The sequence below is a fragment of the Alkalinema pantanalense CENA528 genome, from assembly GCF_050753345.1.
GTDB classification, from domain to species: Bacteria; Cyanobacteriota; Cyanobacteriia; order Leptolyngbyales; family Leptolyngbyaceae; genus Alkalinema; species Alkalinema pantanalense.
Map to the genome: position 1 here is coordinate 1 of NZ_JBLZFX010000046.1, position 45,401 is coordinate 45,401.

Sequence of the window (45,401 nt, forward strand, 5' to 3'; positions counted from 1 at the left end):
AAGGCCAAGAAGGTTGCGTTAGTGGCTTGTATGCGAAAGTTGCTGACGATTCTCAATGCCATGGTCAAGCAGGGAACCTTCTGGAACCCTGCGGCCATAGCTAATCCAGGGCAAGTTCTGCCCCAACCTACTTGACTTTCAAGATAATCGCTAGCCCCCCTTCAAAAGGGGGGAATAGGAGGAAATCAAAGATAGGTAGAGTAAAATCTCTACTTTTAGCCTGATTTCTTCAAAGTCCCCCTTTTGAAGGGGGATTTAGGGGGATCAGCAACGTCTCCTCAATTTCCTGCCGAACAGAGCGACTCACGTAACAATCACTGTTCAAACACTGCACCAGCAACAGGTTGGCATCATAGTATTGCTGGAGCAATTGCTTTTGCGATGCAGTAAATTGCCAGTCGTGACCAATATTACGATGGTTGATCATGACTTGTCGCAGTTCCTCTGTCCATTGTGAACCATTTGTCTTCCACCACTGCTTAAAGTTATTTAGGTTTTGCTTCGCTGCTGAAAACTGCCCAGATAGCTGCTGAAGCTGAAGCTTCAGATCGCTATCTGATCGGTCGAGGGCGAGGTCGAGGTCGAGGGCGAGGGCGAGGGCGCGGTCGAGGTCGCGGGCGAGGGCGAGGGCGAAATAATAGGCTCGGATAGCAGCGGGTTTGTAGGGGGCTTTCATAGATTGAGCTTTTTCATTGACCCATTGCAGAAATCGTTGAATTTTTTCATCGCCCGCTACCATGCCATCGATCTTGACTTTCATGGCCAATAGCAATTCATCGGCACTCCGCAGCATTTCCACTGTCAGAAAAAGCACCTCCCGCCAGCGCTTTTCCAGCATCTGCTCCACTAATTTTTGCCGTACAGTATTATCCCGTGATTCCGCAATTTCCCGTGCTGCAAAGTACTCCTGAAACGTCAGATGGGAAAAGGAATAAATCCCACTGGCCCGCTCCACCAATAACCCATGCTGCGCCTCGATGCTGCGTAACACTGCTTCACTATCTAAATGCAATGCCTCCGGATCGTCCTTTGCATCGGGCAAATTGCCAATGTAATCAGAAATATAATTCTCCAGAACCCGTCGCTTCAGGAAATATTCCTTCCGTTGAAAAGCGGTCAGTGCAATGGAACTAAGTAAATCTTCCTTGCGTTTGAGGGATAGTTTCTCGTAAACCTGTTCCCGTTGAATCTTACGTTTTCCATCCCATTTCTTAAGCAGTAGATCAATGCCTTCTTTATAGAGTTCTGCCCGATTTGCCGGAAAATCCACCGCATCCTCAAAAATTAAACATAGTAGCGTTAATAACAGTGGACTACTTGCCAATTCCTTAACAGGTTCATTTTCCTGTAACTTCTCTACCATCAAGTCGGCTCTAGCTGCATCCTCCTTCGCCCGGAACCAATTCCCCACAAATGTTTCAATTTGCGCATCATCAAAATCCGCCACCTCCACTTCCGTGAAAGTTTCCAAACTATAGTCCTTCGCGGCAATGCGGCAGGTCACCACCACTGCATTCTCCCCCAACCGCTGCACCAACGCCTGAATCTGCGCCAAAACCTGCTTTGTATCCTCTTCCCGGACTTCATCCAGTCCATCCAACAACACCAACCCCCGCCCCGCTTGTAGAATGACTTGCGCATACTGTCCCACGGTTTCCTGGGCAATATACCGAATTAGATCACTCCGTTCCGGTGATTCTGCAAAAGCTTTCAGCGTCACAAAGATCGGTACCCGATCGGCAAACAGATCCCCCGCCAAACATTGCATCGCCAAATATTTCAGAAACGTCGTCTTTCCGGCTCCCGGCTTACCCAACACCAACAAATTGCGATACTTCAGCACCGCATCCCGTCCCGGCACCCGCTTTTCCGTGACCTGTGACAACCCAAAGCGATCGAATTCCTCCAAATCGCAATCTCTTAGTAGATCATCCAGCCCCAGCCGTCGCCGCCCCAGCACCCGCTCCAGGATATTCACATTCGTATAAATGCCCCGATCGCCCGTCAGTTCGATCGGCTGCTCCATATCCAACACTCGCATTGTGCCGCACTGCTTCTGAATGTAGGGACGCACCGCCTCACGGGTCTGCTGCACCAAAGCTTGAATATCAACCTGCTCACCTTCTCTCTGGGAAGCCACAACCTCCGGAGTAGTCCCAGCGATTCCTGCAACTACCTGCCAATCTAAATTCAGCACTTCGCAAATCTGTACAAAAATGTCGTTGCTGACGTTTTTCCCTTTAAAAAAATTGTCAACTGGCTGTCGGCTGAGAGTGAGACGCTGCCTCAACGTGGTTCGATTCAACCGCATCCCCTTCAACGCAACCTTAGCCTGTTCAATTCCCTCAGGGGTCGCTTGCAACGATCGATCGGCCATAGCTTCCGCACAAAAAACTTGCGCCTATTCTATCGGATCAATCACAAGTCATCCACTCCACATACACAACTCATACACCGCACAAACCCAAGCCAGACAAGCCTTCAGCGATATTACAGGAGTCCATTCAACTACCGGAGATGACTCCCATGAAATTCAACCAAAAACCCCAAATGACCCAAAAAGCTGACTCAAAATCCAGCCTCGATCGGGAAGACGCTTGGATGCAAGTCATCGAATTTGCCGTCATTTTCCTAGCCACCTGGCTCAACCCCAGTGCCGGAGTGGGCATCTTTCTCCTCAAACTCTGCTTCCAAATCCTCAAAGTCCTGCGCCACCACCATCGTCCCTAACAACCCCTCCACCCACTCCCGATCCTCCGGCTGCAACGGCGGCGTCAGCGGTTGACTGTAATCGATCGCCCATTCCAACGCCGCCGCCTCATACACTCGCCGCAGCAACGCATTCAAATCCACGATCGGTTCCACATCCTCCCCCAGCAACGGCACCGGAAAACACGGCAACCCATCCCGCAAACTAAACGCATACAACTCCGCCAAAGACGGCCTGCGATCGCCCCCACTCCCCAGAACCCGCCCCCGCTGCTCCACCCGACTTACCAACACCCGATAATCCGACGCCACCTCCGGCTTCATCGGCATCGGCTCCCCACCCCGCAACAAATCAATCTCAATCAAATGACTCTGACTACTCAACACCTTCAGCCGCTTACTCAAATACTGATCTCGCCCCTCCCCCGATCGCTTATTCTTCGGCGACAACACCTCAATCACCGTCACCACCCGCCCCGTCGCCACCTCCCGCACCTCGATATACCGTTCGATCGTCGTTTCCGACTCCGGCAACTCCACCACCAGCGGTTGACTCAGCGTCAGCATTCCCGCCTCCGATCGCCCCTGGGAAAACCGCTCTCCCCCGATCGGTTGCCGCACCACCGCCACATCAGGAATCCCCACCAAAACCGACTCCTCATAAACCCGCTTTTCCACCGCCGCCCGGTATTTAGGCGTAATGCGTGAATTCAGCAGCCGTGCCAACTCCACAATCAACCAGGAATGCACCTCAGACCATAGAGCCGGAGTTTCCAGATAGGGATTCATTCCCGGAAAAGGCGACGGCATAAACCTAACCTCATAGAACCACCACTCCCACTATAAAACCTGAAAAAATCAAGCCTACAAAAACATTGCATAAGCTTCCCGGATTCCCCCTACATTGCCCTTGTATGGAACCTATAGGTGAATTTTCGGAGTTCCCTCCTGCCCAAAGGAGCAATCTTCAGAAAATAGCCCTCAATCACCATCACGCACATAACGTCTCAGTGAATTCCAACACACTAGCTATGCAAACCCTTCGACGATTTCGCCATACCATCCTCGCGATCGTAGCTGCCCTCGGCGCGATCGGCCTCGAAAGCCTCCTCCGTCGCGGGATGGCCCTCATCCTGAGCGCATTCATGCTCGGTGGCCCCACCCTCCCCGGCGAACTCGTCGCCAACGCCCAAGACCTCTCCGACGAACTCATCCCACCCACCCTACAACGCATCGCCAACTGCACCCTCAACGCCAGCGGCGATCTCAACCAAGGCCGCAGCTACGGCGACCCCCACATCAAAACCTTCGACGGCAAAACCTATAGCTTCCAAACCGTCGGCGAATTCCTCCTCGCCAAAGCCCAAAACAACCCCTTTGAAATCCAAGCCCGCCATACCCCCGTCAACCCCTCCCTCTCCCTCAACAGCGCCGTTGCTATGCGCATCTGCGGCGATCGCCTCAGCTTCTACACCCAAAACTTCCCCGACGGCGACAGCAGCCACGGCGTCTGGGTTAACGGCAAACCCATCACCGTCGGCGAAACCCCCATCACCCTCCCCACTGGCGGCGCGATCGCCCTCAAAGATAACCTCTACGTCATCAACTCCCCCACCGGAGAAAAAGTTACCCTCGCCAAATCCACCGTCCAACAACAAACCTTCTTCAACATCGCCGTTTTCATTCCCAACTCCCAAAGGAACCAAATGATCGGCCTGTTGGGTAACTTCAACGGCAACCCCAAAGACGACATGACCATTCGCGGCAAAGGCGTCCTCCCTGAACAATCCAGCTACGGCAATCTCAGCCAAGCCCTCAGCTTCGTCGGCGTCAGCACCGGCCCCGTCTCCCTCAGTGCCGCCGAACAACTGTACTTCAAGCAAATGTATAACGAATTTGGCAATAGCTGGCGCGTCTCCGCCACCGAATCCCTGTTCGACTATCCCCAGGGCATGACCACCGCCAAATTCACCGACCTGAAATTCCCCAACGAATACCTCACCCTCAATATGCTCGGTCGTCAGCGCATCGAAGCCGCCCAACAAACCTGCCAAAAAGAAGGCGTCACCGCTGACATGATGGAAGGCTGCATCTTCGACGTAGGCTTTTCCGGCTTCTCCGGCTTCGCCCGCACCACCGCCCAAGTCAACAGCTACCTCAAAACCGCCCAAGCCCTCTTCCCCGGCCTCGGCATCCCCACCGTTGAGCAAGCCGTCGATCGAGCCGTGGAAAAAGTCCGTCCTAAAGTTTGTCTTCCCTTCGTCGGTTGCCGTTAACACCATTGCATTTGTAACTAATTAGATTCACTAAAAAACCTCCTCATCCGATCCCGGAGAGGAGGTTTTTTGTAGCACAAGGATAGAAGGAGTAAGTTAACTAGCCGGGAATTATTTTAGGGATACACACGTGGCCGATATCAAGGGATATAGGCTTCGATCGAATTGGCTCGATCGTGTTAGCGCTTCTTAATAAAGATTTGGGTGAAGTAGATTTCACCTTTGGCATTTCGGCTGACACCAATTCCGGTGAGATTGAAATTGCCACGAATGTTCCGCAAGTGTCCTGGACTCTTGAGCCAGCCCTGTACTGCTTGCTTTGCTGGATCGGAATAGCCATAGTTGTAGGCCACATTCTCAGCCGCGCCACTCCAAGGAATCACCGCACCGATCGCCTTAATCCGTTGATCAAACCCTTGGTGGCCAAAGGGGACTTTCTTACTCGCCATGTTTTGGCTATGGATGCGAGACTGTTGCGTAATCGTACTATTGAGTACCAAGGGAGCTAACCCTTGACTCTTACGGTAGGCATTAATCTGGTTAAACACCGCCTGCTCCAAAGAGGCCGTCGTGGGCGCAGAAGTTGCTTGAGCAATGCGGACGGGCTGCTGCGCTTCCACTAAGGAAGTCATTTCAGCTTGCAGCGTGGGGGCGATCGTTGCTGACGTTTGGGCCGTAGGAGCCGCTGTGGTCGATCGGGCATGGACTGCTACGCCCAGAGATGTCCCCATTGCCAATAAAACACCTGCCACGCCAACGGAAAGAGGTCTAATCATTATTTCGATCTCCTTACAAATTGAACTCTTGGCAGATACACCTAAATACTCAGAGAGATTAAGAGAGACATGTTATGCAAGACGTTTTCTGAATCAGCAATTCAGTCTGCGTCATTTGCCCCTCTAATTGTGCGGAATGCTGCTGCAATTGCCAACCGTGTTATGCCACTAATGCAATTGGGTTGGGACTACGATGCATGATTTTTCGAGTTTGTGACTGCTAATTTTTGTAATTGTAATGGCTCGATCGGGCATTCTGACAGCATTTCACTTCTGGTTCGCAAGCTTGCACTGTTTGTGCTTCCCGTTTAGCCACTTTATGATCTGGCACGCGATCGGGCACCGAATTCCTGGTCTAAATCTCTAGCCTTTCAATACCATTCAGCCTCGCGATCGTTGGATTGGTTGGGCAGAAATCAAGCTTGGGTTAAGTTGGGGTTAATTCCAGTCGATTTGGGGTTAGGCCAAGGGGTAAATCCGATCGCCCGTTGCGGGGTCAAATATAAAGAGTTGATTGGGATCGAGGGCAATGGGTAAGCGATCGCCCACTTGCAAAGCTTGGTCGATCGGTACAATCAACATCAATGCGGTATTTGCCCCCTGCACCCGCACCAAGGTTTCCCGACCCAGTGGTTCAATCACGTCGATCGTGGCGTGGAAATGGGGATTTGTCGAATTAATTGTGAGATATTCTGGCCGAATGCCTAAATCGTAGGTCTGGCCCGATCTCAAAGTTTCCGGCAGCGCCACCGATCGTCCAGTTTCCCCCAGCGTGAACGATTGCCCCTCCACCTGCCAACGATCGCCCAAAAACTGAGCGGGCAAAATATTCATCGGCGGACTGCCCAGAAACGTTGCCACCATACGATTGGCGGGTTGGTTGTAAATCGTTTGTGGATCGCCAATTTGCTGAACTTGCCCCCGATCGAGCACCACAATGCGATCGGCCAGGGTCATCGCTTCCGTTTGGTCGTGGGTGACGTATACCGTGGTAATGCCCAAACTCTGGTGCAATCGCTTCAGTTCTGTGCGCGTGTCATCCCGCAGTTGCGCATCCAAATTCGACAGTGGTTCATCTAAGAGAAAGAGCTGGGGTTGCCGCACGATCGCCCGTCCCAGGGCCACCCGCTGCTGTTGCCCACCGGAGAGTTGTTTCGGTTTACGATCGAGCAATGGCGCAATCTCCAAAATCTCCGCCACTTCCTGCACGCGGCTTTGCATCGTAGCTGCATCCACCTTGCGCATTTTGAGGCCGAAGGAGAGATTTTCGCGCACAGTCATGTGGGGATAGAGTGCATAATTTTGGAACACCATGGCCACATCCCGCTGCCGCGCCGGAATCTCATTGACCCGTCGATCGGCGATATACAGATCTCCGCCCGTTGGCGTTTCCAATCCCGCCAGCATTCGCAAAATCGTAGACTTCCCGCACCCCGAAGGCCCCACCAAGACCCAAAACTGCCCATCGGGAATCGTAAAACTCACTTCCCCGACCTGAGATCCGCCCGAAAACTGACGAACTAATTTTTCTAGGCGTACTGTTGCCATTGCAAATCTTCACCGTCTTTTGATAATTTCACCATTTTAGAAACTATTCATTGATACTAAAAATTCTTGATTTTATTTTTTAAGCTATCAAAACTAAACGTTGGTATCCAGTAGAATTATTTGAGATATCCCCAATCCTCTTCATCCACGATCGGACTAACAATATCCCCAATAGTTTCTCCCTTACCTGCAATCAAGGGTGATGGCGATCGACGTTTGATTGCAGTAACCTCTGTTGCTTCCAAAATGGTCACAATGACGCGAGCAGACTTTTCCATAGGCTTATCCTGTAGCCACTTAAATTGGCCATCTTCATAAATTGCCTCATAGCTTTTCAACATCGGCTTCTCCTAGCAACTCCAGATTTTCATACAGATCTGCCAACATAATTTCAGTCGCTACAGTAGACAAAATAACTTTATCACTTCGATTATTGTATTCAGTAAATAGCCATTGGTTTTCCCGTTGTTTAACGTAATGTTCAACATGAAATTGGTACTGATCGATCAACAAATACTCTTGGAAAGTTGGTATCGATCGGTAGGCTGCAAATTTTTCATCTCTATCGTAGGCTTTGGTCGATTCTGATAGCACCTCCGCAATCACGATCGGATTCATCACCGTATCCTTGCGGCCTGGTTGCAACTCCACCGGACGCGGCACAATCATGATATCGGGATAGGTATAGAGATTGCTAGCGGGCACCCAAAGTCGCTGATCGGTCACAAAAATACTGTAGGGCTGGCTTTTCAGGGCAGATTTCAGTCGGAAAAGCAGATTGCCGACAATTTCATTATGGGCTGGGGTTCCGCCAGTCCTGGGGACAATCTCTCCACTACGAAATTCATGGCGCGTTTGCGACTGGACTTCCCGCTCCAGATACGCTTCCGCTGTATAAAGTTGAGGTGAGGCAGTAGTCACTGTCATACCCGATCGACCTCCATAAACCAGACATTCCCTGCAACCTTATCCTCCTACTAGCTCAATTCTGACGCACTTTTACCCCGCTAGGCTGATCGATCGCCTCTCTGCCAATCATTCGGTTTTCTAGCCCTTACCATAGGTTTCTCTGAGGACAATGATTAGAAACCCCAAGCAAGAAAAGCAAAATTTTGTTAAGCAAGGTGTGTACCATGGTTTATTGACTCTTTTGAAGCATTAGGTACCCACCATGACCGCAACCTCCGCTTCGATGCCCGCATTCTGTGAAGGCATTCAGTACTTTGGTCAACAGCCCCAAGGGTTCGATCAGTACGGCAAAACCCCCGCGATCGCCCCAGGATCCAAGGCCGTCAATCCCACGGATCCTGCCGCTGCCTACCAAACCCTGCTCTATGCCGACGCACTGCGGTATCTCATCCTCCAGATGACGGGCAGCAAAGCCTCGGGACACCCCGGCGGATTTGCCAGCCAAGCGGAAGCCTATGCCGCCCTGGTCATGTTGGGCCATAAAAACTTTGTCACTGAAGTTGGCCACCATGCCCCCGGTTTCTACTCCGCCATGTTCCTGGACAAGTCCCTAGAAGACATGGGCATCAACACCGTGCAAGATCTGCGCGATCGCTTCCGGGAACGTCATGGCTTACTGGGTCACCTCTCCGGCCAAATTCCCGGCCTGCTGGCTCCGGCGGGTCCCCTGGGCCAGGGCCAACACTTTGCCATGGCCGGTGCATTTCTCCATCCCGGCGTCCTGTTCCCCTGCACGATCGGCGATGGTGGCCTGGGCGAACCCTACATCATGAGCGCGATCGCCCACTTCAACACCGCCTACCCCACGGTGACCAACTTCCTGCCTATTCTGGTCTGGAACGGCTATTCCCAGGAGCACCACAGCATGGTGTCCCTCAAGTCCAACCAAGCCATGACGGATTACTGGGCAGCCCACGGGTTTGCAGAAGTGGTGTTGATCGATGCGAAGGATTTCGACGACCAAAACCAGCCCGGAGACTACGTTGATAGCACGATGTTCTCCTTTGAGCAGCGGTTGGCCTTTGGGCAGGCGGTTCTGGCCGCAGCGGATAAAGCGGCCCAATCGGCTCTGGGTGGTAAGCTGACGGTGCTGATCATCAAGCAACTCAAGGGTGCAGGCGTTCACGCACGGGGAGCCAAATCTCACAACCTCTACGCCCACCACACCCTAGACAATCCCGACCTGATCGCCGGGATGCAGTCCTGTGCCCTCTCCCCAGAAGCCTGGGATCTCGTGCGCACCAACTGCGAACGGGCAGGCGGTGGCCCCGCTAGTAAAACCGTGGTGACCGAGTTTGTCCGGCCTTTACCCGACCTAGGCAAATTGCCCTTGGAAGAATTCGCGATCGGGGGTGATGCCAAGGTTTCCACCACGGTTATGGGGCAACTGGTGGGCTATGTGGGTAAGCAGGATGGTGCATTTGTCGTCACCAACGCCGATGGTAACGAAGCCTCGGGTATGGCGAACATCAACCAGACTTTGAAAATCATTCACCCTACGGAAGATCCACTGTACAACCAGCATCCCGGTGGTCAGGTCTATGAACCGTTGAATGAAGATGCCTGTGCGGGCTTTGCTGCTGCCCTGGCGTTGTTTGGCGGTCGTAGTCTCTGGTGTTCCTACGAATCCTTTGCGATCAACGGGCTTCCCATTTGGCAAACCGTCACCCAAGCCATGGCGGAACTGCGCCGTCCCACGCCCTCGACGATTACGCTGTTTACCGCCGGGGCACTGGAACAGGGCCGCAACGGCTGGACGCACCAACGCCCGGAGGTGGAAGCCTACTTCGCTGCCATGATGCGCAATGGGAATGTGTTCCCCGTTTTCCCACCGGATGCTAACAGTATCCAAGTCTGCTATGACTGGGCCTTGGGCACTTCCAACAAAGGTGTGGTGATTACGGCTAGCAAATCTCCGTTACCGATTCGGACAACGTTTGCCCAAACGCAGGAAGGATTGCAAAAGGGTGGTGTTGTTCTCCACGAAAGCAACGGAAGCAAGAAAGTTACGTTTGCCGTGGTGGGTGATATGATTCTCAATCCGGTATATGCCGCTGCGCAACAGTTGGAAGCCCAAGGTTACGGGGTTCGCATCGTCTCAGTGATTAATCCCCGTCGTCTCTATCGGCCTACGGATGTGCTGTGGGAAACTACGTCGGATCCCGATGGCAATTTCTTGGATGATGCAGAATTTGAAGCGTTGTTTGGTGGCGATGCGGTGATTGGTGTGACGGGTGGCCCTGCCAATATGCTGGAGCCGATTATGCTGCGCAGTTCTGTGAAGCGGGATGTCGTCTCCTGGAAGCGCGGGGAAACCACGGCTTCTGCGGGCGAGTTAATGGCACTGAATGGTATTACGGCGGAAACGTTGGTGGCTCGATCGATCCAATTAGCGGGTTAAAACGTAGCGGTTACATGTCGGTTCGATCGAACCTCTAAATTCAACTAACACGAAGTCCCTAGAAGTACCCTCCTGGTTTTCCTAGGGACTTTGTGCGTTGTACCCGCTGAATTGAAGCAGGGGGTATTGAAGCAGAGAGTACGGGATCGATCGCGAGGTTCAAAAGCTTGCAAAATCAGCGAGTGCTCAAATTAATCGCATCACTTGTCCGATCGAACCGTCTAATACCTCATTTATTTTATGTCGATTGCCCTTACTGATACTATTACAACGCTGGCTGAAGCAGAGTGACAATTTAAGCTGTTGCGAACGGAAGATGGAGCGTTTTTCCCAGAATGGCAGACTCAGTTACCGGAACTGTCTGACACTGAGCGATCGGCGTTGGAGGAGTTGCGGCGGCGCTATCTCTATCAACGATCGCAAAGTCACCTGTTAGAAGGGACGGTTAAGCTGTTGCTGGCTTCGTTGCTGGCTTCTCCCTTGCTGGCGATCGCGGGGTTTTATGATCTGCCGTTTCGGGTGCGGGCGGAGGAATCGGTACAGTTGACGCTAGAGGATAGGGAAGAAGTATTGCAAGGGCGAATGGATGTCCTAGTTCTAGTGAATCAGTTTTGGGTGGTGGTTTTGGAGTCTAAGAAAACGGCGTTGTCGGTATGGACGGCATTGCCGCAAACTCTGGTGTACCTAATGGCTAATCCTCATCCAGGGCAACCTAGTTTTGGGTTGGTGGCTAATGGGGATGAGATTCTGTTTATCAAGTTGGTGCAGCAAGAGCGACGGCTGTTTGAAGATTAAACGGATTCGGGTTCTGGGGTGAGGGTTAAACCGCGATAGATCTGTTCGATCTCAAAACTCAAGTTAATGCTTTTGAGTTCAAGGGTGTCGCCTGCCTGGTAGTTAGTGATCACCCAGTCGCCTGCTTCATTTTTGTGGTACAAGTCTATTTCGATGCTGGTGGAACTGACTAACAGATAGTCAATCAGCATGGGGTTTTGGCGATATATACGAAATTTTCCACCACGGTCGTAGGCTTCGGTGCTGGGGGAGAGAACTTCAACAATGAGGCAGGGGTAGGTGATGTATTGGGTGGTGGTTTTGTCGCGATCGTCGCAGGTGACGCTGGCGTCGGGGTAGGTGTAGTTGTTGGCGTTCAGAATATTGACTTTTATATCGGAGTTGCCAACAATGCAGTCGCTATTTGTTAGGTGACTGTCGAATAGAGCCGTTAGCTTGATGGCAATGCGGCCATGATTGATGCTACCACCGGTCATGGCATAGACTTGGCCGTCGATCAGTTCGTGTTTCTCTAGCTGCTTTTCTTCCCAAGCGAAGTATTCTTCGGGGGTGAAGTGGCGGGCGGTGTCTTTGGCTGCAACCATAGTTTTAGCTCCTGGAGATATGGCCAGCGCAGTTTTAGGCTGTTTGTTCTAGATTTTAACAATTTAGACAAACATTGGTTGGAGGAAGCCTTTTTGGAATTGTTCGGTTGGTTCGATCGTACGGGAGAGGGCGATAATTTTGGGCGCGATCGCATTGCTCTTGCACGTTCTTGCAGCGATCGCGGCGCATGATGGAAATTACCTGAAACACAACAGCACTGCTGACAATGGATGAGTGAACAGTGCGTTGAGCAGGACGGTATTCAAACAATGTTACAAGTGAAGGATGTGAATTCAGTGAGATGGATTGTGGAGGTGATGATTGATGCAAACTCCATGAGTTGAGTCCAGCGCAATTATGGCAGCTTGGCATCGAGGCTTTGGTGAAGGCGTTATGTGCGGTGGGAATGGCGCGTTTTTTGCAGCAATTTGATCGGGGCAGTGGAGATTACACTCGAGATCGCGATTCGCTTTTGGATGGCATTACCTGAGAAGATGCGATCGCTCAAATTAAGCAAGCTCGCGAGTGAAAAGGCCAAAAGATGACGGTTCAGTAGAGTGTGAGAACGCCGATCGATGAGTCTTGAGCGAGTCGTTGAATCATGTCTGTTGCCGATCGGACGATCTGTGCAATGGCTTGGGTTGAACAATTACCGCGACGAATCCAAATAACTTTGGGTGGAAAACCGCGCATCAGGCTGAGGTCGTTGTAGTCGGAGTCTCGAGTGACGATCGTGAAATCATTTTGAGTAGCGTAGTCCCAGATTTGCTGATCGTTAGCCTGATCCATGCCCAGTAAAAGACGTGCTGGGAGTTGGGATGAATGTCAGCCAGGAGATTGACCAGGCGCGGGGAGAGGTTGTGGTCAAACAGAAGCTTCATGCGGCAATCGTTAGGGTTTTCTGCTCACGATCAGCGGCATAGGCAAGGCAGGCAAGGATATCGGTGGGGGTGAGGTACGGAAAATCTGCCAGGATTTCCTCGGTGGTCATGCCGGAGGCGAGGTAAGAAAGGACATCATAGACGGTGATGCGCATGCCGCGAATACAAGGTTTGCCACTGCGTTTACCCGGTTCGAGGGTGATGATGTCTTGGTAGTTCATGGGGATTGCGATGGGAGTCCGATCGCCTATCATTTTAGCAAGTCGAACGCTCCCAAAAACACTGTGAGATCGCAGCGATCGCATTGCTCTTTCACGTCCTTGCAGCGATCGCGGCGCATGATTGAAATTACCCGATGCTCATGAGTGTTGATTGAAATACTTTGAAGCCCATCGGGATCTGTTATTTGAGTAACAACGTCGATCATCTCAGGAGCTATTTAAATGCTCCAATAAGCTTGTTATTAGTAGCTCTTAACTCCGTTAACAGATAAGAGACTGTATTAATCCATTGCTTATAGATCGATTATAGTCAATACATCCCTTTTCCATTCTTCATCAGAAGGATAGAAACAACAGACGACCATATGGTAACTATTTGGGATTTTGTACGTCACTACGATCTAGCACGACAATGCAAGTTAGGTCTTGCTTAATACCGTACAATTCTCTCTACCCTGCTCTTCTGGGCAGTACGATTTATTGAGCTTCAAACCAACCTCTTACAGCTTCAATACCTATCCCTAAAGGAGCAAATAAAACTTTCGCTGCTTCTAAACCTGCTTCCTTCAGAGCATTACTGAGCCGAGCTTTAAAAGTTGGATTGTGCTGAATTTCTTGTTGAATAGCCACTTCAAGGTTTATAGGGTTAGATTGCTGTAGTTGGCCTAACAATTCTTGAATCTCGGAAACAGCTTCTACTGAAGATTGTGAATTGAGATTAAGAATGAAGTCACCCTCCACATTACCAGTAATTGCTGTAATGGGCGCATTAAACTGCATTGAAACCTTTGAAATATCTGACATAATTTCTTTCTTGATGCGAAACCACTCAACCAGTATTTAATTATTGTAACTGTTGAAACTACTCAGATAAAGAAGAAATAGTAAAGTTACCCTGCACATTGCCTGCAACGGCTCCTACTGAATTTTGGAAAACATTATTAACATTAATGCTTTGAACAAATACATCTAAAGTTTCTATAGGCAATCCTTCTTCCTTAAAGACATCGCGAACAGCCATCACTCCAATATTAAGAGTACTCTTTAGGAACATCATTATATCGTCAGCACCAAAAGAACCAACGTGAAGAGAGCCTTGAAATGCTTGACGAAAAGCTATAGAGACTGGCTTCTTAGGATCTTGAACCATTCTTTTAATAACACCCCACCAACATGAAACCAGCAAACAAGGAAAAATTACCCACCATAATAAGTCAGTGAAGCTATGAAATTCGCTAGAACTACTATTACCCGAAAAACTACTGAAAATGGTAAAAAAATGTAGGATAAGTGGAAGTAGAGTAAGTACAGAAAGACATATCAAAAGCCTCCACAATATAGCTGACCATTTGACTCTTCCAAGCATGTAAGCATTAATACCTACGTACAAATGATCGCCATAGCTATGAAATCTCATAAATACTGTTGCTCGTGCACTATCATGACGTGCTTCTCGAGTAACAACAATATAAACACGCTCATCTTTACAAACTGCATGATTTTCTAAGGCTACATACTCATACTTGGTTAGAGAAACTTTAGCGTCCTCTAAACTACCACCATTTATCTTTTCGAAGACTCTACTATAAAGCTTGTGAGAAATAGCTTCAACTTTACTACGTTTGACTGGGTAAATCTGATAAAGGCTAAAGTTAGGTAATTCTGTACCAGCATCATCAGTTGGATCTGATAATTGGAACAAATTTGTGCCAATAGAAATAGTTTTAGAAATATGTAAGGTTTGATAATCCATATGTTTTATAAGTCACTCCTTATATTTTACTAAGTCACCCCTTACCTAAAAGGATAACTGAACTATACGTAAAGACTAAAAATCTTCAATATTTATTAATGCTTGAAAATAAATCTATTAGTAAACACTAACTGACGAAGAAAGTAGATTTGAGTTAGTACGTTCGAATAAGCAATCTTGCTCTGTTATAATCAGTCCCCATGTAATTCTAATTATTCCTGTTCATAAAACTCTAAGTTAGAGGAATAACTTAATACAAATCTGTGTGAAGCTGCATATGATCAATGCCCTGAAAAGGTCATCCTGTCTGATATTATTCTGTGTGGCTTCACATAAAATTAGTATAAAATCTATTTTGAACAATACTTTTCCCGATCGGGTTTGCAATCGACAAAACCCAAGGCATCCTCATCCAAAAAACTTGCGATCGCCATCTCCACCACTGCTTCAATCGGATATTCAATTTCTACCGCACGGGTCATTAGAGCAGTTCGTATCCGTTCCGGTAAACGTCCTAAAATAACTTCAGCAGCAGCAGGAGATAACCGATCTTCCATAGCTTGTAGACTACCTCTTCGTAATAGGAAATGCCCTATAGTTGTCATAAACACTCATTTCAGGGCTATCCCAATCCTCAGCAAAAGTTGATAAACTCGCACGCAATACTTCTGCTTGCTCCGGGTCGATCGCTTGAGCCTTTAAATCAATATCGCTGGATTTGACAAAAGTAACAATAACCCAGGTACCTTCAGGCACATTTGTGGGATTTTCTTTGAGTTCTATGCGCCCATCACGGTAAATGCCTGCAACACTCGTTAGCATTTGGATTTCCTCAAAGCAGGTGGACGAAAAGCCAGTCTCCTCTTCGTCATTATAAGCTAGAGCCTTGATGGATGGGGGAGTTCAGCCGATCGTACCAACGCAACCTATGGAAATTGAGCTTGCATCAAGGTACAGAGTTCCACCCCATCGCAACGCTAAAAGCAACACCCACAGGCCACCCACGCCTCCAAGCAACCTGCGGAATGAATCATCCTTCCACCGTTAACGCTGACGTTCGCGACTCAATATGCTGATGTATTGCCCATCAGAATGAACGATCTTCATCGGCTGACTCCAATGAATCCTGTCTGCAATGCGATGGACATGCAATTGATTAATCGTATCCTGAATGAATTCTGGATGACCGATTAAATGGAACTGTAAGCGTTGTTTCTCATGTTGAACCGAACGATCGCTCCGATCGCTAGAACCTTTCGCCATAATTGAGCTTCTCCTTGGTGTAGTGAATCCCATCCCTGCTGCAATCTTGCTCCCTTCGCCTGCGTGCGGGAGAAGGGTTGGGGATGAGGGCAGTCCTAAGAAGCCCAAAAATTTAGAGCCACCCCGTTTGACATCACAAACAAGAGTGGCTCGATCGAATGTTAAAATTCTCAACAAGCCGCCTTGCTGGCTTCTCAGCGAGGGGGAATAGCTACTTGGGGTTGTGACAGCAATCCCGAGTAGTGGCCTAAATTTTTGGAACCTAGCGACCCCATGCTTCATAACAAACCGTCTCACGAAAGAAGGATGTCCATGGCAATCGCTTAAGAAACAAGGCTACTGACAAACCACCGCCGCTGTCAATCGTATTTTAAAAAATCAATCAAGTATCATTCAGCACCCGTACAGTTGAGCCAACGCTTCCCCTCAACGCATGCGATCGACTGCTACAAAAACTCCCTCAACATCGTCGCAGCGATAGTCGCCTAACGGGTCAAGGGAGAATAGTCTCAGTTTAAGTCTTGGAAAAATAGTCTTAGAAAATTAGTCTTGAAAAATCTAGCTTACCGAGCCGCAGCCACAGCCCCCAGACCCACCAGATTCATCGTCAAATCCCACATGCGACGCGCATTTTCATCATCCCGCGCCTGGGGAGACACCCGCTGCACAAACGACTGACCATCCTTGCGTTGACGGTTGCCCCAGCTCCAATAAGCCCCGGACTGCTTGTACTCCGGATCAGCCAGCACCATCGCCACCCGATCGCCCGCCAACTCCTGGCTGACATAACCACCCGTGATGTTCTTTTGGAACAGGGGGAACAGCTTTTGGAACAGCGGATAGTGGTTGCGGAACAGCGGCGTATCCGCCACACAACCGGGATAAAGCGAAACGAACGTAATCCCCGTCGAGTTGTGGTAACGGCGGTGCAGTTCCCGCATCGTCAGCACATTACACACCTTACTTTCTTTGTAAGCCCGCACAGGTTCAAACTTATCGCCCTTCGCCATGGTAATCGGCGCTTTGAACCCAGCCGCAAAGCCATCGAAGTTACCCACATCAGGACGGGGCGGAATCTTGCCACCCAGTTCATCGGGGTTATGGGTCACCGTACCCAAAATCACCATCCGTCGATCGGAATAGGTCGATTTCTTCATATCCTCCAGCATTAAGTTGCACAGGAGGAAATGGCCCAAATGATTGGTCGCCATCGTCAACTCATAGTTCTCCGGGGAAAAGAGCGGCTCCTTCAACAACGGCATATAAATAGCCGCATTGCAGATCAGCCCATCCAGCGATCGGCCCAAGGCCCGGAAATTAGCAACAAACTGGCGCACACTGGTCAAAGACGCCAAATCCAATTGCATGATCGTATAGCTCTCTTGAGGAAAGCCTAACTCGTTGGCAGTGGCTTCGGCCTTACCCAAGCTACGATTCGCCAAAATGACATGCCAGCCTCGATCGATCAACGACTTCGCTGCATATAAACCGACACCCGATGTCGTTCCTGTAATCACGACCGTTGGCTTTTGATCTTGTCCCATTGGTTCAAACTCCGTTGATCGTCCTTGTTTCTCTTAAATGATTTCGTTTCGAGGTCTCACCCCAGTCAGAGCCCTTCGGGGTGTCTATCAGTTTTCTAACCCGTTTAGGGATCCTATTTCAAGATGCTAGACAAATCGATGCAATTCTTTATGGAAGCCTAGGGGTAAACCCGGAAAACCCAGAGGGAAGCGCCTTTAAAGCCGTTGATCCCGGATTGTCTAGCCAGCCTCAGCCCTCGTTTTAGGCATCGTGGCCAGGGATAGGGCCTCAGGGAGGGGATCTGGGCCCAGCGGACGCAGCCATGGCATCGATCGCGTTAACCCCAATCTCCCTAAATCCTTATCTAACAAAGCTTTCACATCGTTCCCCAGGAGAAAGTTCCCAGTGACTCAACTTTTTTGTCTATTGTTCTTATATTTTATTTTTGATTATATAAATCTATTTTTTTCATAGAAAATAGACTTCAGAGTTTAGATAACCCTAATTTGAAATCAATCCACCTTAAAAATCACAATTCATTTCATTTTTGAGCCTTTCCATGGTTTACCGATCCTGAATCATGGACAATAATGCTTGTCATAGGCAAATGCTTGTCATCGATAACGCTCATTGCATCCCTCCCCCCACCGCTGGATACGCCAACTCGCAACCGCCAACTCGCAACGGACACTGAGGGGAAAAGCAGAAAAAACTTGAGTGCGATCGCGACCTAGATCTTCAGGAGATTCAACTATGAGACTGGCTGTATACGGAAAAGGTGGCATTGGTAAATCAACCACCAGTTGCAATATCTCCGTCGCCCTCGCACGACGTGGCAAAAAAGTGCTGCAAATTGGCTGCGATCCCAAGCATGACAGCACCTTCACCCTCACGGGATTCCTGATTCCCACCATCATTGACACCCTGCAAGAAAAAGATTTCCACTACGAAGATGTTTGGCCGGAAGATGTGATTCACGAAGGCTACGGTGGCGTGCATTGCGTGGAAGCGGGCGGCCCCCCAGCAGGCGCGGGCTGTGGTGGCTATGTTGTAGGCGAAACCGTTAAACTCCTGAAAGAACTGAACGCCTTCGACGAATATGATGTGATTCTCTTTGATGTGTTGGGTGACGTGGTCTGCGGAGGATTTGCAGCCCCGTTGAACTACGCTGACTATTGCATGATCGTCACCGATAACGGATTTGATGCCCTGTTCGCTGCGAACCGCATTGCTGCTTCTGTCCGTGAAAAAGCCCGTACCCATACGCTGCGCCTCGCTGGTCTAATTGGCAACCGCACCTCCAAACGGGACTTGATTGAGAAATATGTGGAAGCGGTACCGATGCCGATCTTGGAAGTATTGCCGCTCATTGAAGACATTCGGGTATCCCGAGTCAAAGGCAAAACCATGTTTGAACTGGCGGAGTCCGATCCTTCGCTGAACTATGTCTGCGATTACTACCTCAACATCGCTGACCAAATTTTGGCTAGACCGGAAGGCGTGGTACCCAACGATGCCCCCGATCGCGATCTGTTTGCCCTCCTATCAGACTTCTACCTGAATCCCCAAACGCCCCCCAAACAGGATGAAGTGGAATTGATGATGGTCTAGTTGCCAGATCCGGCATTCCCCAGATTCGATCCCCCTAAATCCCCCTGAATAAGGGGGACTAAGAAAGAAAGTATTACAAAGGCTACTGTAGAAATTGGCCATGGTTCAGTTCCCCCTTTTTTCTAGCGTCAGCAGCGCGTAGCGCGGGGGCTAGGGAAGATCAAACTCCGGTTCCCCCTTTTGAAGGGGGGCTAGGGGGGATCGAACGACCTAGGGCCGATCGAATCAAACCGAAAAGGGTCTAGATTCCCTCGATGCCCGAAGTGATGAGAAACCACGTTAAACCCTAAACCTACAGCAATCACCCAATTATCAGTCCTCTATTTCTCACTGTAATCATCTCTCTGCTTAAGGACGCGCAACCATGACATTGGCCGATCCACAACCCCAAGCACTCCAATTTGACTGCGAAACAGGTAACTATCACACCTTTTGCCCCATTAGCTGCGTGGCATGGCTCTACCAAAAAATTGAAGATAGCTTCTTCCTAGTCGTTGGGACTAAAACCTGTGGCTATTTTCTGCAAAATGCCATGGGTGTGATGATCTTCGCAGAACCGCGCTATGCCATGGCGGAGTTGGAAGAAGGGGATATTTCCGCCCAACTGAATGACTACGAAGAACTGAAACGGCTGTGTTTACAAATTAAGCGCGATCGCAATCCGTCGGTGATTGTCTGGATTGGCACCTGCACCACGGAAATCATCAAGATGGACATGGAAGGGATTGCACCGAAGTTGGAAGCAGAAATTGGCATTCCGATCGTCGTTGCCCGCGCCAATGGCTTAGATTACGCCTTCACCCAAGGGGAAGATACCGTTCTCGCGGCCATGGCCCAGCGCTGTCCCACCTCAGCCCAAGTCAGTTCCGAAGCGGAAAAAACGGAGCGGAACGCCATCCAAAAATTGCTGACCTTCGGCCAAAAGAAAGACGAGGCCAAAGCAGCGGAAGAAACGGAATACGTCAACCATACTCCCCTTGTACTGTTTGGCTCCCTGCCCGACCCGGTGGTGACGCAGTTGACCTTGGAACTGAAAAAGCAAGGCATCAAAGTCTCCGGTTGGCTCCCGTCCAAACGCTATACGGAACTGCCCGTGGTGGATGAAGGCTACTACGTGGCGGGTGTGAATCCTTTCCTCTCTCGCACGGCCACCACATTAATGCGCCGCCGGAAAACCAAACTGATTGGCGCACCCTTCCCGATCGGCCCCGATGGCACCCGCGCTTGGATTGAAAAAATCTGTTCGGTTCTGGGTGTGGAACCCAAGGGGCTGGAGGAACGGGAAGCCAAGATTTGGGAAAACTTGGAGGATTACCTGGAATTAATCCGTGGAAAATCGGTCTTCTTCATGGGCGATAACTTGCTGGAAGTCTCCCTTGCGCGATTCCTGATTCGCTGTGGCATGACTTGCCCTGAAATCGGCATTCCCTACATGGATAAGCGCTACCAACAAGCGGAATTGGCATTGCTAGAGAAAACCTGCCAGGAAATGGGGGTGGCACTGCCGAAGATTGTCGAAAAACCCGATAATTACAATCAAATTCAGCGGATTTATGATTTGCAACCGGATTTGGTGATTACAGGCATGGCCCACGCGAACCCCTTGGAAGCGCGCGGCATCAACACCAAATGGTCGGTGGAGTTTACCTTTGCACAAATCCATGGCTTCAGCAATGCGCGGGATATTCTGGAGCTCGTCACCCGTCCCCTGCGCCGTAACGAAGCGTTGAAAGGGTTGGGCTGGGAAAAGCTGGTGAAGGATGAAGCGCAGGTTTGAGCCGTGAAAGTTTGAGATCAGGTGTGGTTTAGACTCTTCTCAAGGAGATAGCAATATCTCCTTTTTTTTTTGCGTAGTGGCCTATAGCCATAGTCCATGAAGTTAGGACAGTGGTATCAAATTCATTCATCTATGCTACAGATTCGATCCCCCCTACCCCCTTAAAAAGGGGGAATTCGGCCAAATTATCTCAAAATCTCCCTTTTTAAGGGGGATTTAGGGGGATCATTACGGGTTGCGATCACAAATTGATTTAGTATAGCGCGAGGGTTTTGCGGACGAGCCATCAGCCTGTAAGATAGACGGTGCAATTGTTTCGTGAACCCCTCTGTTCCTTGTTATGACGCTCCAAGTCTACGGTATTCCCAACTGCGGCACCTGCAAAAAAGCCCTGGCATGGCTAGATGGGAACCAGATTCCCTACGAATTCATCAACACCAAAGACCATCCCCCCAGCCAGTCAGAGATTACCGCTTGGGTGCAAACCTTAGGCAACAAACCCCTGCGCAATACCTCCGGCCAATCCTACCGATCGCTGGGCACCACCAAAGACAGTTGGGACGATGGGGAATGGATTACGGCCTTTGCCCAGGATGCCATGCTGCTGAAGCGACCGTTATTTGTGCAAGATGGCACCGCCGTTGCCGTTGGCTTTCGCAATCCCGACGCGATCGCCCAGCAATTGGGAATTCGTTAAAGGATGATTGCACTAAACCAGTGATTGCACTAAACCAGTCATGACGCTAAACCGTCATTGAACGTAAACTTAGAACGTAGACTTAGAATACGCTTGTCAATTTTCAGGGTAATTCCATGCGGGCAGTTGTTGTTGATCCCAATACCGTTGGTCGGTTAGCCATCCAAAGCGTCGATCGACCTGTGCCCTTACCCAATGAGGCGATCGTCACGGTTCACGCCTTTTCCATGAATCGGGGCGAAATTCGGCGGGCCCAAACGGCGGATACTGGGTGGCGGATTGGCTGGGACTTAGCTGGCGTGGTGGAACAGGCGGCGGCGGATGGGTCGGGCTTTCCCGCTGGAACGCGCGTCGTGGGATTTCTGCCCGCTGGAGCCTGGGGAGAGCAGGTGGCGGTGCCGACCCATTCCCTAGCAGCCCTCCCCGCAACAATTCCCTTTAACGTAGCGGCCACCTTACCCGTTGCAGGCTTAACGGCCCTGATGACGTTGGAAAAAGGCGGCCTGCTCCTAGGCAAAAAGGTTCTAATCACAGGGGCATCCGGTGGGGTGGGCCATACCGCTTGCCAACTGGCTAGAGCCGCCGGAGCCTACGTGGTAGCCCATGTGCGGCGATCGCAGCAGGTTTCCTTTGTCAAAACCACAGGAGCCCATGAAGTGGTGGAGGGCGAAACGCCCGCCGATGCCGCCCAGTATGGCCCCTACGATTTGGTGCTGGATTCCGTCGGCGATCGGGTATTGCCCACTGTGTTAGAACTGCTGGGTAAGGATGGCATGGTCGTCACCTTTGGATCGACCGCTGGCCGGGAAGCGTTGATTAACGTCGGCAACTTCTATGGCAAAGGCGGCCTGCAACTCTACGGCTTTATTCTGTTCCATGAAGTGCTGAAATATCCGGCAGCGTTGGGTTTGGAGCGCTTAGTTAAATTGGTCGAAACGGGTCTCCTCAAACCGCATATTGATTTAGAAACGTCCTGGGAAAAGGTCGGTGAAGTGGCGCAACAGTTGACCGATCGCGCCTTTGTCGGCAAAGCGGTCTTGCAAGTTCGATCGGAATAGGTGGATAAACATAGTCTTTGGGAACAAAATTTTTCATCTTAAATCTAAAAAACTCAGCCATCTGACTGAGAATCGACAACTTATCAGCAGGAATCCGGTTGCTATTCCCCTTCGGGAGAATTAGGTTACGGTATACGACTAGCAGATTTGGCTTTAAGGATATTCCACCTTGAAGGCTAGTCAACCTTATCTTTAGTTCCTCTGTTGTCTGGGCTAATTAAACCGCTATGGATTTCCGTTACCGATTTCGCCGCCGTTGTCTGAGGGTCACTGGTGTTTTATCTGGATGCCTAGGGGCTGGACTGCTGTTTCCCGCCATTAGCGGAGCACAGTCCCTTACCCCCGCGATCGATGGCACTGGAACCCAAGTGACTCAAACCGGAACAACGATCGACATTTCCGGAGGAACCCAGAATGCGGGGAATCTCTTCCATAGTTTTCAGCAATTTAACGTAGGTGCTGGTCAGACCGCGAATTTCCTGACGCAACCCACGGTACAGAATATTCTGGGTCGAATTGTTGGGGAGGAGGCTTCACTGATTAACGGCAAACTGCAAGTCACCGGAAGTAACGCGAATCTTTTTCTGATCAATCCCGCTGGAATTATCTTCGGGCAAAACGCTACATTAAACGTCCCAGGATCGTTCACAGCAACGACCGCCGATCTCATCGGTTTCAGCAATGGTCAAGGGTTCAACGCGATCGGTTCCAATGACTACGCCACGCTTTTGGGACAACCGATCGATTTCCAATTTAGTTCCCTCCAGCCGGGTTCCATTATCAATACGGGCAATCTCACGGTTAATGCGGGGCAATCTTTGGCATTACTGGGGGGAACGGTGGTGAATATTGGGACACTGACGGCTCCCAATGGCAAAATTACGATCGCGTCAACGCTCGGAAATCAAACCCTGCGCATTCAACCAGACGGGAGTTTACTCGGGCTAGAAATTCCCCTCAGCGATCGCACCCATTTAAACAATTCCACGATCGCTGCAAAATCTTTACCGGAACTACTCACGGGTGGAGAGGTTGCCGCTGCCACTGGCTTGACGGTTGAAAATGGGCTGCTCAAGTTAACCCAGAATTCTACCAGCAATACCCGCTTGGTGCCTGTGCAATCCGGTACCACGATCGTGTCCGGGCAAGTTTCCACCAGCGGCTCCCAAGCCCAAGACTCCCGCATTCAAATTTTGGGCGATCGAGTCGGTTTAATTAATGCCCAAGTCCAAGCCACGGGAGCCACGGGGGGCGGCACGGTTTTGATCGGCGGTGACTACCAGGGCCAAGGTACTACACCCACTGCAACGTCAACCTTTGCCGATCGCGCATCTACGATTAATGCTAATGCAATCAGTAACGGCAACGGTGGAAAAATCATCGTCTGGGCCAATGGCAACACAAAATTTTCAGGGACAGCAACGGCTCGGGGTGGCCAATTGAGCGGCAATGGCGGACTGATAGAAACCTCCGGCAAACAATTTTTAGACATCACCCAGGCCCAAGTGGATGCCAGTGCACTCCAAGGTCAAATGGGAACGTGGTTACTTGACCCGACGGATATCAATATTATTAATGATGTTAATGGAGGGGGTAGTCTCGGCACCATTAGTAATGGCATCTTCGACCCACCCACAACGGGAACCGCCAGCCAAATTGCTCCAGCCACGATCGAAACTGCGCTCAACAACGGCACCAACGTCACGATCACCACGGCCAGCGGTACGGGGGGCAACGGCGATATCACCTTAACCAACGGCATTAATCAACTGGGCGGCGGCAACGCTTCCCTGACGCTGATTGGCCGTAATTTTCTCAATCCCAACGGCGCAACCATTAATCTCAGCAGCACCGGGGGACTCACGTTTAAGCTGAATCAAATCAATCCCCAACCCAATCCCTCGGCCCAATCAATTCAGACGGCGATTCAATCGATCGGGACAGTGAACGGTTCTCGCAATATTGAACTCGGCGCAGGAACCTATCGAACCGATGTCCCGATCGCAGTTGATCGATCGGTGAATATCAACGGAGCCGGAATCGGCAGTACCATCATTAGCGGCAACCAAGCCACCCAAGTTTTTAAGGTTGCTGGTAATGATCCAACAAATAGTGCCGGAGTGATTGCGACCCTCTCCAACTTAACGATTCAAGATGGCCAGTCTTTCAATGGTGTAGATGGTGCCGGAATCTTTAATGCTGGAACACTGAAGCTTTCCAAAGTTGCGGTAACGAATAATATCTCAGATGGTGCTGGGGGTGGCATTGCTAATACAGGCAGTCTAACCATCGACCAAAGCCTGATTAGCAGTAATCAAGCGAATAACGGCGGCGGTGGAATTTTCACGAGTGCGGGGACGCTGAATATCAGCAATAGTACGATCGCGAATAACCAAGCAGGGGGCGTTGGGGGCGGTGTCAGGCTGGTTTTCTCAGCCACCCTCAATGTGACTAATAGCACCTTCAGTAACAACTTTGCAACAGCCAATGGAGGAGCCTTCGATTTAAACAGCGACCCCGGCATTACCGCAGCGCAATTGGTCAATGTCACCCTATCAGGCAATACTGTTAACGGGACAGGAGGCGGAATTTCCCTAGGAGCCAGTCAACAGGCAACTTTGGATAGCGTCACGATCGCGAACAACCAAGCAGCCAATGGCGGAGGGGGCATTTCCAATATTTTTGGCGGTAACTTAACGCTGAAAAATACGATCATTGCGGGCAATCAGGCTTCAGTAAATCCAGATATCCAAGGAGGAATTACTAGCCAAGGCAATAATTTGATTCAAAATCGTGGGACGAGTGTGGGTTATATTGATTCTGATTTACCCGATGGTACAAATCCCAGCCTATCTCCCTTGGGAAATTACGGTGGGCCAACGGCAACCCATATTCCCCTAACGGGCAGTCCCGCGATCGACGCAGGCAATACCACCGCCACGATCGATCAACGGGGCATTGCCCGCCCCAGTGGCAGCAAAAGTGATATTGGGGCGGTAGAAGTGGAAAGCCTCTCCCCAGTCATCCCCGTTGTTACACCCTCACCCAATCCTGGCATCCCGTCCCCAACTTCTCCCTTGCCCACTGCTCCTCCCGCGACTCCTGAAAAACCTGCTCAGCCTGGAATCCAGCCACCGGAATTGTTGTATCCAAAACCGCAATCGATCGAAATTGTGACCCAACGGAATCCATCTTCTGGACTCATCTTTCCTCTGGAGGTGGAACGCCTCGATCACTCATTTACCCAAAACTATCACCAATTCCTCAACCTATCTCAAACCCAAGCGATCAGTCTTAACGACATTCAAACCATGCTGCAACAGGTGCAGACTCAAAAGAATAATCGTCCTGCCATTATTTATGGTCGATTTATTCCCCAAGCAACCACGACCTCGATCGCACAATCCACTGCACACCTCACGAGGTCTCAGGAAAACCCACTCCCGCTAGCCAATCCCAGCGATCGCTTAGAACTGCTACTAGTCACGGCCCACGGTAATCTGATTCGCAAAGATACCCCCTTCACCCGCCAACAGGTGCGCGATCGCTTGCAGGCTTTGAATTTATTTTTAACGGATCTTGAAGATTCCCAAACACTCCCCATCTTTGGTCAGGAATTTTATCAATGGTTGCTCCAGCCATTGGTCCCTGAACTCCAGCAGCAGCAAATCAACCAACTCATTTACAGCCTAGATGCAGATCTGCGATTACTCCCTTTAGCACTCCTCCATAATGGCAAAACCTATGCCACTCAGGATTACCAACTCTCTCTCATTCCCAGTTTTGGTTTGATGGATCGCACGATCGTCACTGATCGACGATCGGTCCTGGCATCCGGTGCAGAAACGTTTCAGCGCCATGTCCCGTTGCCAGCAGCAGCGGTTGAAGTGAAGTTGGTCAGTCAAGAACTCGGCTCGGGAAAAATGCTGCTGAATGAAGCCTTTACGGTCAAAAATCTGGTCAAAGCCCGATCGACCTTTCCAGCCAATATTATACACTTGGCCACCCACGCAGCATTTAATCCCGGCCCCCCTCAACGCTCTTACATTCAATTTTGGGATCGCAAGCTCACGTTGGATCAGTTACGCAGCTTAAACCTTGACCATCCGCAGATCGATCTATTAGTGTTGAGTGCTTGTAGTACAGCCGTGGGCGATCAGGACTCCGAACTCGGTTTTTCTGGGCTGGCAGCAGCGGCAGGCGTAAGATCGAGCCTTGGCAGTTTATGGCCCGTTTCCGATTTGGGCACCCTCGCTTTTATGAGTGAATTCTATGGGCACCTGAATCGGACCTTTACACGATCGGCGGCGCTGCAAGCCACTCAAACGGCCTTGCAATCGGGCAAAGTACGCATTGAAAACGGATATCTGATCACCTCCTACAATCGAATTCCTTTACCAAAACCATTACTGGAACAAGGTATCACGGAGTTTTCCCATCCTTATTATTGGGCCGCCTTTACCTTAATTGGTAATCCATGGTAGAAAAATCAATCCAGGGTAGGGCAACGAAGACGAAAAATGGTAGCAAGATGGACAAAATATTGAGACAATGACGAGAGCCAAATCCTAAGCACATTACTGAACACCCCCTACACTGACATACATATTGATTTAGTAAGAACAGGCGCAAAGTCATGTCTCAACCGACGATCGAATCCATTCTTCAAGAAAACCGATTATTTTCCCCCAGTGCGGAGTTTTCTAGCCAAGCGGCCATCAAAAGTTTAGAAGAATACCACCAGCTTTATGAAACTGCAAAGGCTGACCCGCTCGCGTTTTGGAGCAATTTGGCCCAGCAGGAATTGCACTGGTTTCAACCCTGGGATACGGTTCTCGATTGGAGTAATCCTCCCTTTGCCCAATGGTTTGTAAATGGCAAAACGAACCTCTCCTATAATTGTCTCGATCGCCATTTATCAACGGAACGACGCACCAAGCCCGCCATCATTTGGGAAGGGGAACCGGGGGATTCTAAAGTCCTGACCTATGAAGAGTTACATCGGGAAGTTTGTAAATTTGCTAATGTTCTGAAAAAACTCGGTGTGCAGAAAGGCGATCGGGTCGGAATTTACATGCCAATGATTCCGGAAGCGGCGATCGCCATGCTAGCCTGTGCTCGCATTGGTGCATCTCACTCGGTGGTGTTTGGTGGATTTAGTGCCGAAGCATTGCGCGATCGTCTGATCGATGCGGCGGCAAAAGTAGTGGTGACTGCCGACGGCGGTTGGCGCAAAGATGCGATCGTTCCCCTCAAGGACGCCGTGGATAAAGCCCTAGAGGATGGCCAATCGGTCGTTCAATCCGTCGTGGTTGCGAAACGCACGGGGCAAGACATTCCCATGCAGGCCGATCGGGATTTCTGGTGGCATGACTTGGAAGCGGGAATTTCCGCAGACTGTCCCGCAGAACCCGTGGACTCCGAGGATATGTTGTTCATTCTCTACACCTCCGGTTCCACGGGCAAACCCAAGGGCGTGGTGCACACCACCGCTGGCTATAACCTCTACGCCCACATGACCTGCAAGTGGATTTTTGATCTGCAAGAAAACGATGTCTACTGGTGCACCGCCGACGTGGGTTGGATTACGGGTCACAGCTATGTCGTCTATGGGCCGCTGTCCAATGGTGCAACGACGCTGATGTATGAAGGCGCGCCCCGTCCCTCCAATCCGGGAGCCTTCTGGGATGTCATCCAAAAGCACAAGGTCAGCATTTTCTACACCGCACCGACAGCGATCCGGGCCTTCATTAAAATGGGTGATCAGCATCCCCAATCCCGTGACCTCTCCTCCCTGCGGTTACTGGGAACCGTGGGCGAACCAATTAACCCTGAAGCGTGGATGTGGTATCACCAAGTGATTGGCGGCGGTCGTTGCCCGATCGTCGATACCTGGTGGCAAACGGAAACAGGCGGCATCATGATTACGCCCCTGCCTGGAGCCATTCCCACCAAACCCGGTTCCGCCACCCTGCCCTTCCCCGGCATTCTGGCCGATGTGGTGGATTTGGACGGCAATTCCGTTGGCCCCAACGAAGGCGGCTACTTGGCGGTGCGTCACCCCTGGCCTGGAATGATGCGGACGGTCTATGGCGACCCCGATCGCTTCCGCCGCACCTACTGGGAGCACATTGCCCCCAAGGATGGCCAGTACCTGTACTTTGCAGGCGATGGGGCACGGCGGGACGAAGATGGCTATTTCTGGGTGATGGGCCGGGTGGATGATGTGATTAACGTGGCAGGTCACCGGCTAGGTACCATGGAAATTGAGTCGGCCTTGGTGTCCCACCCTGCCGTGGCGGAAGCTGCCGTCGTGGGTAAACCCGATGACCTCAAGGGCGAGGAAATTGTGGCCTTTGTCACCTTGGAAGGGACGCAAACCGCCAGCGATATCCTGATGAAAGAACTGAAGCAACATGTCGTCCAGGAAATTGGCGCGATCGCCCGTCCAGGTGAGATCCGCTTTGCTGATGCTCTACCCAAAACCCGATCGGGCAAAATTATGCGTCGCCTGCTACGGTCCTTGGCCGCAGGGCAGGAAATTTCCGGCGACACTTCAACCCTGGAAGATCGCACCGTGCTAGAAAAACTGCGGGGCGAAGGGTAATCCCATCGGTTCATAGGGGAGAATTCATCAAATGATTGGAAGAGGCGTTGTCACCCGTGGTGACAACGCCTCCTTCACGATTACTAGGTTTTTCGCTACGAACCTAGCCTATTTAACCCAACAAATATGCATTTCTCATTGCCCAGAGAATCAGTAGGACAATGCTGCCTAGAATGATGAGGGAGGAGAGAGTAACCGTTGCTGGACTATCTGCGCCATCGAACTGCATAATGCCTCGATTCAGGTCAGATAATGGGTTGCGGAATCGTCTCATAGTCGGCTACTCCTTGGAAATTGATCCCTAGAAATTCAACTGATCACCCATTCAACTGAATTACATCGTTACTGTACTGCAAGTACTACAATACAACTACTACAATGCATGAATTCATGCATCCATTGCCTTTGACCCAGCTTTTGGGCGATTACCTTTATCCTAATGGCTAAGACTCATTAGTTTCTTAAATATTCACAACTTCTTCAGCGATTTTTGCAATTTTTTGTAAACGTTTCTAATGTTGGAATCATCCGCTGGCTGTGTTTGCTAGAGTGACGGGCTGGAATTGCTGCCTAATTTTGTGGGCGGAGCGGATGGGTTTAATCGGAAACCACTGCATGGCACGATCGCACCTGCCACGATCGTCGATTGCCAATCTCCATAAACCGGAGGCACTAGACTGCATGGCACTAGACTGCATGGCACTAGACTGTATGACAATGGCAATCTTCAAAAATCTTCTCAGAAAGAACATTGCCCCGTACAATGCTAGCGACCCATTATTTTGCCATTTGCCCCTTCACCATAATGAAACTGCTCCTGGGTGCGATCGTCATCCTCCTGGCTCTGATTGGAATCGAGGTTCTTTTGCGACTTCGCTTTGGATTTGGGCATCCTTTGATTTATATAGCCGATCCAGAAATGGGCTATCGGCTCGCACCTAATCAATCTGTGAAGCGGTTTGGGAATACTATTTCAATTAATCAATATTCCATGCGCAGCAGCGAAATCACTGCAAGCCGATCGCCTCTGACTTTCCGGATTCTGCTACTTGGCGATTCCGTTGCCAATGGTGGCTGGTGGACGGATCAATCCCAAACCATTTCCACTCTGTTACAATCGCAGTTGCAAGACCAGTTACAAGCTTCCCGCGATCGTATTTCTGTATTCCGTCAGACCAATCTCGCCACGATCGAAGTCTTCAATGCCTCTGCCAACTCGTGGTCACCTAGGAGCGAATTCGCATATCTTAAACAGTTCGGAACCTTTGGATCTCAAATTATTGTCCTTATTATTAATACTGATGATTTATTTGCCACGGCTCCGACGGATCTAGTTGTCGGCCACGATCGCAATTATCCCGATCGAACACCATTCTTAGCATTAGAAGAAGTAATCACTCGCTATGTTTTACCCGCCCCAAAAATTTCTCCTGAGCTACAGGCCGTATATGCCGAAGGGGGCGATCGGGTGGGACGGAACCTACAGGCGATCGCACAAATCTACCAAATTACCCGGCAACACTCAGCCCAACTCTTGGTCGTACTGACCCCATTACTGCGGGAAATCGAAACGGGTTCCCGAAACTATGAGATCGATGCCCGCCAACGCCTATCGCAATTTCTGCAAGACCATACGATCGCCTTTATTGACTGTTTACCCCTGTTCAAAGCACAACTCAGCGCCAAGTCGCTCTACCACGATCACATCCACCTCAATCCCCAAGGCAACCAACAGGTCAGCGATTACATCCAACAATGGATTCAGCAACTACAAATCCCACCGCAATAACTGATTGATGCACGGGCTGGCTACTCTGCTGACGGATCGCCCATTGGCGCGATCGTCCAAAAAGCATCATAAGTCAGTTCATCACGGCAGGCTACATCTGGTAAAGTAATGCATCTCTAATTTCATACTCGCTTTGTTTTCTCTGTTGATGACAATTTATTCCATTGCAGCCCCCTCGTTGGTCGCAACGTTGACGGTCTGGGATAAAACCAGTGGAACCTGGATTAATATCATCACGGTTCTTTTGGGAACATTATTAGGTTTAAGCATCCGAGGGCGGCTCCCCCAGACAATACAGCAGGTGATTACCCAGGGACTGGGCCTGTTTACCCTATTCCTGGGCCTTACCCTGGCCAATAGCATGTTAAAAGCCAAGGCTGGCCCGATCGATGGCATCATTCTTGGATTGCTTGCCATGGTTTTGGGTGGTGTCATTGGCGAAAGCCTCAACATCGAAGCTCAACTCACAAATTTGGGCGATTGGCTGAAAGATCGCTGCCGAGGCACTGGACGGTTTACTGAAGGATTTGTGATCAGCAGCTTGTTATTTTGCATTGGCCCCATCACCATTGTGGGTTGCTTGAACAATGGTTTGTCAGGGAATAACAATCTTCTGACTGTGAAAGCGGTGATGGATGGCTTGGCCGCGATCGCCTTTAGCAGCATTTACGGCATTGGGGTGGGATTCTCAATCATCCCAATTTTGATCTACCAAGGTGGACTTTCCCTGTTTGCCGGACTGCTCACCCAAACGTTACCGAACCCTACGATCAATCCGCATGTCCAGATGATCTCTGGGGTGGGGGGATTGATGGTACTCGGCATTGGATTCAACTTATTGGATCTAGCCCGTTTGCGCGTTAGCTCCTTTCTACCAGCATTAATCCTGGCTCCGGCCCTCTTGACCCTTGTACGCATGATTACTGGCTAGTGATTACTGGCTAGACCATGGCGTGGTCAGTAGCAAGGTTAGCAGAAGAGTCGGTTAGACCAACCAACTCAGGATTGGCTGAGGCGAGAGTTGAAGAAATAGCCTGAAGCCATTGGGGCAATCTGCCCTCCCATCGCCATGGCAAGACCATCAACATCAACGATCGAGCAAGACAGATCGTCGGAAGTGGCAGCTGCGCGATCAAGGGAGTCATTCTGACTAGAAAGAGCAAGGTTCGACAAAATTCACCATTAGAAATCAACCAAAATGAGTACAACAACTCAATCCACCAATGAAACCGATCATCACTTTGGCAAATTTTTCTAAACATTTCAGAAAAATTTCAGAAATTAGTTCGTCAATTTGCAAATATCAGGGTATACATAAATAAAGTCACAACGTTTATTTACCGTAGGGACAATCTAATGGTTGCAACAAAACGTAGATCGCCGACATCTACACTCGTTTCGAAAAACGCGATCGAGCAAGCATCCTCTCTGCTGGAAGGCTTAGAAGAAAAACCCAAAGAGATCTGGTCATTGCGGGAAGCGATCGACGCTCTGAAGGATCAGATCACCCTGGCTCTCGATCGTGGCTACACCTACGTGGAAATCTCCAAAATGCTTTCCGAGCGAGGCGTTGAGATTAGTGCTTCGACTTTGAAGTATTACCTCTCCTCTGTGAAGCGCAATACCGATGGAGGCAAAACCCGCCGCCGTCGTCGCACCCTGGGCAAGCTGACGGGTAAAACCCTAGAGATGGCCACCGCTGCTGTGAATGGTGCAGTGGAAAAGGCTGAAGGGCCGAAAAAACGGGGTGGACGCAAACCCAAAGCTGAAGTCGTAGAAGCACCTCCTGCACCTGCGCCTGCTAAGCGGGGTCGTAAAGCTGGTTCCACAGCCGCTAAAGCTGCACCTGCTGCCAAAACTACTCGTACTGCGACCAAGGCCACTAAAGCCACCAAGGCACCGGGAACACGGGGTCGTCGTAAATCAGCAGGCTAAGCCTACTTTTGATTTTTATTGCAGCAGGACGGTAGCGTTTTCCATAGCCTATCGTCCGCTTTTTTATGGAAATCAGCTACAGCATTGCAGGGCGTAAAATTTGTCCGTTTCAAATCGGATTGCTGGGCAGCGATCCGATTTTTAGCGACCGGAGGAACCGAGATCGTAGGATGATGGGATTGGCGTTCGATCGCCCTTCTTGCGATCGAACAGCTGTCCAATTCTCTTCCCATTTGTCCGCCGATGACTCTACCATCCCTCGATGCATTTTGGATGCCCTTCACGGCCAATCGCCAGTTCAAGGCCCATCCGAGGCTCCTAGCCTCCGCCCAGGGCATGTATTACCAATCGGTGGACGGCAGACAGATTTTAGACGGTACTGCGGGGCTGTGGTGCGTCAATGCCGGCCACTGCCGAGAACCCATTACCCAAGCCATCCAGAAACAGGCCGCAACCCTCGATTACGCACCAACGTTTCAGATGGGGCACCCGATCGCCTTTGAATTGGCCGATCGCTTGGCGAAACTCTTACCGGGGGATCTCAACTCCGTTTTTTTTACAAACTCGGGCGCAGAATCCGTTGATACAGCCTTAAAAATCGCGATCGCGTACCACCGGGCCCGTGGCGAGGCCAGCCGCACCCGTTTGATTGGACGGGAACGGGGCTACCATGGTGTGGGCTTCGGGGGCATGTCTGTAGGGGGCATCGGCCCTAATCGCAAAATTTTCGCTAGCAATCTGATTCCCGGTGTCGATCATTTACCCCACACGCACAATTTGTCGCAGAACGCATTTACCCAGGGACAACCGGAATGGGGTGATCACCTTGCCGATGAGTTAGATCGTCTGATTGCTCTGCACGATTCCTCCACAATTGCAGCGGTCATTGTGGAACCCGTTGCTGGATCAACGGGCGTTCTGATTCCACCAAAGGGATATCTGGAGCGATTGCGAGCGTTGTGCGATCGCCATGGCATTCTGTTAATTTTTGATGAAGTGATTACGGGCTTTGGACGATTGGGCACAGCGTTCGCAGCGGACTATTTTGGGGTCATGCCGGATTTGATCACCGCTGCAAAAGGGCTGACCAACGGGACGATTCCCATGGGCGCAGTCTTCGCTCGACAATATATATATGATGCGTTTATGCAGGGGCCAGAATCCGCTATCGAACTCTTCCATGGCTATACCTATTCCGGCCATCCCATTGCCTGTGCCGCCGCCCAAGCCACGTTAGATATTTACGAACAGGAAGGCTTGTTCGATCGAGCAAAGGCACTCGCTCCCTACTGGCAGGAAGCAATCCATTCCCTCAAGGGCATTCCTGGGATTATCGACATTCGGAATTTGGGGTTAATGGCAGGGATTGAATTGGCGTCCTTGCCCAATCAACCGGGTAGCCGTGCTTATCAAGCCTTAGTGAAATGCTTTGAAAACGGATTATTGATCCGTGTTACCGGCGATATCATTGCCCTCTCACCACCGCTGATTGTCGAGAAATCCCAGATTGATCAAATGATCGATCATCTACGCATCGTTCTGAAAACGCTGGCTTGAACGAATTGACTAGAACGAATTGACTAGAACGAATTGACTAGAACGAATTGACTGGAACGAATTGTTCTGAAAACGCTGGCTTGAACGCATTAACTAGAACGCATTGACTTGAACATACGGTAGCGAGGGCAGTATGAATCCCGTCTATTCACTGGTGATTCCAATCTACAACGAGGAAGAAACACTGCCGGAACTCTACCGCCGCCTACGATCGCTGATCGATCGATTGGATGGGCCAACGGAATTGATTTTGGTCAATGATGGCAGTCGCGATCGCAGCTTGTCAATTCTGCGGCAACTGCATCACCAGGACGATCGGGTCTGTTATATTAACCTGGCCCGCAATTTTGGCCACCAGATTGCCGTCACCGCTGGCTTAAATTTTGTGCGCGGCAAAGTCGCGGTGATCCTGGATGCCGATCTCCAAGATCCTCCGGAGTTGATTCCTGAAATGATCGATCGTTGGCGCGAGGGCTATCACGTCGTCTACGCCCAACGGGTCAAACGCCACCGCGAAGGTTGGTTTAAACGCACAACGGCCTATGTGTTCTACCGTTTGCTAAAACAACTGACCGACGTGGACATTCCGACGGATACGGGCGATTTTTGTCTGGTCGATCGCAGTGTGGTCGATATCTTGAATGCCATGCCAGAGCGTAATCGCTATCTACGAGGACTGCGATCGTGGGTGGGGTTTCAGCAAACTGCCGTGACCTTTGAGCGCGATCCCCGTTTTGCGGGCGAGGTGAAATATACTTTTCGTAAGTCCTTAGCCTTGGCGATTAATGGTCTGGTTTCCTTTTCCCAGGTGCCCCTGCGCCTTTCGACCTACATGGGATTGCTGGCAGCATTTGTGGCCCTCTGCATGGCTGTGTTGGTGCTGTATTGGCGAATTTTTGTCCCCCACTCGCCTTTAACGGGTTTTACCTTGATTCTGGTTGCAATTTTTTTCCTAGGTGCAGTGCAGCTCGTTAGCATTGGCATTTTGGGTGAGTACATTGGACGGATTTATGAGCAGGTGCAGGGGCGTCCGCTCTATACCGTGTCCGAAATTGCAGGGTTTACAGCCCTAGACGCTCTCTCGGAAGTTTCCCACCGATCGCGATCGAACGAACCCCTAGACGCCAAATAGAAAAACAAGATGCATTGGGTTCACCCTCACCATCGGGTTGTCCCAAATACATCTTGTCATTAGCTCGAAGGACATTGTTGGTTTTTCGCTGGCTGAATGTTGGTATCAGCACAAATTTCGATCGCCCTGAATCAGGCAATGACTCCGAGGGCGATAATTCACTCCGCAGAATTAGCCGAGGCTGGCTTAGCGGAACTCGTAACTGCCTGCAATAATGCCTCATCCTGCTGTTGCCACTGGGCGAAAATTGTTTCCCGATCGTCCGTGGGTGGCACGTAGCGATAGACCCGTAGACCACCCCGCCGGCCATCCGGTGCCCGATCGCGGGAAATGCAGACCAACTTCACGTCTAACTTGTTCAGCAAGGCTTGAATCATGGTAATTGGAGCCATGCGATCGGTAATCTTTAGCCCGAACAGTAACTTAATATCTTGGCGATGGGCCAGAATGGTGGCATGCATTTCCTGGACATCCAGATCCGTCGATCGGGTTTTGCGATCGGGATCGAGCAAGTTCACAACCCCCAAGGCTTTGAGAATTTCCACCTGTGCCGTCAATAGCTTCACATCCTGTAACGAAACATTGCCATTGCCCCGACTGAGATGATCTTCCCAGGCTTGCAGATCCCGCAACCGCACAAATAATGGATCGTGAATGAGATAGTAGTGCAGCCGTAACTGACCGTGCCATCCCTGTTCATCCTTGAGTGTTAGCTCCGGCGTGATCGAAATGGGGTACCGGCTTTTTAGTTCATGTTTACGCTGGCTATGGCGCTGTTGCGTCGTCCGCGATCGCGTTTCTCGCATGGCCTGATATTCCTGGCGGCTCAGTTCCGGCGACTCGGAAATTGCCTCAGCGTCGGCTTGCTGATTGTGGTTACGAATCTCAGTGATTCGTTGTGCGATTCGATCGATCTGTTCCAGATTGTGATTCACTGGCAAAAATTCAAATCCCGGTACCTGAAGTTTGCCGCTGACCAATTCGTAATAGGCAACGGCTTCTTCCGTCGCCCCGAGAATTTTGTCTGCGTTATCGGTCACAACGACCATATTGTGTCCTTCCCGACGTAAGCCATTTTGCAGCTCTCCCCGAAAATTCCACAGCGAGAAATTGACCCGTGCAGCCATTTTGGACCAAGTACGGAGGGCGATCGGATCGGTTTGACGATCGAGATCAAAATCCACTTCCTTCAGCAGCATCACGTTATATTTCACCGCCTTAGTTGTGGATTGGGCAATGTCGCGATAGAAACAACTGCCATTGCCAATTTTGCCTAAGCCATATTTTGCCGACCAAACATAACGGGGTACCCGATCTCGCACCCGTGCCAGGGATTGCCGCGACTCCGCATCGGACATCACCCCTTGGAAAATTCCAAAGACGGCTTGGAAATGGTTTTGTAGATCGATCGACACGCCCGTTCCGATCGTCGGCGTTGCTAAAACAATGTCGTACTGAGCAATCTTGCGGTTGATATCATTGGCAATGGCGTAGGCGGGATGATCGGAGCTGGCAACCGTTTCGCTATCAATCCGCAAAATTCGTTTTTCAGGAAAGCGTTGGTGGAGGTAAGTTTCCAAGTTACGGGAACTCCAACGACTTTTTGCCTTTTGGGAATCTAGGCAAACAAAGACCGACCCTTGCTCGATCGCCTGTTCCATTTTGGCAATCAAAGGCGCAGGATTTTTCGTGTCATATATATAGGTATGCTGCTTCTTTTTAGACTGCCAATCATTGACGACGAGCCAAGGCGCGATCGGCATTTCCGTTAAACTCAACAGATAATCTACGCTAATGTCGGACAGGTCGGCATCCTGCGCCACAATCAACCCACCACTAGACAAGACAACTTGAACCAATTCCTTCAGCGTTGCCAAAATTTTGACCCGATGGCTGTAGCAAGTCGTACTGTTCAGCGCATGCCACAGCACTTGTTCCACTTCATCCAGAATGACGATCGACCCTTCCCAAGCCTGCGGATCGAAATGCGCTTGGGAGAGGGGATGGAGAGAGTCAATGCAAAGGCCATAGCCGTGAAATTCAGTTCCGTCAGCCGTGCCATTGGTTAAGTTAGTAATCCAGTCAATGCCGAGGCTCTGGCAAATCGATCGACCGAGTTGAATGCGGTGGGTAATCACGAGGACTTTACGATCATCGGCGATCGCACCCCGCACCAAACGCTGAAGCGAAGTTGTTTTGCCCGTTCCCTTGGGACTTTTCAAACAAACTAAACCCGTTGTTGGGTAATTAATTTCTCCTAAATAGGGTTGACTGAGTTGTACCGCAGGTGGATGGGTTAATGACCACAACCGTCCTGCTTGCCAGTAATCTAATGTTTCTGCATTGCTACATAGCGCTGCAAACTCCTCAACACCACACTCCGCCACGTAATCATCAACACCTTTTTGCGGTCCCGGTAGGGTAATCACCTTCACGGTACAAGCTGCCCGATTCAGCAACGTGCCTAATTTGGAAATCGCGATCGAGATCGCTTGCACAACCTTGGGCCGAGTTTCAAAGTCGAAGCAAATGTAAAAATCCCGCCCTGACTTGTCAGAAGAAGATGGCAACCCTGATTGGGTAAAAAACTCTAATTCAGGAATCAATTGATTGCCTTCCCGCCGATAGCCCCCAAAAATTCCAGGCAGCGCGATCGCGGCGTAACCCGCCGTCAGCAAGCATCCCGCTTTTTTCTCACCTTCCGTTAAAACGACGGGAACATTCTTTTGCCAAACCCAATGCCAAAACCCGAGCTTCAGATCGGCCTTCGCAATGGCAATGCCCGATCGATCTGCAACTTTTTGCCAAACCTTAAACGGAACTTCCAATAATGTTAAACGGCTGGAACCTTTTCCTAGACTAGGACTGAGGTATTTAGCGGGCTGACCTTTTTCCCGATCGATGATGGGCGTATCTGCATCGGGTTTGAAGCGTCCCCACTGCATTTTTTGCCAGCCATTTAGCGGATCAATCCCACTGACCCACCAGCCCCGCAAGTTTGTCCGAGCCTGTTGCCCAAAGCGTTTTACACTCCAGTTCAAACGTTCTGCAATGGGGTAACTCACTTCATGGGAATAGCGATCGACGGCTGTGTCCGTCAGTGTTTCCACGTTTAATCGCACGATCGCTGGATCAACAGCGCTAGCAATCCACTCCTGTTCATGGTCGGATGCGACAGCGCTGCCTAAGCGAGAAATTGCAGAATCCCAAGCTGAATTCTTAGAATTTGAATGCAGAAAACCGCGCGACTCTAGCCGAGAGCCGCAACTCCTGATACAATTCTTTTGCATAAGGACAGATATCCCAACGCAAATTGGGATGACAAGGTTGAACAAGTACCCCTTGGGCTAACTGTGGTAGGGAAGCGCGAGGGGTTTTGCTTTGGGAATTATTTGGGTGGTAGACCAGACAATTCCAGCTAGCAGGGAGGACAAGGTTAGTTTCAGAACAAGCTACAGAACAAGGTTCAAACGATTGACAGGTTGTTGACTTTTTGGTGACTTGACTGAGTTTGGTAGGAACCCAGTTCGGGTAGGTGGTAGCTACCCATCACGGGCAATACCGTAACACTGAAAATTTTGGATCTCAAGGGGCGATCGCGGTGACGAAGGGCCATGATCCGCAGAAGTTACAGTTCAATGATCCGCAGAAGTTACAGTTGGATTGCAGACGGGAATGTTACAGGAGTGCCTGGATCATCCCAACCACGATCGGTGAAATTTGAACGAGAAAGTTACAGATCGCTGAATGATCCCAATGCAGATCAGTTGATCAGATCAGCCGATCTAGACGGGGGCGTTATAGGTAATAATTGGACGCGATCGTTACAGATTCCCCTGGTTGACTCGCTTCAAAATCCGGATCCACGCCTACGCCAAAATTACAGATTTTTTCGATCAAAATATACGCAGGAGTTACGATCGTTTTCCTAGATGCAGTGTATTCTGACTACACGGAACCACTACACCCCTAGATATGGTGTAGGGTTTGATTCGGATCCGGCTACTGTCGCCTTCCTATGGTGCTAGCTAATCCCTGCAAATGCTGACTCCTCAATCCTTTGCTCGTTAAATCATTCACCCATGTCTACCTCTCCCTCCCAGTACCTGTGGAAAACTTCAACGGCTACCTTCCCGGTCGATGGACAGTTACTCATGTTGTTGCCTCGGGCGGGGGCATCTTTGCGGAATCCTGATGTGCGATCGCCCATGCTTCGATCGGATCCAGATGGCTATTATTTAGAGATGCGGGTGGAGGCAGACACTACCGATAGTAGTGAAGTGGCAATTACGCGCCGAGTGCCCCTAGATAATCTGACGGAGGAGGCTTGGTATCACCTCCAGGATGTTTACGCCCAACTCAATTTGTCGGGAGCTGGGGGTCTGGAAAAGGGCTTGAGTCAGGGATTAACTCAAGTGGACGATCGTCGGATCCAAAGATTACTCAATGGCGTGGTCACGTTTTTGAATCCGCGCCAAGTTGCGATTTTGCTCCATCTCTATTCCCTCGCTGCCCACCAGGGACAGCAGCCAACCCTAACGCTCCAGTCCAATGATTTGCTCGAAAAATTAGGCTACACCCGCACGAAGGATGGTGGGTTTGCCTCTAAGTTACGATCGCAATTACACCGGGATTTAGTAACCTTGCACCGCACGGAATTAATGTTTTCCCACGCGCCTCGCAAGGGAGTGGCTAATCCTAAAATCAAGATTCAAAACATTCTAAAAATCCACGACTGGGAGGTGGGTGGCAAAGCCAAGAAATTTGATATTTTCCATGCGGCTGACTACACTTACGAATTAGCAGATTCCTACACGATCGAATTACAATTTTTCGATGGAATTAGTCGGGGTAATGATTACCTTCTGTTTCCCCGTTCTTTCAACATCACACAACGTTTGGGAAACACAACGAAGAATGATTATAAAACTCGACTGTTAGTGTATTTAGCCAGTCGGATGAAATGGGATAATCCTCAGGATGGGCAATACATGATTATCTCGAAACAGTACTTGTTTAAAAACCTGGATCTCTTGGGCAGCAACAGTTCCCGCAACAATCAAATCTTCTGGCGCACGATCGAAGAACTGAAGCAGGAACAATATTTACTCGGTGCCCAGGAACTTCCCGGTAAGCGCAAAATTAACAGCATTCAATTCCAAATCAACCCAGAAATGTTGCGATGCAGTTAGATTGAGCTGTAGCTAGATTTGGAATGCAATTAGGTCTCGTTCGTAATTTTGTTCAAGTTAGATTATCAAACTCTAGTTAACCGTATAGCAATTTGCTATGATCTATCCTTCCGCTCAGCAATTATCGTTTGAGCAATTCGTAACTCAGTACACTGAGGATTTGTGCTATGAATTGGCTGACGGGAAACTGATCAACATAGAGCCTACTGGCCCCCATGAAACCGTTGGTGGAAAGCTAGCACCTTGCATTGGCATCGCGATCGCCCAAGCTCAACACCCTTGGTTTATTCCGCGTACTTGCCTCATCCGTCCCTTTGCAGAGGTGGCAACTGCCCGTCGCCCAGATATTGTGGTTCTAGACGAATCTACCCTGACCAGCGAACCCCTCTGGCAGCAGCAACCCGTCATCACCCTAGGTCGATCGATCAAGCTGGTTGTGGAAGTAGTCAGTACCAACTGGGAAACGGACTACGCCCGTAAGGTGGAAGAATATGCCATGCTAGGCATTCCTGAATATTGGATTGTAGACTACCGAGGATTGGGGGGTGTGGCCTTTATTGGCAAACCCAAGCAACCGACGTTTACCGTCTGCCAGCTCCAAGGGGACGATTATGAGTTCCATCAATATCGGCTAGGGGAATTGATTCAATCCCCACTTTTACCCAACCTACACCTTCGGTTGAACGATATTCTGCCCCGTTAACGTCCTGCTCTGAAAAATCCGGGTTTAGGCTTGGCCCAATCTGACTTTTCTGAGCCATTCCTCTCTTAATCGTTCATGCGGCTAGTCATTCATGCGGCGAATATTCATGCAGCACCATTCGCCCCGTTTCCACAGTGCTGCGACAAACCAGCCATTCCCTTCCAAAGCGTCCGCCACAGCCTTCGCTTGATCCAACAAAATGCCGCTGAGAATGCCCCAGGTTTCTTGCTTGACGATCGGCGTCCATTGGGGAATCAGCTCCACAATCACATGGGCGAGAATGTTGCAAACGATGCCCTCCACTGGTTCCGGCACCATATTGACCAGGGTTTCCACACTCCCTTCCGCCACGGATAAGCGAGCCGGATCCATCTGGTTCAGTTCAATATTTTCTAAAGTCGCCTTGACTGCTAGGGGGTCGGTATCGACAGCGTAGGCTTTTTTCGCCCCCATCAGCAAAGCTCCTACGGAAAGAATGCCGGAGCCGCAGCCGATGTCAGCAATGACAATTTTTTCCGGATCCTCCGCCAAGCGCATTTCCAACGCTTCCAAGCAAAGCTGCGTTGTGGCATGGTCTCCGGTCCCAAAGGCCACACCGGGTTCCAATTTCAGAATAATGCGATCGGTCTGTTCAGGCAGGGGTAACCAAGCAGGATGGATCAAAAGGCGATCGCCTACCTCTTGAGGTTGCCAATAGGCTTTCCAACTACTGGCCCAATCTTCTTCATCAATCAGGTTCCACCGCACAACGGGATGGGGCTGTTCCAGACACAGCGCATCCTGCCGAATTTGCATCGCCAAGGCAGATAAATCGAGGACGTGGGCTTGAACCTGGGGTAAATAGCCGGAAACGACGGAAGAGGTTCCCATCCGTTGGCTTGAGGTGCCCTTGCAACCAAATTCCTCCAAGCGCCAGCACATCCCTTCTTCTAGGGGAATGGTGCACAGAACTTGAATTTCCCACCAACTATTTGCCATGGTTCGCTAGAGTTCCTAAATTTTGAGGATAAAGCTCTGAGTTTTGAGGTTTCTGTTCCGGTCACTCGAGTTCCAGAAGTTAGCAAGCATCACCCAAAACTCAGGCTTTACTAGCTCAAAACGGTCGATCGTCGTTGATGTCCGATCGGTCAGGCTGCAACGTCATCTGGGCAACCATGACCGATCGGGTACGGCCTAGAGCGTCACAGTATAGGCGTCTCGGATCCCCGAAATCCGTTTGATTTCCTCAACGGTATTCTCCGGCAGAGGATCATCCACCATCAGCACCATAACTGCATCGCCCCGCACGATCTTGCGGCCCACCTGCATACTGGCAATATTGACATTCAGGTCACCCAACAGGGAACCAATCCGGCCAATAATCCCCGGCATGTCGCGGTGCAGGGTGAACAGCATGTACTTATTCGGCGGTACGTTGACCGGGAACTCATCAATGCTGATGACCCGCATCTCGCCATCCCCCAGCAGGGCTCCACTGACGGAATGCTCACCCAGGGCTCCTTTAGCCGTCAGCATTAGCGATCCGGAGTAATCCTTCACCGAGGCGTCCCGCGTTTCAATGACGTGGATGCCGCGCTCCTTGGCTTCGATGCTGGCGTTGACGTAGTTCACCCGCTCCTGCAAGGCATGGGACAGCAAGCCTTTCAGAGCAGCAATGACGATCGGTTGGCTTTGGTTCGTCGCTAGTTCGCCCCGCAATGCAATGTTGAGGGAGTCGATGCGGCCTCCGGCCAATTGGCTGACCAGGTTGCCCAAGGTTTCTGCCAGTTGCAGGTAGGGTTTCAGCGCTTCCAACACATCCGGACGTAGGCCAGGGATATTCACCGCCGATCGGGCAGGTAACCCGAGCAAGACATCCCGAATTTGTTCGGCAACGTCGATCGCCACGTTCACCTGAGCCTCTTCCGTAGAAGCGCCTAGGTGGGGGGTCAGCACAAGGTCTTTACCCAAAGCGCGTAGGGGCGATTCTCCCAGGGGCTCCGAGTCAAACACGTCCAAAGCGGCTCCGGCAATGCGGCCCTCTTCAATGGCTTTGGCCAGGGCGGCTTCGTTGATAATGCCGCCACGAGCGCAGTTGATGATCCGTACCGTCGGCTTCATCTTGGCGATCGAGGTTTCATCGATCAAGTTGGCGGTTTCCGAGGTTTTGGGAATGTGCAGTGTAATATAATCCGCTTCGCGCAGGAGGGTATCCAACTCCACGAGCTTACAGCCCAGTTGCTCGGCCCGTTCTTTGGAGATAAACGGGTCATAGGCCAGGATGGTCATGCCCATGGCCTTGGCAACGGTCGCAACATGCGCCCCAATCTTGCCTAGCCCAACAACCCCGAGAATTTTTTTGTAAACTTCGACGCCCGTAAAGCTCTTGCGATCCCACTTCCCGGCCTTCATCGACTCATTGGCCGCAGGAATATAGCGGGACAGAGACATCATCATCGCCAGGGTATGTTCGGCTGCGGCGATCGTATTTCCTTCCGGCGAGTTCACGACCACAATCCCTTTGCGGGTGGCGGCGGGGACATCTACGTTATCAACCCCAACCCCTGCGCGGCCAATGATTTTGAGGTTACTGCCCGCTTCGATAACGTCCTTAGTCACTCGCGTTCCAGACCGGATCATTAGCGCATCATACTCGCCAATGACTTTCACTAATTCCTCAGCAGACAGGCTGGTGTTGACGTCTACTTGGGCAACCTGGGAGAGAATATCAATCCCGACCTGATCAATGGGATCAGAAACAAGAACCTTTGGCATAATCGCGGTGCGGCTAAGAGAACGCTGAAAACCTAATCTAATGGACGATCGACAGCGATCGTAAATGATTAGAAATTCCTCAGTAGGTTATTCTAAGGCATTGCGGGAACGGCCTTGGGAGAATTGACTAGAAGTTTTTGGGATTCCTCAACCCGATAGAATGACACTGGACAGATTCCACCGGTCAGCCCGTTTGGGATCCCCAGTTATCCAGGTCACTTTTGGTAAGTTATGTCTGAATCAACCACCCCGCAATCCACTACAGGCGCAGATGCGATCGATGTCGCGATCGCCAATGGCATCGACTTTGACGGTTCGCCCATTCCCCCGGAAAAGCTCGATCTCTATAGCAAAGTCATGGCCTTGGAGGCCGGACGGCAACGGAGCGGCGTTTCCAACACCATGCGTTCCCGGATTGTCCGCATCGGAGCCAAGCACATTCCCCAGGATGAGCTGAATCAAATGCTAGAAACTGCGGGGTTTGCCCCTTTAAAAGAGAAGGAAGTTGCTTTCTTCTACGGCGGCAAGTAGTTGCGAACCCAGTTGTTGTGAACACTGGCAACCGTTCCACGCGATCCAGTTAAGAGCTAGGCGGGACTTGCTTCCCCCTGCTCTCGCGATCGTGATGACCTCACAGAAAACCACAGTAATTCTCGCCACCTTACAGGTACAAATGTTCGTTGTTAGCTAGGATTTTCCCGATCGCTTCATTACAATGAGGGATATTCAGCGAATTCTTGAAAACGAGTTCTCAAGCTACAGGAGCGATCGCCATGGTTGCTAGTGGAGTGTCAGGATTAATTTTGTGAGTTTGAGCGAGAATGGATTTAGGATCTGATTGGTTCTGAAATCCACTCTTGTAGGAATATCGTATGGGCAAAGTGTACA

Annotated in this window: 39 protein-coding genes and 2 pseudogenes; 20 read left to right on the forward strand and 21 right to left on the reverse strand. The window is 50.4% G+C overall.

Going from position 1 to position 45,401, the window contains the following annotated elements:
- A pseudogene (locus ACN4EG_RS15575) lies at positions 1-135 on the forward strand (IS110 family transposase); the annotation flags it as partial.
- Positions 136-229: 94 nt separating this feature from the next.
- Here ACN4EG_RS15575 and ACN4EG_RS15580 read toward each other — a convergent pair.
- Both ACN4EG_RS15580 and ACN4EG_RS15585 read right to left on the reverse strand, forming a co-directional pair.
- Complete coding sequence (locus ACN4EG_RS15580) at positions 230-2,377, reverse strand: NACHT domain-containing protein (RefSeq protein ID WP_431630755.1); 2,148 nt, start codon at positions 2,375-2,377, stop codon at positions 230-232.
- A 254-nt stretch (positions 2,378-2,631) separates the two neighbouring features.
- Positions 2,632-3,519 carry a DUF4058 family protein gene (locus ACN4EG_RS15585; protein ID WP_431630756.1) on the reverse strand — a complete coding sequence of 296 codons (888 nt, stop codon included), beginning with the start codon at positions 3,517-3,519 and terminating at the stop codon, positions 2,632-2,634.
- Positions 3,520-3,740: 221 nt separating this feature from the next.
- Between ACN4EG_RS15585 and ACN4EG_RS15590 the strand changes: the two genes are divergently transcribed.
- Positions 3,741-4,985, forward strand: coding sequence for a VWD domain-containing protein (locus ACN4EG_RS15590; RefSeq protein WP_431630757.1), 1,245 nt, complete (start codon positions 3,741-3,743; stop codon positions 4,983-4,985).
- A gap of 179 nt (positions 4,986-5,164) precedes the next feature.
- Here the strand turns inward: ACN4EG_RS15590 and ACN4EG_RS15595 are convergent, their stop codons facing one another.
- The 4 genes from ACN4EG_RS15595 to ACN4EG_RS15610 form a co-directional block, all read right to left on the reverse strand.
- The gene (locus ACN4EG_RS15595) at positions 5,165-5,761 is read right to left on the reverse strand and encodes a CAP domain-containing protein (RefSeq protein ID WP_431630758.1); all 597 of its coding nucleotides are present in this window, start codon (positions 5,759-5,761) and stop codon (positions 5,165-5,167) included.
- Between the two features lie 459 nt (positions 5,762-6,220).
- Positions 6,221-7,309, reverse strand: coding sequence for an ABC transporter ATP-binding protein (locus ACN4EG_RS15600; RefSeq protein WP_431630759.1), 1,089 nt, complete (start codon positions 7,307-7,309; stop codon positions 6,221-6,223).
- Positions 7,310-7,425: 116 nt separating this feature from the next.
- Positions 7,426-7,650 carry a hypothetical protein gene (locus tag ACN4EG_RS15605; protein WP_431630760.1) on the reverse strand — a complete coding sequence of 75 codons (225 nt, stop codon included), beginning with the start codon at positions 7,648-7,650 and terminating at the stop codon, positions 7,426-7,428.
- Positions 7,634-8,236 carry a Uma2 family endonuclease gene (locus ACN4EG_RS15610; RefSeq protein ID WP_431630763.1) on the reverse strand — a complete coding sequence of 201 codons (603 nt, stop codon included), beginning with the start codon at positions 8,234-8,236 and terminating at the stop codon, positions 7,634-7,636. Before ACN4EG_RS15610 ends, ACN4EG_RS15605 begins: the two co-directional genes overlap by 17 nt.
- A gap of 244 nt (positions 8,237-8,480) precedes the next feature.
- Here ACN4EG_RS15610 and ACN4EG_RS15615 point away from each other — a divergent pair, with 244 nt between their 5' ends.
- Together ACN4EG_RS15615 and ACN4EG_RS15620 are read left to right on the forward strand one after the other, a co-directional pair.
- Positions 8,481-10,679 carry a phosphoketolase family protein gene (locus tag ACN4EG_RS15615; protein ID WP_431630764.1) on the forward strand — a complete coding sequence of 733 codons (2,199 nt, stop codon included), beginning with the start codon at positions 8,481-8,483 and terminating at the stop codon, positions 10,677-10,679.
- 303 nt (positions 10,680-10,982) lie between these two features.
- A complete protein-coding gene (locus ACN4EG_RS15620) occupies positions 10,983-11,474 on the forward strand; it encodes a type I restriction endonuclease (RefSeq protein ID WP_431630766.1) in 492 nt (163 codons plus the stop codon).
- On the opposite strand, the gene ACN4EG_RS15625 is transcribed toward ACN4EG_RS15620, so the two are convergent.
- On the reverse strand, positions 11,471-12,058 hold the full coding sequence (locus ACN4EG_RS15625) for a Uma2 family endonuclease (protein WP_431630768.1): 588 nt from the start codon (positions 12,056-12,058) through the stop codon (positions 11,471-11,473). The two genes, ACN4EG_RS15620 and ACN4EG_RS15625, sit on opposite strands and share 4 nt — an antisense overlap.
- A 341-nt stretch (positions 12,059-12,399) precedes the next feature.
- Between ACN4EG_RS15625 and ACN4EG_RS15630 the strand changes: the two genes are divergently transcribed.
- Positions 12,400-12,549 (forward strand): hypothetical protein, encoded by a 150-nt coding sequence (locus tag ACN4EG_RS15630; RefSeq protein ID WP_431630769.1) that lies wholly within the window; start codon positions 12,400-12,402, stop codon positions 12,547-12,549.
- A gap of 59 nt (positions 12,550-12,608) precedes the next feature.
- Here ACN4EG_RS15630 and ACN4EG_RS15635 read toward each other — a convergent pair whose 3' ends face one another.
- The 9 genes and pseudogenes from ACN4EG_RS15635 to ACN4EG_RS15675 form a co-directional block, all read right to left on the reverse strand.
- A complete protein-coding gene (locus tag ACN4EG_RS15635) occupies positions 12,609-12,848 on the reverse strand; it encodes a DUF5615 family PIN-like protein (RefSeq protein WP_431630772.1) in 240 nt (79 codons plus the stop codon).
- Positions 12,849-12,895: 47 nt separating this feature from the next.
- Positions 12,896-12,940 (reverse strand): annotated as a pseudogene (locus tag ACN4EG_RS15640) (hypothetical protein); the annotation flags it as partial.
- The gene (locus ACN4EG_RS15645; protein ID WP_431630809.1) at positions 12,937-13,161 is read right to left on the reverse strand and encodes a DUF433 domain-containing protein; all 225 of its coding nucleotides are present in this window, start codon (positions 13,159-13,161) and stop codon (positions 12,937-12,939) included. The gene ACN4EG_RS15645 and the pseudogene ACN4EG_RS15640, both read right to left, overlap by 4 nt.
- Before the next feature lie 477 nt (positions 13,162-13,638).
- A complete protein-coding gene (locus ACN4EG_RS15650; protein WP_431630773.1) occupies positions 13,639-13,965 on the reverse strand; it encodes a hypothetical protein in 327 nt (108 codons plus the stop codon).
- A gap of 58 nt (positions 13,966-14,023) precedes the next feature.
- Positions 14,024-14,914 (reverse strand): hypothetical protein, encoded by an 891-nt coding sequence (locus tag ACN4EG_RS15655; protein ID WP_431630775.1) that lies wholly within the window; start codon positions 14,912-14,914, stop codon positions 14,024-14,026.
- 350 nt (positions 14,915-15,264) lie between these two features.
- The gene (locus tag ACN4EG_RS15660) at positions 15,265-15,471 is read right to left on the reverse strand and encodes a hypothetical protein (protein ID WP_431630776.1); all 207 of its coding nucleotides are present in this window, start codon (positions 15,469-15,471) and stop codon (positions 15,265-15,267) included.
- 10 nt (positions 15,472-15,481) lie between these two features.
- Positions 15,482-15,736, reverse strand: coding sequence for a hypothetical protein (locus ACN4EG_RS15665; RefSeq protein WP_431630778.1), 255 nt, complete (start codon positions 15,734-15,736; stop codon positions 15,482-15,484).
- A 222-nt stretch (positions 15,737-15,958) separates the two neighbouring features.
- Positions 15,959-16,177 (reverse strand): hypothetical protein, encoded by a 219-nt coding sequence (locus ACN4EG_RS15670; protein WP_431630779.1) that lies wholly within the window; start codon positions 16,175-16,177, stop codon positions 15,959-15,961.
- Positions 16,178-16,740: 563 nt separating this feature from the next.
- The gene (locus ACN4EG_RS15675) at positions 16,741-17,721 is read right to left on the reverse strand and encodes a protochlorophyllide reductase (RefSeq protein ID WP_431630781.1); all 981 of its coding nucleotides are present in this window, start codon (positions 17,719-17,721) and stop codon (positions 16,741-16,743) included.
- Positions 17,722-18,454: 733 nt separating this feature from the next.
- On the opposite strand from ACN4EG_RS15675, the gene bchL reads away from it, so the two are divergent.
- The 6 genes from bchL (at position 18,455) to acs (ending at position 29,451) form a co-directional block, all read left to right on the forward strand.
- Positions 18,455-19,312, forward strand: coding sequence for a ferredoxin:protochlorophyllide reductase (ATP-dependent) iron-sulfur ATP-binding protein (gene bchL, locus ACN4EG_RS15680; RefSeq protein ID WP_431630783.1), 858 nt, complete (start codon positions 18,455-18,457; stop codon positions 19,310-19,312).
- A 364-nt stretch (positions 19,313-19,676) separates the two neighbouring features.
- Positions 19,677-21,089, forward strand: coding sequence for a ferredoxin:protochlorophyllide reductase (ATP-dependent) subunit N (locus ACN4EG_RS15685; RefSeq protein ID WP_431630784.1), 1,413 nt, complete (start codon positions 19,677-19,679; stop codon positions 21,087-21,089).
- A gap of 340 nt (positions 21,090-21,429) precedes the next feature.
- The gene (locus ACN4EG_RS15690; RefSeq protein WP_431630785.1) at positions 21,430-21,786 is read left to right on the forward strand and encodes a Spx/MgsR family RNA polymerase-binding regulatory protein; all 357 of its coding nucleotides are present in this window, start codon (positions 21,430-21,432) and stop codon (positions 21,784-21,786) included.
- Between the two features lie 116 nt (positions 21,787-21,902).
- The gene (locus ACN4EG_RS15695) at positions 21,903-22,844 is read left to right on the forward strand and encodes a zinc-binding dehydrogenase (protein WP_431630786.1); all 942 of its coding nucleotides are present in this window, start codon (positions 21,903-21,905) and stop codon (positions 22,842-22,844) included.
- A 227-nt stretch (positions 22,845-23,071) separates the two neighbouring features.
- Positions 23,072-27,328: a CHAT domain-containing protein gene (locus ACN4EG_RS15700; protein WP_431630787.1), complete on the forward strand. Its 4,257-nt coding sequence runs from the start codon at positions 23,072-23,074 to the stop codon at positions 27,326-27,328.
- Positions 27,329-27,480: 152 nt separating this feature from the next.
- Positions 27,481-29,451, forward strand: a complete 1,971-nt coding sequence (gene acs / locus ACN4EG_RS15705) for an acetate--CoA ligase (protein ID WP_431630789.1) — start codon at positions 27,481-27,483, stop codon at positions 29,449-29,451.
- 112 nt (positions 29,452-29,563) lie between these two features.
- Here the strand turns inward: acs and ACN4EG_RS15710 are convergent, their stop codons facing one another.
- The gene (locus ACN4EG_RS15710; RefSeq protein WP_431630790.1) at positions 29,564-29,725 is read right to left on the reverse strand and encodes a hypothetical protein; all 162 of its coding nucleotides are present in this window, start codon (positions 29,723-29,725) and stop codon (positions 29,564-29,566) included.
- A gap of 531 nt (positions 29,726-30,256) precedes the next feature.
- Here ACN4EG_RS15710 and ACN4EG_RS15715 point away from each other — a divergent pair.
- Positions 30,257-31,240 (forward strand): GDSL-type esterase/lipase family protein, encoded by a 984-nt coding sequence (locus tag ACN4EG_RS15715; RefSeq protein ID WP_431630791.1) that lies wholly within the window; start codon positions 30,257-30,259, stop codon positions 31,238-31,240.
- A 148-nt stretch (positions 31,241-31,388) separates the two neighbouring features.
- Entirely contained in the window at positions 31,389-32,171 is a 783-nt protein-coding gene (locus ACN4EG_RS15720) for a DUF554 domain-containing protein (RefSeq protein WP_431630793.1), read from the forward strand.
- 68 nt (positions 32,172-32,239) lie between these two features.
- On the opposite strand, the gene ACN4EG_RS15725 is transcribed toward ACN4EG_RS15720, so the two are convergent.
- Positions 32,240-32,413, reverse strand: a complete 174-nt coding sequence (locus ACN4EG_RS15725) for a hypothetical protein (RefSeq protein ID WP_431630794.1) — start codon at positions 32,411-32,413, stop codon at positions 32,240-32,242.
- Positions 32,414-32,596: 183 nt separating this feature from the next.
- Between ACN4EG_RS15725 and ACN4EG_RS15730 the strand changes: the two genes are divergently transcribed.
- From ACN4EG_RS15730 to ACN4EG_RS15740, 3 genes are all read left to right on the forward strand, one after another.
- On the forward strand, positions 32,597-33,175 hold the full coding sequence (locus tag ACN4EG_RS15730; protein WP_431630795.1) for a hypothetical protein: 579 nt from the start codon (positions 32,597-32,599) through the stop codon (positions 33,173-33,175).
- A gap of 243 nt (positions 33,176-33,418) precedes the next feature.
- Positions 33,419-34,732 (forward strand): omega-aminotransferase AptA, encoded by a 1,314-nt coding sequence (gene aptA / locus ACN4EG_RS15735; RefSeq protein ID WP_431630797.1) that lies wholly within the window; start codon positions 33,419-33,421, stop codon positions 34,730-34,732.
- Between the two features lie 133 nt (positions 34,733-34,865).
- Positions 34,866-35,864 carry a glycosyltransferase family 2 protein gene (locus ACN4EG_RS15740; RefSeq protein WP_431630798.1) on the forward strand — a complete coding sequence of 333 codons (999 nt, stop codon included), beginning with the start codon at positions 34,866-34,868 and terminating at the stop codon, positions 35,862-35,864.
- A gap of 158 nt (positions 35,865-36,022) precedes the next feature.
- Here ACN4EG_RS15740 and ACN4EG_RS15745 read toward each other — a convergent pair whose 3' ends face one another.
- Entirely contained in the window at positions 36,023-39,154 is a 3,132-nt protein-coding gene (locus ACN4EG_RS15745; RefSeq protein WP_431630799.1) for a plasmid replication protein, CyRepA1 family, read from the reverse strand.
- Positions 39,155-39,399: 245 nt separating this feature from the next.
- Between ACN4EG_RS15745 and ACN4EG_RS15750 the strand changes: the two genes are divergently transcribed.
- The 3 genes from ACN4EG_RS15750 to ACN4EG_RS15760 all read left to right on the forward strand — a co-directional run bounded on the left by ACN4EG_RS15750 (position 39,400) and on the right by ACN4EG_RS15760 (position 41,759).
- The gene (locus ACN4EG_RS15750; RefSeq protein ID WP_431630800.1) at positions 39,400-39,588 is read left to right on the forward strand and encodes a hypothetical protein; all 189 of its coding nucleotides are present in this window, start codon (positions 39,400-39,402) and stop codon (positions 39,586-39,588) included.
- Positions 39,589-39,946: 358 nt separating this feature from the next.
- Positions 39,947-41,056 carry a hypothetical protein gene (locus tag ACN4EG_RS15755; RefSeq protein WP_431630801.1) on the forward strand — a complete coding sequence of 370 codons (1,110 nt, stop codon included), beginning with the start codon at positions 39,947-39,949 and terminating at the stop codon, positions 41,054-41,056.
- Between the two features lie 97 nt (positions 41,057-41,153).
- On the forward strand, positions 41,154-41,759 hold the full coding sequence (locus tag ACN4EG_RS15760; protein ID WP_431630802.1) for a Uma2 family endonuclease: 606 nt from the start codon (positions 41,154-41,156) through the stop codon (positions 41,757-41,759).
- 81 nt (positions 41,760-41,840) lie between these two features.
- Here ACN4EG_RS15760 and prmA read toward each other — a convergent pair whose 3' ends face one another.
- Together prmA and serA are read right to left on the reverse strand one after the other, a co-directional pair.
- Positions 41,841-42,737 carry a 50S ribosomal protein L11 methyltransferase gene (gene prmA / locus ACN4EG_RS15765; protein ID WP_431630803.1) on the reverse strand — a complete coding sequence of 299 codons (897 nt, stop codon included), beginning with the start codon at positions 42,735-42,737 and terminating at the stop codon, positions 41,841-41,843.
- A gap of 195 nt (positions 42,738-42,932) precedes the next feature.
- Positions 42,933-44,513: a phosphoglycerate dehydrogenase gene (serA, locus tag ACN4EG_RS15770; protein ID WP_431630805.1), complete on the reverse strand. Its 1,581-nt coding sequence runs from the start codon at positions 44,511-44,513 to the stop codon at positions 42,933-42,935.
- A 231-nt stretch (positions 44,514-44,744) separates the two neighbouring features.
- Here serA and ACN4EG_RS15775 point away from each other — a divergent pair, with 231 nt between their 5' ends.
- Positions 44,745-45,044: a small RNA NsiR4-regulated ssr1528 family protein gene (locus ACN4EG_RS15775; protein ID WP_431630807.1), complete on the forward strand. Its 300-nt coding sequence runs from the start codon at positions 44,745-44,747 to the stop codon at positions 45,042-45,044.
- Positions 45,045-45,401 lie beyond the last annotated feature (357 nt).

Coding starts and splice junctions, on each gene's coding strand:
- ACN4EG_RS15580 (WP_431630755.1), bottom strand. CDS start 2,377: ATGGCCGATCGATCGTTGCAAGCGACCCCTGAGGGAATTGAACAGGCT.
- ACN4EG_RS15585 (WP_431630756.1), bottom strand. CDS start 3,519: ATGCCGTCGCCTTTTCCGGGAATGAATCCCTATCTGGAAACTCCGGCT.
- ACN4EG_RS15590 (WP_431630757.1), top strand. CDS start 3,741: ATGCAAACCCTTCGACGATTTCGCCATACCATCCTCGCGATCGTAGCT.
- ACN4EG_RS15595 (WP_431630758.1), bottom strand. CDS start 5,761: ATGATTAGACCTCTTTCCGTTGGCGTGGCAGGTGTTTTATTGGCAATG.
- ACN4EG_RS15600 (WP_431630759.1), bottom strand. CDS start 7,309: ATGGCAACAGTACGCCTAGAAAAATTAGTTCGTCAGTTTTCGGGCGGA.
- ACN4EG_RS15605 (WP_431630760.1), bottom strand. CDS start 7,650: ATGTTGAAAAGCTATGAGGCAATTTATGAAGATGGCCAATTTAAGTGG.
- ACN4EG_RS15610 (WP_431630763.1), bottom strand. CDS start 8,236: ATGACAGTGACTACTGCCTCACCTCAACTTTATACAGCGGAAGCGTAT.
- ACN4EG_RS15615 (WP_431630764.1), top strand. CDS start 8,481: ATGACCGCAACCTCCGCTTCGATGCCCGCATTCTGTGAAGGCATTCAG.
- ACN4EG_RS15625 (WP_431630768.1), bottom strand. CDS start 12,058: ATGGTTGCAGCCAAAGACACCGCCCGCCACTTCACCCCCGAAGAATAC.
- ACN4EG_RS15635 (WP_431630772.1), bottom strand. CDS start 12,848: ATGGATCAGGCTAACGATCAGCAAATCTGGGACTACGCTACTCAAAAT.
- ACN4EG_RS15645 (WP_431630809.1), bottom strand. CDS start 13,161: ATGAACTACCAAGACATCATCACCCTCGAACCGGGTAAACGCAGTGGC.
- ACN4EG_RS15650 (WP_431630773.1), bottom strand. CDS start 13,965: ATGTCAGATATTTCAAAGGTTTCAATGCAGTTTAATGCGCCCATTACA.
- ACN4EG_RS15655 (WP_431630775.1), bottom strand. CDS start 14,914: ATGGATTATCAAACCTTACATATTTCTAAAACTATTTCTATTGGCACA.
- ACN4EG_RS15660 (WP_431630776.1), bottom strand. CDS start 15,471: ATGGAAGATCGGTTATCTCCTGCTGCTGCTGAAGTTATTTTAGGACGT.
- ACN4EG_RS15665 (WP_431630778.1), bottom strand. CDS start 15,736: ATGCTAACGAGTGTTGCAGGCATTTACCGTGATGGGCGCATAGAACTC.
- ACN4EG_RS15670 (WP_431630779.1), bottom strand. CDS start 16,177: ATGGCGAAAGGTTCTAGCGATCGGAGCGATCGTTCGGTTCAACATGAG.
- ACN4EG_RS15675 (WP_431630781.1), bottom strand. CDS start 17,721: ATGGGACAAGATCAAAAGCCAACGGTCGTGATTACAGGAACGACATCG.
- bchL (WP_431630783.1), top strand. CDS start 18,455: ATGAGACTGGCTGTATACGGAAAAGGTGGCATTGGTAAATCAACCACC.
- ACN4EG_RS15685 (WP_431630784.1), top strand. CDS start 19,677: ATGACATTGGCCGATCCACAACCCCAAGCACTCCAATTTGACTGCGAA.
- ACN4EG_RS15690 (WP_431630785.1), top strand. CDS start 21,430: ATGACGCTCCAAGTCTACGGTATTCCCAACTGCGGCACCTGCAAAAAA.
- ACN4EG_RS15695 (WP_431630786.1), top strand. CDS start 21,903: ATGCGGGCAGTTGTTGTTGATCCCAATACCGTTGGTCGGTTAGCCATC.
- ACN4EG_RS15700 (WP_431630787.1), top strand. CDS start 23,072: ATGGATTTCCGTTACCGATTTCGCCGCCGTTGTCTGAGGGTCACTGGT.
- acs (WP_431630789.1), top strand. CDS start 27,481: ATGTCTCAACCGACGATCGAATCCATTCTTCAAGAAAACCGATTATTT.
- ACN4EG_RS15710 (WP_431630790.1), bottom strand. CDS start 29,725: ATGAGACGATTCCGCAACCCATTATCTGACCTGAATCGAGGCATTATG.
- ACN4EG_RS15715 (WP_431630791.1), top strand. CDS start 30,257: ATGAAACTGCTCCTGGGTGCGATCGTCATCCTCCTGGCTCTGATTGGA.
- ACN4EG_RS15720 (WP_431630793.1), top strand. CDS start 31,389: ATGACAATTTATTCCATTGCAGCCCCCTCGTTGGTCGCAACGTTGACG.
- ACN4EG_RS15730 (WP_431630795.1), top strand. CDS start 32,597: ATGGTTGCAACAAAACGTAGATCGCCGACATCTACACTCGTTTCGAAA.
- aptA (WP_431630797.1), top strand. CDS start 33,419: ATGACTCTACCATCCCTCGATGCATTTTGGATGCCCTTCACGGCCAAT.
- ACN4EG_RS15740 (WP_431630798.1), top strand. CDS start 34,866: ATGAATCCCGTCTATTCACTGGTGATTCCAATCTACAACGAGGAAGAA.
- ACN4EG_RS15745 (WP_431630799.1), bottom strand. CDS start 39,154: ATGCAAAAGAATTGTATCAGGAGTTGCGGCTCTCGGCTAGAGTCGCGC.
- ACN4EG_RS15755 (WP_431630801.1), top strand. CDS start 39,947: ATGTCTACCTCTCCCTCCCAGTACCTGTGGAAAACTTCAACGGCTACC.
- ACN4EG_RS15760 (WP_431630802.1), top strand. CDS start 41,154: ATGATCTATCCTTCCGCTCAGCAATTATCGTTTGAGCAATTCGTAACT.
- prmA (WP_431630803.1), bottom strand. CDS start 42,737: ATGGCAAATAGTTGGTGGGAAATTCAAGTTCTGTGCACCATTCCCCTA.
- serA (WP_431630805.1), bottom strand. CDS start 44,513: ATGCCAAAGGTTCTTGTTTCTGATCCCATTGATCAGGTCGGGATTGAT.
- ACN4EG_RS15775 (WP_431630807.1), top strand. CDS start 44,745: ATGTCTGAATCAACCACCCCGCAATCCACTACAGGCGCAGATGCGATC.